The sequence below is a fragment of the Pseudoalteromonas sp. BZA4 genome, assembly GCF_040104395.1.
GTDB lineage: Bacteria > Pseudomonadota > Gammaproteobacteria > Enterobacterales > Alteromonadaceae > Pseudoalteromonas.
This window is the reverse complement of record NZ_JBECOT010000002.1, coordinates 57672-115342: the sequence shown is the minus strand read 5'-3', so window position 1 is coordinate 115342 and position 57671 is coordinate 57672. Positions and strand designations below refer to the sequence as shown.

The 57671-nt window shown below is 40.9% G+C and carries 51 protein-coding genes and 1 pseudogene (1 of these 52 only partly in view); 33 read left to right on the top strand and 19 right to left on the bottom strand.

The genetic code is table 11. From position 1 onward, the window contains the following. Positions 1-522 precede the first annotated feature (522 nt). Both ABMY41_RS01525 and ABMY41_RS01520 read left to right on the top strand, forming a co-directional pair. Positions 523-3267, top strand: coding sequence for a TonB-dependent receptor (locus ABMY41_RS01525; RefSeq protein ID WP_289097987.1), 2745 nt, complete (start codon positions 523-525; stop codon positions 3265-3267). A gap of 108 nt (positions 3268-3375) precedes the next feature. After that, positions 3376-4752, top strand: a complete 1377-nt coding sequence (locus ABMY41_RS01520; protein WP_287242958.1) for a hypothetical protein — start codon at positions 3376-3378, stop codon at positions 4750-4752. Between the two features lie 35 nt (positions 4753-4787). Here the strand turns inward: ABMY41_RS01520 and ABMY41_RS01515 are convergent, their stop codons facing one another. The 8 genes from ABMY41_RS01515 to ABMY41_RS01480 form a co-directional block, all read right to left on the bottom strand. Beyond that, positions 4788-5051 (bottom strand): hypothetical protein, encoded by a 264-nt coding sequence (locus ABMY41_RS01515; protein ID WP_055198739.1) that lies wholly within the window; start codon positions 5049-5051, stop codon positions 4788-4790. Between the two features lie 11 nt (positions 5052-5062). Then, complete coding sequence (locus tag ABMY41_RS01510) at positions 5063-5893, bottom strand: peptidoglycan binding protein CsiV (protein ID WP_287242957.1); 831 nt, start codon at positions 5891-5893, stop codon at positions 5063-5065. Further along, on the bottom strand, positions 5893-9366 hold the full coding sequence (gene mfd / locus ABMY41_RS01505) for a transcription-repair coupling factor (protein ID WP_063529151.1): 3474 nt from the start codon (positions 9364-9366) through the stop codon (positions 5893-5895). Before mfd ends, ABMY41_RS01510 begins: the two co-directional genes overlap by 1 nt. Before the next feature lie 29 nt (positions 9367-9395). Further along, positions 9396-10289, bottom strand: a complete 894-nt coding sequence (locus tag ABMY41_RS01500; protein ID WP_175078218.1) for a carbon-nitrogen hydrolase — start codon at positions 10287-10289, stop codon at positions 9396-9398. Then, the gene (locus tag ABMY41_RS01495; protein WP_349273997.1) at positions 10282-11340 is read right to left on the bottom strand and encodes an agmatine deiminase family protein; all 1059 of its coding nucleotides are present in this window, start codon (positions 11338-11340) and stop codon (positions 10282-10284) included. The genes ABMY41_RS01500 and ABMY41_RS01495 overlap by 8 nt, the downstream gene beginning before the upstream one ends. 84 nt (positions 11341-11424) lie before the next feature. Next, positions 11425-12018 carry a PilZ domain-containing protein gene (locus ABMY41_RS01490; RefSeq protein ID WP_058584935.1) on the bottom strand — a complete coding sequence of 198 codons (594 nt, stop codon included), beginning with the start codon at positions 12016-12018 and terminating at the stop codon, positions 11425-11427. 104 nt (positions 12019-12122) lie between these two features. Continuing rightward, the gene (locus ABMY41_RS01485) at positions 12123-15296 is read right to left on the bottom strand and encodes a multidrug efflux RND transporter permease subunit (protein ID WP_349273996.1); all 3174 of its coding nucleotides are present in this window, start codon (positions 15294-15296) and stop codon (positions 12123-12125) included. Positions 15297-15310: 14 nt separating this feature from the next. After that, a complete protein-coding gene (locus tag ABMY41_RS01480; protein WP_054561341.1) occupies positions 15311-16516 on the bottom strand; it encodes an efflux RND transporter periplasmic adaptor subunit in 1206 nt (401 codons plus the stop codon). A gap of 175 nt (positions 16517-16691) precedes the next feature. Between ABMY41_RS01480 and ABMY41_RS01475 the strand changes: the two are divergent. From ABMY41_RS01475 to ABMY41_RS01460, 4 genes and pseudogenes are all read left to right on the top strand, one after another. After that, positions 16692-17075: pseudogene (locus ABMY41_RS01475) on the top strand (LysR substrate-binding domain-containing protein); the annotation flags it as partial. An 85-nt stretch (positions 17076-17160) separates the two neighbouring features. Beyond that, positions 17161-17721 (top strand): RNA polymerase sigma factor, encoded by a 561-nt coding sequence (locus tag ABMY41_RS01470; protein WP_055021034.1) that lies wholly within the window; start codon positions 17161-17163, stop codon positions 17719-17721. Continuing rightward, positions 17718-18788 (top strand): FecR domain-containing protein, encoded by a 1071-nt coding sequence (locus ABMY41_RS01465; protein ID WP_289097996.1) that lies wholly within the window; start codon positions 17718-17720, stop codon positions 18786-18788. Before ABMY41_RS01470 ends, ABMY41_RS01465 begins: the two co-directional genes overlap by 4 nt. An 8-nt stretch (positions 18789-18796) precedes the next feature. Continuing rightward, entirely contained in the window at positions 18797-21820 is a 3024-nt protein-coding gene (locus tag ABMY41_RS01460) for a TonB-dependent receptor (RefSeq protein ID WP_058584871.1), read from the top strand. Between the two features lie 58 nt (positions 21821-21878). On the opposite strand, the gene ABMY41_RS01455 is transcribed toward ABMY41_RS01460, so the two are convergent. Next, positions 21879-22277, bottom strand: coding sequence for a biopolymer transporter ExbD (locus ABMY41_RS01455; RefSeq protein ID WP_349273994.1), 399 nt, complete (start codon positions 22275-22277; stop codon positions 21879-21881). Between the two features lie 290 nt (positions 22278-22567). On the opposite strand from ABMY41_RS01455, the gene ABMY41_RS01450 reads away from it, so the two are divergent. Together ABMY41_RS01450 and ABMY41_RS01445 are read left to right on the top strand one after the other, a co-directional pair. Then, positions 22568-23545 (top strand): catalase family peroxidase, encoded by a 978-nt coding sequence (locus tag ABMY41_RS01450; RefSeq protein ID WP_349273993.1) that lies wholly within the window; start codon positions 22568-22570, stop codon positions 23543-23545. Between the two features lie 234 nt (positions 23546-23779). Next, entirely contained in the window at positions 23780-24934 is a 1155-nt protein-coding gene (locus ABMY41_RS01445) for an IS110 family transposase (RefSeq protein WP_349273992.1), read from the top strand. A 381-nt stretch (positions 24935-25315) separates the two neighbouring features. Here the strand turns inward: ABMY41_RS01445 and ABMY41_RS01440 are convergent, their stop codons facing one another. Beyond that, complete coding sequence (locus tag ABMY41_RS01440; protein WP_335993262.1) at positions 25316-25813, bottom strand: DUF2306 domain-containing protein; 498 nt, start codon at positions 25811-25813, stop codon at positions 25316-25318. Between the two features lie 248 nt (positions 25814-26061). Between ABMY41_RS01440 and ABMY41_RS01435 the strand changes: the two genes are divergently transcribed. Then, the gene (locus tag ABMY41_RS01435; RefSeq protein WP_349273990.1) at positions 26062-27033 is read left to right on the top strand and encodes an integron integrase; all 972 of its coding nucleotides are present in this window, start codon (positions 26062-26064) and stop codon (positions 27031-27033) included. A 287-nt stretch (positions 27034-27320) separates the two neighbouring features. Here the strand turns inward: ABMY41_RS01435 and ABMY41_RS01430 are convergent, their stop codons facing one another. From ABMY41_RS01430 to ABMY41_RS01405, 6 genes are all read right to left on the bottom strand, one after another. Further along, positions 27321-27764, bottom strand: coding sequence for a PA2169 family four-helix-bundle protein (locus ABMY41_RS01430; RefSeq protein WP_058584881.1), 444 nt, complete (start codon positions 27762-27764; stop codon positions 27321-27323). 186 nt (positions 27765-27950) lie between these two features. Continuing rightward, a complete protein-coding gene (locus ABMY41_RS01425) occupies positions 27951-28889 on the bottom strand; it encodes a LysR family transcriptional regulator (protein WP_054554698.1) in 939 nt (312 codons plus the stop codon). Positions 28890-28905: 16 nt separating this feature from the next. Continuing rightward, positions 28906-30630: a bifunctional isocitrate dehydrogenase kinase/phosphatase gene (aceK, locus tag ABMY41_RS01420; protein WP_349273987.1), complete on the bottom strand. Its 1725-nt coding sequence runs from the start codon at positions 30628-30630 to the stop codon at positions 28906-28908. A gap of 91 nt (positions 30631-30721) precedes the next feature. Further along, a complete protein-coding gene (locus ABMY41_RS01415; RefSeq protein WP_252948306.1) occupies positions 30722-31201 on the bottom strand; it encodes a DUF4124 domain-containing protein in 480 nt (159 codons plus the stop codon). 75 nt (positions 31202-31276) lie between these two features. Then, positions 31277-32770, bottom strand: a complete 1494-nt coding sequence (locus ABMY41_RS01410; protein WP_054561351.1) for a DUF3413 domain-containing protein — start codon at positions 32768-32770, stop codon at positions 31277-31279. Positions 32771-32775: 5 nt separating this feature from the next. Then, on the bottom strand, positions 32776-32988 hold the full coding sequence (locus ABMY41_RS01405; RefSeq protein WP_036967930.1) for a DUF1414 domain-containing protein: 213 nt from the start codon (positions 32986-32988) through the stop codon (positions 32776-32778). A gap of 63 nt (positions 32989-33051) precedes the next feature. Between ABMY41_RS01405 and yejK the strand changes: the two genes are divergently transcribed. The 8 genes from yejK (at position 33052) to ABMY41_RS01365 (ending at position 38586) form a co-directional block, all read left to right on the top strand. Next, complete coding sequence (gene yejK / locus ABMY41_RS01400) at positions 33052-34068, top strand: nucleoid-associated protein YejK (RefSeq protein WP_054554703.1); 1017 nt, start codon at positions 33052-33054, stop codon at positions 34066-34068. A 489-nt stretch (positions 34069-34557) separates the two neighbouring features. Further along, positions 34558-35013: a DUF3291 domain-containing protein gene (locus tag ABMY41_RS01395; RefSeq protein WP_349273986.1), complete on the top strand. Its 456-nt coding sequence runs from the start codon at positions 34558-34560 to the stop codon at positions 35011-35013. 31 nt (positions 35014-35044) lie between these two features. Then, complete coding sequence (locus ABMY41_RS01390) at positions 35045-35572, top strand: TerB family tellurite resistance protein (RefSeq protein ID WP_349273985.1); 528 nt, start codon at positions 35045-35047, stop codon at positions 35570-35572. Between the two features lie 60 nt (positions 35573-35632). Further along, entirely contained in the window at positions 35633-36436 is an 804-nt protein-coding gene (locus tag ABMY41_RS01385) for a hypothetical protein (protein WP_349273984.1), read from the top strand. A gap of 27 nt (positions 36437-36463) precedes the next feature. Then, complete coding sequence (locus tag ABMY41_RS01380; RefSeq protein ID WP_349273983.1) at positions 36464-36916, top strand: hypothetical protein; 453 nt, start codon at positions 36464-36466, stop codon at positions 36914-36916. 105 nt (positions 36917-37021) lie between these two features. Further along, the gene (locus ABMY41_RS01375) at positions 37022-37183 is read left to right on the top strand and encodes a hypothetical protein (protein WP_349273982.1); all 162 of its coding nucleotides are present in this window, start codon (positions 37022-37024) and stop codon (positions 37181-37183) included. A gap of 25 nt (positions 37184-37208) precedes the next feature. Continuing rightward, positions 37209-37502 carry a hypothetical protein gene (locus ABMY41_RS01370; RefSeq protein ID WP_349273981.1) on the top strand — a complete coding sequence of 98 codons (294 nt, stop codon included), beginning with the start codon at positions 37209-37211 and terminating at the stop codon, positions 37500-37502. Between the two features lie 217 nt (positions 37503-37719). Next, positions 37720-38586: a PhzF family phenazine biosynthesis protein gene (locus ABMY41_RS01365; RefSeq protein ID WP_349273980.1), complete on the top strand. Its 867-nt coding sequence runs from the start codon at positions 37720-37722 to the stop codon at positions 38584-38586. Positions 38587-38644: 58 nt separating this feature from the next. Here the strand turns inward: ABMY41_RS01365 and rne are convergent, their stop codons facing one another. Continuing rightward, on the bottom strand, positions 38645-41824 hold the full coding sequence (gene rne / locus ABMY41_RS01360; protein WP_349273979.1) for a ribonuclease E: 3180 nt from the start codon (positions 41822-41824) through the stop codon (positions 38645-38647). Between the two features lie 619 nt (positions 41825-42443). Between rne and rluC the strand changes: the two genes are divergently transcribed. Both rluC and ABMY41_RS01350 read left to right on the top strand, forming a co-directional pair. After that, on the top strand, positions 42444-43412 hold the full coding sequence (gene rluC, locus ABMY41_RS01355) for a 23S rRNA pseudouridine(955/2504/2580) synthase RluC (protein ID WP_054561362.1): 969 nt from the start codon (positions 42444-42446) through the stop codon (positions 43410-43412). Next, a complete protein-coding gene (locus tag ABMY41_RS01350; RefSeq protein ID WP_349273977.1) occupies positions 43399-44091 on the top strand; it encodes an HAD-IA family hydrolase in 693 nt (230 codons plus the stop codon). Before rluC ends, ABMY41_RS01350 begins: the two co-directional genes overlap by 14 nt. On the opposite strand, the gene ABMY41_RS01345 is transcribed toward ABMY41_RS01350, so the two are convergent. Further along, the gene (locus tag ABMY41_RS01345; protein ID WP_287243068.1) at positions 44039-44635 is read right to left on the bottom strand and encodes a nucleoside triphosphate pyrophosphatase; all 597 of its coding nucleotides are present in this window, start codon (positions 44633-44635) and stop codon (positions 44039-44041) included. The two genes, ABMY41_RS01350 and ABMY41_RS01345, sit on opposite strands and share 53 nt — an antisense overlap. A 141-nt stretch (positions 44636-44776) precedes the next feature. Here ABMY41_RS01345 and yceD point away from each other — a divergent pair, with 141 nt between their 5' ends. The 14 genes from yceD to ABMY41_RS01275 all read left to right on the top strand — a co-directional run bounded on the left by yceD (position 44777) and on the right by ABMY41_RS01275 (position 56476). Next, positions 44777-45301, top strand: a complete 525-nt coding sequence (gene yceD, locus ABMY41_RS01340) for a 23S rRNA accumulation protein YceD (protein WP_054554711.1) — start codon at positions 44777-44779, stop codon at positions 45299-45301. A gap of 10 nt (positions 45302-45311) precedes the next feature. Next, positions 45312-45482 (top strand): 50S ribosomal protein L32, encoded by a 171-nt coding sequence (gene rpmF / locus ABMY41_RS01335; RefSeq protein WP_036967969.1) that lies wholly within the window; start codon positions 45312-45314, stop codon positions 45480-45482. A gap of 11 nt (positions 45483-45493) precedes the next feature. Continuing rightward, positions 45494-46522 carry a phosphate acyltransferase PlsX gene (plsX, locus tag ABMY41_RS01330; RefSeq protein WP_054554712.1) on the top strand — a complete coding sequence of 343 codons (1029 nt, stop codon included), beginning with the start codon at positions 45494-45496 and terminating at the stop codon, positions 46520-46522. Positions 46523-46592: 70 nt separating this feature from the next. After that, a complete protein-coding gene (fabD, locus tag ABMY41_RS01325; RefSeq protein WP_349273975.1) occupies positions 46593-47519 on the top strand; it encodes an ACP S-malonyltransferase in 927 nt (308 codons plus the stop codon). Positions 47520-47530: 11 nt separating this feature from the next. Continuing rightward, positions 47531-48277 carry a 3-oxoacyl-ACP reductase FabG gene (fabG, locus tag ABMY41_RS01320; protein WP_054554714.1) on the top strand — a complete coding sequence of 249 codons (747 nt, stop codon included), beginning with the start codon at positions 47531-47533 and terminating at the stop codon, positions 48275-48277. Positions 48278-48515: 238 nt separating this feature from the next. Next, on the top strand, positions 48516-48752 hold the full coding sequence (gene acpP / locus ABMY41_RS01315; protein ID WP_016707440.1) for an acyl carrier protein: 237 nt from the start codon (positions 48516-48518) through the stop codon (positions 48750-48752). 117 nt (positions 48753-48869) lie between these two features. Further along, a complete protein-coding gene (gene fabF, locus ABMY41_RS01310) occupies positions 48870-50108 on the top strand; it encodes a beta-ketoacyl-ACP synthase II (RefSeq protein WP_054554715.1) in 1239 nt (412 codons plus the stop codon). 57 nt (positions 50109-50165) lie between these two features. After that, positions 50166-50978, top strand: a complete 813-nt coding sequence (gene pabC / locus ABMY41_RS01305; RefSeq protein WP_349273973.1) for an aminodeoxychorismate lyase — start codon at positions 50166-50168, stop codon at positions 50976-50978. Then, positions 50975-51952 (top strand): endolytic transglycosylase MltG, encoded by a 978-nt coding sequence (gene mltG, locus ABMY41_RS01300; RefSeq protein ID WP_349273971.1) that lies wholly within the window; start codon positions 50975-50977, stop codon positions 51950-51952. Before pabC ends, mltG begins: the two co-directional genes overlap by 4 nt. A gap of 18 nt (positions 51953-51970) precedes the next feature. Continuing rightward, complete coding sequence (tmk, locus tag ABMY41_RS01295) at positions 51971-52597, top strand: dTMP kinase (protein ID WP_054561369.1); 627 nt, start codon at positions 51971-51973, stop codon at positions 52595-52597. Between the two features lies 1 nt (position 52598). Then, positions 52599-53492 (top strand): DNA polymerase III subunit, encoded by an 894-nt coding sequence (locus tag ABMY41_RS01290; RefSeq protein ID WP_287243073.1) that lies wholly within the window; start codon positions 52599-52601, stop codon positions 53490-53492. Between the two features lie 8 nt (positions 53493-53500). After that, a complete protein-coding gene (locus ABMY41_RS01285) occupies positions 53501-53827 on the top strand; it encodes a PilZ domain-containing protein (protein ID WP_054554720.1) in 327 nt (108 codons plus the stop codon). Between the two features lie 13 nt (positions 53828-53840). Continuing rightward, positions 53841-54620 (top strand): YchF/TatD family DNA exonuclease, encoded by a 780-nt coding sequence (locus ABMY41_RS01280; protein ID WP_349273969.1) that lies wholly within the window; start codon positions 53841-53843, stop codon positions 54618-54620. 35 nt (positions 54621-54655) lie between these two features. Next, positions 54656-56476 (top strand): alkaline phosphatase D family protein, encoded by a 1821-nt coding sequence (locus ABMY41_RS01275; RefSeq protein WP_175082030.1) that lies wholly within the window; start codon positions 54656-54658, stop codon positions 56474-56476. Positions 56477-56732: 256 nt separating this feature from the next. On the opposite strand, the gene rsmF is transcribed toward ABMY41_RS01275, so the two are convergent. Then, positions 56733-57671: the 3' portion of a 16S rRNA (cytosine(1407)-C(5))-methyltransferase RsmF gene (rsmF, locus tag ABMY41_RS01270; protein ID WP_349273968.1), read on the bottom strand. The gene runs 501 nt beyond the window's last position; only the last 939 of its 1440 coding nucleotides appear in the window; the start codon falls outside the window, past its right edge; the stop codon is at positions 56733-56735.

Genomic DNA, 57671 nt, shown 5'->3' with positions numbered 1-57671 from the left:
GTCATCTTTTTCTACTTTAATGTTCTTTATTAGTCGTATCTTTATACGGTATTACAAATTGACGGAACAAAAACAAAAATTCTTCCTCTAATACACTGTTTAACGGGCTGACTTTGTCTATTTAGTTAATTTAAGTGAATAACTATGGTTAGCAGTCTTACCAAGCTTTTACGGTTTTTATAACGTTGTGTGATCAACTTGTAAAAATTTCATTTGTAGCACTAATTGGGCTTTAGTTACACTTGATTACAAAGTGCGTGCAATTGATTTCAATCGTGTTTTTTTTGCTACTTAACAATCTTACCTTGCTGATATGAAAGTGTTTTTTTCTGTTAACATTGATACATCGTGAAACCTTATTACCTAAAATGGATACGCTATTTTGGGGTTGTTTTTTCTTTAACCTGCCATTCAGTTTTCGTTCAGTTAACTGAGCCTAAGTTGCCCTCCGCTGACTCGTGATTCTAATAATAACGAGCGCTACCTAACTAAAGGTAAATTTCCAACAAGTAGGGTTTTCACATGAAAAAATCAATTCTTGGTTTAGCTGTTGTTTCAGCAATCCCAATGTTCTCAAGCATGCAAGTTTTAGCTGCTGATGATGCAGTAGAGTCTATTGAAAAAATTCAAGTTACAGGTTCTCGTATTAAGCGTTCAGATATGGAAAACGCAAGCCCTGTAACATTAATTGGTGCAGATGACATCAAAGCAATGGGTGCAACAAGCATCGATAGCGTATTACAAAAAATGACCGCAACTGGCGGCGCGATGACTAACCCTGGTATTAACAATGGTTCAGGCGGTAATGCTCGTATTGACTTACGTGGTCTAGGTGCTAACCGTACTCTTGTTCTAGTTAATGGTCGTCGTATGATTGCATCTGGTACAGGTGCTGCTTCAACTGTTGACTTAAACACTATCCCAGTTTCTATGATCAAATCTGTTGAAGTACTAAAAGATGGCGCATCTGCTGTATACGGTACTGACGCGGTAGCTGGTGTTGTTAACATTATCTTAAAAGACGATTTTGAAGGTCTTGACATGAATGTTAACTCTGCAATTACTGGTGAAGGTGATGCAACAGAGAATTCATTCGACTTCACTGTTGGTTCGTCTTTTGATAAAGGTAACATTGTTATCGGTATGCAATATACCGATCGTGGCAAAGCTAAACAATCAGACCGTGACTTTTCAGACTGTCCAATCGCTGAAGGCGCAAATGGTTTGAACTGTAACGGTGGTTCTGTTTATGCTGAAGGCGGTCACATTTGGCAAGACGGTACAATTGGTGATGTAAATAAAGCGGGTGAGTCTGTTGATGAAGATGGTAACCCAATTACATCAGGTATCGCTTATCAAGATAACGGCTTAAGCGGTAAAGGTGGCTTACACCCATTTACTGATGCAGATCGTTATAACTTTGCACCAGACAGTTACCTTTACACGCCAATGGAGCGCTTAAACTTAACTGGTCTTGCAACTTATGAATTAAGTGACGATACACGTTTATTCACTGAGTTCACTTATACTAAGCGTTGGTCTGAGCAACAAATGGCTGCTCAACCAATTTGGTTTGGTTTTACTTATGATGAATCAATGGGTGATTCACTATTAGGTCAAACATATAACAGTAAAGTTGATCGTAATGGCGATGGTATTGCTGACCGTGATGCAGATGGTAACTACATCACTGAAACAGCTAATTACGCGTATGGCGATGAAATTTTCTACGGTCGTCGTATGTCAGACACTGGTGCTCGTTATTTTGAGCAATCTGTTGATACCGTTCGTGCGGTTATCGGTGCAGATGGTTTTATCGGTGACTACTCATGGGATGTATCTGCAAACTTCGGTCGTAACGACTCAGTTGATAAATTAAGCAACCTTCACAATATTGGTTCATTAACTGATAGCATCATGTATACAAATGATGAAGGTCAAGTAATGGGTACATTCAACCCGTTAGATCAAAGCGCTTGGACTTCTGAAGATTTCCGTAGAAACGTTTACACAGAAGTTAACAATGGCGGTAGCCAATTATTCATATTAGCTGCTTCTGTATCTGGTGAATTATTTGAATTACCAGCAGGTTACGCTGCATTCGCAGCTGGTGTTGAGCGTCGTCAAGAAAAAGCTTGGTATACGCCAGACTCATTAACAGCCCAAGGTCTAGCAAATGACCCAATGGTTGAACCTACATCAGGTGGTTTCGATGTAAACGAAGCATACGTTGAATTTGCATTACCACTTTTAGCTGATGCGCCACTTGCACAAAATGTGGAATTAAGTGCAGCTATTCGTGCGTTTGATTACAGCACATTCGGCTCAGATGAGACTTGGAAACTAGGTTTAACTTGGAAAGTTAACGATGAATTAATGCTACGTAGTGTTGTATCAACAGCATTCCGTGCGCCAACTGTATCAGAGCTTTACTCAGGTAATTCACCTTCATTCGAGCAAGTTGAATTCCCAGGTGCACAAGATCAAGCAGAAGTTACTGTTGGTGGTAACTCAGCATTAACGCCAGAAGAAGCGGATACATTAACTGCTGGTATCGTATATGAGCCTGAGTGGTTCGAAGGTTTTAGCATGACGCTAGACTACTACGATATCGAAATCGAAAATGCAATTGCTACAGTTGATAATCAGTACATTGTTGACCAGTGTTTGAAGACAGATGTAAATAATGGTTCTGCATTATGTAATTCTGCAAATGTTTCAATCGACTCAACTGGTCGTATTATTTTCAATAACCAACTACAAAATATTGGTTCTGAGAAAACATCAGGTATCGATTTAAACCTTTCTTACTCATTTGAAGCAGCTGGCCTTAATTGGAAAGCTGGCCTAGATACAACATACTTAGACGAATATGTTGTTCAAGTTACTGGCGAACCTGTTGATTATGCTGGCGTTATCACATCTGGTTCTGGTGGATATGCTGACTTTAAGTCAAACCTTACTATTAATGTAGCGGGTGACAACTGGGATGCTCAGTATCAAGCACGCTATATTGCAGGTATGGATAGCTTTGCGTGTATTGGTGATGAAAGCTCTTGTTATGCACCAACAACACCAACAGTTGTTTATCATGATATCAGTGGTTCTTACATGATTAACGACACTGTATCATTCTCTGCAGGTGTTAATAACTTGTTTGATAAGCAACCGCCTTATTACACAGGTAACAACGATTCAAACACTGACCCGTACACATACGATGTACTAGGTCGCCGTTTCTTCGCTGGTATGAACGTTAAGTTCTAATCTAGTTCGAAATGATTACTAAGGCCCAGTTTTTACTGGGCCTTTTTTATTGTCTGAAAGCTTATCAACGCGTAAACTATAAAGGTATTTTTAACAAACGAGGTGATATTGCTTAAACAAGACGAAAACTTATCTTTTATTATTGAGCCTGAGCTTAAACCACGCACAGAGCAACGACTCGACCTGTATTTCTCCATTCCGAATGAAATGAGTGTTAACCCACAAACACTGAGCGAAGAATCATTCTTTAATAATAACTTTAAATCGCACCTTGCGTATAACGCTAACAACATTCACTTACCTTTAGTTAGAAGCCGCTTTGTTAGTAAAAACAAAGGTGAACAACAAGATTATCGGCAAAACTTAAACCTATATTGTTATCAAGTTCGACTCGCGCTTAATGCCGATATTAAAGACACCCTAAAGCACCAAGAAGCTGAAGAGTTTTACCCTGCAGCCATTGAGTTGTGCGAGCAAACCAAAGGCTTGTTGAAAAAACTAAGACGCTACACCCCAGATGACGAAAAGCTACTGCCATTTTATAAAAACGCTGATAACTACTTAAGCTGGCATGTAGAGCAGTCATTTTTAAAACTACTGGATGAAGGACCGCGTAGCAGTGATTTTGCAAAAGAGCGCAGTGAGCTATTAGAGTTTTGCAAAAATGAAAACAGTTACCGTGAAGAGCAAGAATATAACTCGCAATCTACACTTGAAGATGCCAACCGTATCACCAACAAAATGCGCCTATTACAACGTTTGATTGAGCATGGAGTGGTGCTTACACGTAGCACGCGTCACTTAAACAGTTATTTAAAACGTATGGTAAAGGGCACGGTGACCGCTGTGATCATGGCCTTTGTGATGTTAGTTGTGTTAAATGCTCGCTCAAACTTTACTGAAGTAACAGCGACGTTGATTTTGATCTTGGGTGTTATTTATGGTCTTCGTGAAATATTTAAAGAAGACATAACACGGGTGATCTGGCGAGCTATCGTACGAGGGCGACCTAAATGGCGCTTTCAATTTAAAAACAGCATAACCAAAGACAAAATTGCCAGCCAATACATTTGGCTTGAATACACCAGTTTTAAACGCCTGCCTAAAGTGGTCAGGAAGATTTTTTCGAAGCGCCGCCATCAAAATAAACAAGCCGCTCAATGGTTGCATTTTTCGAGCGACACACAAGTTTACGCGAAAGAGTTTTTACCTGGCTACGACACCTTGCAACAAACCATGCAATTTAGCTTGGCACCGTTTGCTCGCTATTTAAAGCGGGGTGAAGGTAAGCTCTATCATTTAGATAGCAATAAAATCTCTAAGAAAGCCGTAGAGAGGCGTTATCAGTTAAATGTAGTATTAGTGTTTACACAAAGCGAAGATGAAACTTTGTATCAGCGCTACAAGATTACGTTAAATCGCAGCAAAATTGTCAATATTGAGCGTATTTACTCACAAACAGACATTCTGAAAGATGAAAGATGAAAGATGAAAGGGTGGCCTTGGCCACCCATTTCGGTTTATTTAGCGTCTAAACCTGTTTTGCTGTAAAGCGATACTTTGTCTGATACTAAGGTAATTTCGATGTTTTTATCTTTGTTACCCCAGATACAGTTAGTGTGTAGTGTCTTTTCTTCACACTTATCAGCTGAACCTAAAATAGCTTCAACCTCAGTTTTATCCATACCAATTTCAATTTTTTCGTAGTTCTCTAAATTTACTTTTGAGCAACCAGCTAAAGTAAGTGCCGCAGCCGCTGCTGCAATTGCCATATATTTTTTCATAATTGTATCCATTAATGGTTGTAGCGTCTTATTTGCACGATCATCCCCATACGTGGGTGATCAAAATAATGTATCTCGTTACTAATCACACGTTTAAATTGTGAAAAACGTGCTTTTTCGTAATCACCAGTTTCTAAGCGCTGACTAATATCAAAATCTGCGTTTATAAACAGGTAGTGACGAACATAAATCTTCATTAAACCGTCTAATTCCCACTCTGGCACATTTTGCAGTTGGTCGGGAATATAGCGCTCAGTAGGGCCGACTAAACTAATAAAATCGTTGTTTTCTTCTACAGGACTTGCGTGTTTTGCTAAGTGCTCGCCGGCAAAGAGGCGGATACTCAGTGCTCTTTTTTCACTCATTTCAGGAAAACGCCAGCCCGTGTGTAAAATTGGGGTTAAGCCTTTTCTATCAAGCTGATTTTTTTGCTCAACAAACTGTAATTGTTCTGGCGCCATTAAATAAATGTCGTCAGTGTCTTCACGGGGCTCAACAACGGGTGTCACAGGAAGTTGATTGTAGCTAGCTAAAAAATCAACACTGTCATCACACACGTTTGAGTGAGGGTTGCTATTGACTAAAGAGTCTGTGAACGAATCTGAGCGAAAGCGGCTATCACCTTCAATACAAGCCTGTTTTGCCTGCTCTGTGTATGCAGGAGATAATAAATCCTTGCTACGCTTAGCCTTGATTTCATCGTGTTTTAAGCTGAAATCTTCCTGTAAGTAGGGGGCTGGGCGCTGTTTATAAATAAGAACTTCAATTTCGAACCAACGTGTTGCAAATGACGAGCTTGTAAATAAGCAACAAAGCAGTAGTAAACTATTTCTAAACAACATTAATGGCTAACCTTTTTTTCGAAATCTGCAATCATTGCAGTGACCATTTTTAAGCGTTCGCGAGCGTTGGCTTCGCTAATTGCAAAGCGCAGTTTATTTGCGCCATCCATTTTATACACCTGCGGTGCACTTTGTATCAAACCTATAATGAAGCTAGGGTTAACCTTTGTATGCTGGCTAAACTCAAAATAACCGCCTTTCGGGTTTGCTTCAATCTTCTTAATGCCAATATTACTTGCTTGCAGTTTTAATTGCTGCAAACTGAATAAGTTTTTTGTGGCGTCAGGCAGTAGACCAAAACGGTCAATCAGCTCTACCTGTAACTCGTCCATATCATTGAGGTTAGCACAGCTTGCAATGCGTTTATAGATACCTAAACGTACGTTTACATCATGAATATAATCATCAGGTAATAACGCTGGCAGCTTTAAGTCTACCTCAGTTTGCTGACCTAATAAGTTCTCAAGGGTTGGCTCTTTACCTTCTTTGAGGGAGTTAACCGCTTGCTCAAGCATTTCCATATACAAACTAAAACCAATGGTTTGCATTTGACCTGATTGGTCGTCACCAAGCAGCTCACCGGCACCACGAATTTCTAAGTCATGGGTTGCGAGCGCAAAACCTGCACCCAAGTCTTCCAGTGATTCAATCGCTTCAAGGCGTTTAACCGCATCTTTACTCAGTGATTTAGGGTTACCAGTCAGTAGGTAGGCATAGGCTTGGTGATGGCTTCGGCCTACACGACCACGCAACTGATGCAGTTGTGCCAGACCCAGCTTATCTGCTCTATCCATAATAATGGTGTTGGCAGTCGGTACATCGATACCGGTTTCGATAATAGTGGTACACACAATCACGTTATATTTTTGGTGATAAAAATCACTCATAATTTGCTCAAGCTCGCGCTCTCGCATTTGACCATGTGCCGTTGTTACGCTGGCTTCAGGTACCCACTCACTGATTTCTTCAGCAACTCGGTCTATGGTTTCAACATTATTATGTAAGAAATACACCTGACCACCGCGTTTAATCTCACGCAGAATTGCTTCGCGAATTAGTTCAGCATCTCTTTGTCTAACAAAGGTTTTAACCGCTAAACGTTTTGCAGGCGGTGTGGCAATAATTGACAGGTCACGCATACCGCTCATTGCCATGTTTAATGTACGTGGGATGGGGGTTGCTGTAAGCGTTAAAATATCGACATCGGCACGTAATGCTTTGATTTTTTCTTTTTGACGCACCCCAAAACGGTGCTCTTCGTCAACAATCAATAAGCCCAAATCTTTAAATTGAATATCTTGTTGAATAAGCTTGTGAGTACCAATCACGATATCTAATTTACCCTCAGCCATTTTATCGAGGGTGTCTTTTTGCTCTTTAGTTGAGTTAAAGCGCGATAAAACACCCACCTCAATTGGTAAATCGGCAAAACGGTCTTTAAAGTTTTCATAATGCTGCTGTGCAAGCAGTGTGGTTGGTACAAGTACCGCAACTTGCTTGTTATCATTCACTGCCACAAAGGCTGCGCGCATTGCCACTTCGGTTTTGCCAAAGCCAACGTCACCACATACTAAACGGTCCATCGCTTGCTTGCTTTGCATATCACCGAGCACAGACTCAATGGCGTTGCGTTGATCGTCAGTTTCTTCAAATGGGAAGCTGTCGCTAAATTGACGATAAGCACTGCCATCAAGCTTAAATTTATTGCCAGGCTTTGCTTGGCGTTTAGCGTAAATATCTAAGAGTTCAGCAGCCACATCACGAACTTTTTCAGCGGCACGTTTCTTGGCTTTTTCCCACGCATCAGAGCCCAATTTATGAAGCGGGGCAGAGGCTTCTTCGCCACCAGAATAGCGGCTGAGCATATGTAACGCAGAAACGGGCACGTATAGTTTTGCCTCGTTAGCGTAAATGATCGTAACAAACTCAGTGATCACACCAGCAGCATCAATGGTTTCAAGGCCTTGGTAGCGGCCTACACCGTGATCAAGGTGCACAATCGGTTGACCTTCACGTAGCTCAGCAAGGTTACGAATAAGCGCATCTTGGCTGGCTTCGTATTTATGTTTACGGCGTCGACGCTGCGAGACCTTAATGCCTAATAATTCTTGCTCTGTGATAATGGTTAAACGTGGCTTACCGTCTAGCACCACACTTTGCTCAAGTGGCGAAACAATTAGGCCAACATCACTCGAACTATTGGTAAAATCGCTAAACGATTCAAATTCTTTAAGCTTTAAACCACTTGGTTTTAATAAGGTGAGTAATGATTCACGGCGGCCATCCGATTCAACCGAGAGCAGCACGCGGCCTTTTTGTTTTTTCTCACTGGCAACATAGTCAATTAAACCTTGGTACGGTTCATGTAACTTATGATCAATACGAACATTTGGCAGCTCTTTACTAGCAAGGTTGGTGTGACCCGCTTTGGTGCCTAATTTTGCTTGCGATAAACGAATGCGCGCGTATTTACCAAATTCACCAAATAGCTCATTAACGCTTTGATACAGTTTTACAGGTTCAAGTAAAGGTCTGAGCGGATCAACACGGCGGTTTTCATAGCGTACATTCACATCATGCCAAAACTGATCAGCAGCATGCTCAATATCGCCAAAATGCATAAAGGTTGTATTACTTGGTAAGTAATCGAAGATAGTTGCCAATTCATCAAAAAACAGTGGCATGTAATATTCGATACCCGCAGGCCAGGTTCCTTTAGTCACCTGCATATAAATTGAGTCTTGTTCAGAGCTTGCGCCAAATTGTTCACGATAGTTGATACGAAAACGCTCAATGTCTGAGTCGTTAGTTGGGAATTCGTGGGCTGGCAGTAACTCAATTTTGTCGACTTTTTCATCTGAGCGCTGGCTTTCAACATCAAATAAGCGAATGCTGTCGAGTTCATCATCAAAAAAGTCTAAACGGAATGGGTGTGGGCTACCCATAGGGTATAAGTCAACGATAGAGCCGCGAATCGCGTATTCACCATGCTCCATCACTTGTTGTACATGTAAATAGCCTGCTTGTTCTAAGTTTTCACGCAATGTGTGCGTATCTAAGGTATCGCCCACTTTAAAGTTAAGGGTTGAACCATAAATAAACGAAGCAGGGGCAGTACGCAGCATCAAGGTCGACACTGGCACGATTAATACGCTTTGTTGTTCTTTTTTTAAGGTATTTAACGTGGCTAAGCGCGCTGAAATAATATCTTGATGCGGCGAAAAATGATCATAAGGGAGTGTTTCCCAGTCAGGGAAGACCATGACTGGGTTTTCAGGCAACAGAAATTCGAGTTCAGTTTCAAGGCGAAGGGCGCTTGGTGTATCTGGGGTGACAATCACAACCAGCTCGTTGTGTTGTTTTACACCTTCTGCGATTGCGATGCTAAGCCCGCTACCGGTAAGTTGTCCCCATTGAATTTTATCTTTTTCAGATTTTACCCAAGGCAATGCTGCCCATTGCGCAAACGCCATTTACTACTCCTTTAAACTGTTTTTACTGCTTAGTCTCGATAAATCTTGGTTAAGTCCTGATAGTGATCGATACGACGATCACGAAGGTAAGGCCAAATTCGACGTATGTTTTCACTACGTGCTTGGTCTAATTCAACAACTAATAATTGCTCATCACTGTTGTTCGCTTCAGCTAAGATTTCACCTTGAGGGCCCGCGATAAATGAGTTACCCCAGAACTGAATACCTTCACTTTGAGCGCTTGGATCACTTTCGTGGCCAACACGGTTACAGCTGATCACCGGCACGCCGTTGGCAACTGCATGAGCACGTTGTGAAATAACCCAGGCGTCTTTTTGACGTGTTTGCTCGTCTTTTTCATCACGCGGGTCCCAGCCAATGGCTGTTGGGTAAATTAAAATTTCAGCACCGGCCATTGCCATTAAGCGTGCCGCCTCTGGGAACCATTGATCCCAACAAACTAACACGCCTAATTTGCCAACAGAGGTTTGAATAGGCTCAAAACCTAAATCACCCGGTGTGAAATAAAACTTCTCGTAAAAACCTGGGTCATCAGGAATATGCATTTTTCGGTATTTACCGGCAATGCTGCCGTCAGTTTCAAGTACCACAGCAGTATTGTGATAAAGACCCGTAGCGCGCTTTTCGAATAATGATGACACGATCACCACATTGAGCTCTTTGGCAAGTGCACCTAAGGTGTCTGTACTTGGACCCGGGATTGTTTCTGCTAAATCAAAAACGTCTACATCTTCGGTTTGGCAAAAATACAAGCTACGGTGTAGCTCTTGAAGAACAATAAGCTTAGCGCCTTGGCTTGCTGCATCACGAATACCAGCAATTGATTTTGCCATATTGTCTTGAGCATTATCGGTGTTTGATTGCTGAACAAGAGCAACCTTTAAATGCGTTGGTTTAGTCATTGTTTGTTCCTGCTAAAAAGCCGCGCGGTAATTGCATTGTAATACAGTGTAAGCTGCCAAATTGGTGAATAATTGGCACACAATTAATACCCACCACAGTGTGATTTGGGTATGCTTTGGCAACCTGACCAAGCGCCAGTTGGTCGTTTTCGTCACCATAAATTGGTACTAAAACGGTTTTATTGATAATTAAATAATTAGCGTAGGTGGCAGGTAGTCTGTCACCATCTTCATCGAACACTGCTTTTGGCCAAGGTAAGGCAATCAGCGTGTAGTTTTCACCCTCTGCTGTTTTAAATGATTGCAGTTGTTTTTCCATTGCATCAAGGGCTGCAAAGTGCTCATCACTTTTATCGTCGCACTTAACATAAACAAGGGTGTTGTTCGGGGCAAAACGTACCAGCGTATCAATATGGCTGTCGGTATCATCACCTGCAAGGTAACCGTGATCAACCCAAAGAAACGACGTAGCACCTAGTTGCTCAACAAGCGTTTGTTCTATATCTGCTTTTGTGAGTTCAGGGTTACGATTTGGGTTTAATAAGCACTCGCTGGTTGTGAGTAGCACACCGTGTTCATTGATTTCGACGCCACCGCCTTCAAGAACCAGATCACTTTGCTGATAACCATTTTTAGGGCTCGCGACTTGATTTACAAGTACTTGATTAATTTGATTATCAAGATCACTTGCAAACTTATTGCCCCAACCATTAAAAATAAAATCCATTACTTTCAATTGAGTTGCGTCATCAATATTTGCACAGGTCAATGGGCCATGGTCACGTGCCCAAGTATCGTTACACGGTGTCACCACAAAGTGAATGCGATTAGCATCAACCTCTGCATTTGCAAGTAAAGCTGCAATATGTGCTTTGAGGGTATTATCATGAGCTACAATCACAACATCTTGTTGTTGGCTTATTGCTTGGCAAAGTGCTACATACACAGGCTCAACAGCGGTTAAATTTGCTGCCCAATCAGTGTCTTGATGAGGCCAAGTGAGCATAACGGCATCTTGCTCAGCCCATTCAGGTAAAAGTCTAAATTTCATGAAGGTATTAAACAAACTAAGGTGGGGCTAGTTTAGCATTTTAGCCATAGATGTCAGCTTTTTGTGCGCGATAAAGCGTGATTTTTAACTGTCTTGTTGATTGTTTTCTTGCTGACGTTTTTTAAGTTGGCGTGTTTGTGCGTGCAGGGCTGCTCTTACGACTAAATCTTGGTCAGCATCGCGAATGGCAGTAAACAATAATGTGTATTGGTATTTATCATCATCGCATTTTTCAATGGCCACTAATTCGGTATAGCAATAAATGGCAGATGCTTCGTGCTGCAAGAACAACTTAGTACGAAATGTTTGCCCTAATTCATACACATCAGCTGAGGTAAGTTTTACACCACCACCGCCATAACTATCGCAATAGTTTGCGTTATCGTCAGGCTGCTCTGAGGCTAAGATGTGACTCATGATTAAATCAATTTTACGAGATTGTGCCTGTAAAAAGGCTGCCAGTTCTTGCGCAACATCACCCAGATTACGCAGTGGTCGTAAGCTTGTTTGTTCAAGTTCGTTTACTTCGTTGGCAAGTTTAAATAGGGCAGGGATATCCGCTTCGAGCTCAGCATTGGTTTTTGGCACAGCACTTGGTTCAACCGCATATAAATTGACACGGTTGCTCTCGTTGATTTGAAAATATTGTTCAAATTCGGCTAATTTTTGATTATTCATGCTGTACTCCACACATCTTTCCTTAATACTAGCGTTCGAAGCAGTAAATTGCTAGTAATCAAATAATCAAAAAAAGGGCAAACTCATTGTTTGCCCTTCATTTTTTACAGGTTACCCTCTTGGGTTTTGACATGTTCTTGTTGATGATGTTCTGCTATCTCATCAGCAAGCTCTTGTCTTGAACGTTTTTCAGTTAACTTACGTGCCGTTAACCAATAAAAGAACAGCGGCACAAAGAATACGGCAAGGAATGTCGCTGCCATCATACCGCCCATCACACCGGTACCAACACTGTGACGAGCACCGGCACCTGCGCCAGAGCTCAGTACTAAAGGCACAACGCCCAAAATGAAAGCAAGCGAAGTCATAATGATAGGTCGAAAACGTAAACGCGCAGCCTCAAGAGCAGCCGTACTTGCGCTCCAGCCTTGTTGATGTTTCATCAAGGCGTATTCAACAATAAGAATTGCGTTTTTACTAGCAAGACCAAGTAGTGTTACCAGACCAATTTGGAAGTATACATCGTTTGTCATGCCAACAACCCAAACCGCTATAAGCGCACCAAAGGTACCAAATGGCAAGGCAAGCATCACAGACAGTGGTAACGACCAACGCTCATACAGCGCTGCTAGAATCAAAAATACCATGATCACAGCAAGACCTAAGGCAATTCCTGTGGTGCCTGAACTGCGTTTTTCTTGGAATGCAGAGCCTGTCCATTCGTAGGTCATATTAGGTGGTAATACTGCTTGTGCAATACGCTCAACCTCAGCAATAGCTTGACCCGAACTGTAACCTGGAGCTGCATTACCCATCAGTTTAACAGCAGGTAAGTTGTTATAACGATTTAGGTTTTCAGGGCCTCGGCTATACTCGATAGTGGTAAAGGCTGAAAGCGGCACCATAGTACCTTGGTTGTTTTTAACATAGATACGACCAATGTCATCAGGCTTCATTCTAAATTCAGCATCTGCAGACATTAGTACTTGCCATGCGCGACCAAATTTATTGAAGTCGTTAACGTAATAAGTCCCTAAGTTACCTGCAAGGGCAGTGAAAGCATCATCAATTTCGACACCCATGGCGCGGGCTTGTTCACGGTCAACATCAACACGTAGCTGTGGTGCATCAGGGCGCCAAAGTGTTTGTAGGCCACTGATGATAGGGCTCTTTTGTGCTTCAGCTGTCATTAACTGCATTGCATGTTGAAGTTTGTCTGGGTCGCTATCACCTTTGTTTTGAATATAAAACTCAAAGCCACCTGTGTTACCTAAACCAAAAATAGCCGGAGGGTTAAAGGCAAGCACGAGCGCCTCTTTAATACCTGCTGTTTTCATGAAGAGCTCTTGCACCAGTGCCTTGGTATCAACTTCACGCTCATCCCAATGCTTTTGTGTCACGAATAATGTTGCAGCACTGTTTTTGTAACCACCGCCAATAAAGTCAAAACCGGTAAAAGCCACCACGTTTTCGTTCGCTGGGTTTGATTGCACGGCCTCAACAACCTGTTGTGTTACCTGCTCTGTGCGCTCAAGTGATGAACCGTCAGGTAAGAAAATTGCAGATATGTAATAACCTTGGTCTTCATCTGGCACAAGTGAACCAGGGGTGTTTTGCCAAAGGCCAATCGTTGCTGCAACCATACCTGTCATTAAGATCAGCCCTAACAGACCACGGCGCACCATAAAGCCAACAGCACCTACGTAACGGCCGGTGATCTTGGTAAACATGTCGTTAAACCATAGGAAGAAGCGGGCAGTTTGCTTGTGTTCTTGTTTTAAAATAAGTACACAAAGCGCTGGTGTCATCGTTAAAGCAACGACACCTGATAAACTAACAGCAATCGAAATAGTAATAGCGAACTGGCGGAATAGCTCACCGGTTAAGCCACCTAAAAACGCAATTGGCACAAACACTGAACAAAGTACTAAAACAATTGCCACCACAGGGCCACTTACTTCGCCCATCGCTTTAACGGCGGCGTCTCTGGCACCTAGGCCTTTTTCGTGCATGATACGCTCAACGTTTTCAAGTACCACGATGGCATCATCAACAACAATACCAATCGACAGCACCATACCGAATAAGGTGAGTGAGTTAATTGAGTAACCCAGCATATACATGCCGGCAAATGTGCCCAGTAGTGATACTGGCACTGCAAGGGTCGGTATTAGGGTCGCGCGCCAGTTTTGTAAGAATAAATACACCACTAAGAATACCAATACCATGGCTTCAAGTAGTGTTTTTACAACTTCACGAATCGATACTTCAACAAAGCGGGTTGTGTCGTATGACGTTAAATGAGCAAGACCGGTAGGGAACTGGCTTTTCATTTCTTCAATAACACTGTTTACTTCTTCAGCTACATCAAGAGCGTTAGCACCAGGTTGCAAGAAGATACCTAACAGTACCGCTTCTTTACCGTTAATTGTTCCTTTGAAGTTATAGTCTTTTGAGCCAAGCTCAACGCGGGCTACGTCTTTTAAGCGTAAGCTACTACCGTCTGTGTTTGAACGAATAATGATATTTTCAAACTGCTCAGGCTCAGACAAACGCCCTTGTGCAGTTACACTGTAAACCAGCTCTTGAGGAGATTGCGTAGTAGGTGTGGCACCAATTTTACCTGCCGCGTATTGCGAATTTTGTACGCGAATTGCCCCTGCAATTTCTTCAACAGTGACACCTAATTGGCTCATTACATCAGGGCGCAACCAAATACGCATTGCGTAATCTTTGGCACCAAAAATTTGTACACTGGTGGTGCCAGGAATACGTTTAACACGGTCAAGTACGTTCATAGTGACATAGTTTGATGTCCATAAACTCGAACGTGTTCCATCTGGTGAGTAAAAGGCATGAACTTGTAAAAAGCTAGAAGAACCTTTTTGAACCACCACACCTTGGCGACGCGTTTCTTCAGGTAAACGGGCTTCAACCTGTTTAACACGGTTGTTTACGTTAACGGCTGCTTGGTCAACATCAGTACCAATTTCAAAAGTAACTTCGATGGTGGTTGAACCTGCACTGGTTGACGTTGAAGACATATACATCATGCCTTCAACACCGGTAATGGCATTTTCAATCGGTGTCGCAACCGTTTGCTCAAGCACATCGGCAGATGCACCCGGGTAGGCTGCGGTTACTTGTACAACCGGTGGTGCTATTTCAGGATATTGCGCTACAGGTAAGCTGCGCATCGCAGCAAGGCCCGCAAGCAAAATAACAATAGATATAACAAACGCAAAAATGGGTCTGTCTATAAAGTAACGAGAAAACATAAGACTCCCTGTGCTTATTCTGCGTGGCTAGGGTTAGCGGCAGGTTGGCCAACATTGACTGGCATACCCGGGAAGAAAATACGTGCCATGCCATCAACAATAACTTGGTCGCCTTCTTTTAAACCACTACGAATTAACCAAAAATTTTGGTATTGCTCGTTTTCTGGTTTTTTGATCCATTCACCTACAGTAACAGGGGCAGGTAAAGCGACATCCATACCTTGCTCGTTTTTACTTACTACATAAACAAACTTACCGGTGCCGTTATCAAGTACTGCACGTTGCGGAACAATGAAAGCGTTTTTGCGTACTGCACCACTTAACTCAACGCGAACGAACTGGCCCGGGCGAAGTTGAAAATCAGGGTTAGGAATAATTGCCTGAAACTCACTGGTACCTGTGTTTGGATTAATACGCACATCAGAGAAGTTAACTTCACCGGTTTGTCCGTATAACGAACCATCTTGCAGTTTAATTTGTGTTTTCCAGTGGCCTTGCTCAGGTAATGTTAGTGAGCCATTTTTAACATCTTGACGCATTTGCAGTTGTTCACGCTCAGATAAGCCAAAACGAATACGAATAGGGTCAAACTGAGTCATTTGAGTCAGTAATAAATCTGGACCAGAAACATAGGTTCCTTCAGAAACAAACTCACGTCCCATTACTCCTGCGACAGGGGCTTTAACTTGCGCATATTCAAGGTTAAGTTGCGCTTCTTTTAAGGCAACTTTTGCTGCGGCTAAATCAGTTTTTGCAATATCATTGGCTGAGCTTGCGTTATCGTAATCACGTTGTGAAACAGACTTTTCGGCACGTAGTTTAGCTAATCGTTTAACGTCACGGTCAGCTTGAACAAGCGCTGCTTTTGCACCATCAAGTGCAGCTTGTGCTCGGTCAACCGCAAGTTGATAAGGTTCTAGGTCAATTGTAAACAGTGATTGGCCTTGTTCTACACGCTGACCTTCTTCAAAGTTGCGTGATTCAAGAATACCGGTGACACGGGCACGAACTTCAACCTCTTTTGAACCAGACAGCGTCGCTGGTAGCTCAATAGTAAAAGGGGCATCGTGAGTTTCCATTGTCATAGTCGCGACAGCAGCGGGGTGCATTTGACCCTGTTGTTGCTGTGGCGCTTCAGAACAACCTTGCAGTAGCAAAGGAGCAGAAACTAATAACAACGCAGATAATGATAATTTGGCAGGTGCGAAAGGCAGACGCATGTTTACTCCACAGTCCAATTGTTAAGTAGGTATGCATAAAAAATAGTCTATTAGCATGAAAGACGTCACTATGCATATTCATTTAGCGTTTAGTTTATACCCAAAAAAGATAAAGGTACACCCTGTAGTTTACTTTTTATTGAGCACAAAAAAACGCAAAGCATGTTTACTTAATTTGTGCGCAGCGCCGAGTTATATTGAAAAATATGGGCAACCAAAATCGGTGGCTGATCTAAAAGATCATTACTGGGTGTGTTTGCCATGGTAGCGACAGCTTAAATTTAACGAAGGCGGACAAGTCATTAATTATAATGCGAGAACGCGTTTTACTGTATCTAACTCAGATAACATGACACAGGCGGCGATTGCAGGCCATGGCATAGCGATTAAATCTTATATTGCAATTAAAGATGATTTAGCCGAAGGGCGGTTAATCGAAATACTCCCTAATAGCCTTGTTGATGCTGACGCGCCAGTATGGTTTTTAAAATCACAAAACAGCCTAGTGACGCGCAAAACAGAGGTTTTTTATGAGTTTATGAAATCTTTGTTTACCTAAGGTACAAAAACTTAACAAATGGCTTGTAATTAAACTGAAATCTCGTACCCTAAAGCAATAAAAATATAATAAAGGTGAGTTAAGGATGACAGATCAAACTGGGGTTATCACCGCTTTTACCGAGATATCGAGCAAGCTTAGGCGCTTTGTATCACGTATCGTCAGCCCTGATGATGTAGAAGATATTGTGCAAGAGACGTTTATAAAAAGTTATGAAGCTGATCTTAAGCAAAATATCGAATATACTCACAGTTATATGCTGAAAACGGCTAAGCATTTGGCGTTAAATCATATCGCTAAATGGGACAATAAATACAAAGAATCGTTAGATGAACAACAGCAGGTTGAGCATCACATGCGTTCAATGGCACTTGAAGATGAAGTGACTTCTAAAGAACGTTTTTTGTTTTTTTGCCGTGTGACTAACGAATTAAGCCCTCAGGTTAAAAAATGTTTTATCTTAAAAAAAGTCTATGGCTTAAGCCAAAAGGAAATTGCAGCTAAAATGAGTCTTAGCGAAAGTACTGTTGAAAAACATATAGCCAAAGGCTTATTACATGTTCACCGAGCAATGAAATCACACGACGTACAACCACAGGCATTTACCCCAACCACAGAGTTCACTGCAAAAGAGGTGAACAAATGAGTAATGTCCATCCATTTTCATCAAAAGACATGATTCAAGAGCAAGCGAGTCAATGGATCAGTGCAATTGATCGTGGCCTATCTAAAGATGAAGTAAGCCAATTACATTTGTGGGCTCACCAAAGTGCGGCTCATCAAGAGGCATTATTTGAACTTGCGACCTTATGGGATGAAATGAGTGTACTTAACGAGTTAAGTAGTTTGTTTCCATATAAAGCACCGCAAAAGCAACCTGCAGTGTTTGGTATGGCAACCGCTGCCAGCTTTTTAGTGGCAATGCTTCTTGGTTCTATCATGCTTATCTATTCAAGCTATTGGCAAAGTGAAGAAAACGATTACGCCAAATTCAGCAAAATTTACCGCACCAAAGTGGGTGAGCAAGCTGAATTTGTGTTACCAGACAGCACTATTGTTCAGCTTAATACCAATACTAAACTCGAAGTTGCCTACTCAGGCGATCGCCGTCAGTTGATTTTGAGCCGCGGTGAAGGGCGCTTCAATGTTGCCAAAGATCCAAGCCGTCCGTTTACGGTTATTGCTGGTGATAAATCATTTACTGCACTTGGTACGGTGTTTAATGTTCAAAGAAATACTGCTTCAGACCTAGAGCTAGTGGTGACTGAGGGCAAGGTGATGATTGCTGATCCGAATACGCAGGTTGATGCTAGCGACTTTAATCGTTTAAAAGATGCCTCAGATAACAGTGCAGATATTAAAGCGCTTCGCGCTAATGTTGTTGTATCTGGTGAGAAAGCACTGATAAAACAAAGTAAAACAGAGCCAATTAAACAGTTATCGGTTGATGACGTACAACGTGATTTGGCATGGCAACAAGAAATGCTGATTTTTAATGGCGAGTCTCTAGGCGAAGCTCTACAAGAGGTGAGTCGTTATACTGCCACACGTTTTGAATTAAATGACCCAGAACTTGCCTCATTAAAAGTAGCTGGTGTGTTTAAAACTGGCGACATTAAAGGTTTGCTTGATTCTTTACAGGCCAACTTAGGTGTAGAACATCAACGTTTAGGTGAACATCGTGTAAGCTTAACTATCGCTGCAAAAGGTTAGTTCTGTCTATGAGAATACGCCAATGTAATGATGTTAATTGTGCGCCACCTTCTCGTCACAAAAAATTAATTAAAAAAAAGTTAAATTTACATAGCGGATTTTTCTTCCTCACTTGTTTGTTTAAATTGCGCAGTAAGCAATTGCCGTTGTTACCTGCCTCTTTTGTTATTTATGGCCTCACAGCAGGCCAAGTAGCAATAGCGGCTGAAAAACAAATGCTGCAGTTTGACATCAAAGCGCAACGAGCTGATTTGGCGTTAATCGAATTTGCAAAGCAAACCGAACAAACAGTCATTTTTTCTTTCGAATTAGCAAAGCAATATCAAGCGCAATCTGTGTTTGGCTTTTACACCAAACTTGATGCACTGAATGCGATGCTAGAAGGCACTGAGCTCGATGCGGTTGTTGATCAACAAGGCTTGCTGAGTATAAAACTCAAACAAGTAGATAGGATAGATAATAACATGATCAAAGTATCAGGGGTCAGCGCTGCAGTCGTGCCATTACTGCTTGCCGCCAATACGCAAGCGTTAGCAGAAGATCAATCAGCAGAACAAAACATCGAAAAAATTGCCGTTGTCGGTAGCCGTGTAGCAGGACGCTCGGTTGAAGATTTACCGGTTCCGGTTGATATTTTAAGTGCCGAAGCACTCGAGAATACAGGTCAAACAGAAGTAGGCCGTATGCTTCAGGCCATTGCACCGTCTTTTAACTTTTCAAGCTCGTCTATCAGTGATGGTACTGATGCACTTCGTCCTGCAACATTACGTGGCTTAGGGCCAGATCAAACCTTAGTTCTTATCAATGGTAAACGCCGTCACCAAGCGAGCCTTATTCACATTAATACGTCAGTAGGTCGTGGTACGGCGGGTACCGACATGAATGCTATTCCTGCTGCTGCAATCAAACGTATTGAAGTATTACGTGATGGTGCTGCTGCGCAATATGGTTCAGATGCCATTGCAGGTGTTATTAATATCGTATTAAAAGACGCTGAAGAGGGCGGTAAAGCAGCTATTAATTACGGTGAGTATTCAGAAGGCGATGGTGAAACTGTAACTGTTGATTTCAACAAAGGTTTTGCTTTAGGTGACGAAGGTTATTTAAATACCACAATCAACTACCGTGACCGTGCGCCGACAAACCGTGCAGGCCTTCATGGCTCATGTCAATTTTACGGCTGTACTGAACTTGATGACGGTACGCTATTAGCTGGCGACCCTCGTGAGTTAACAGCACCTCGTGATACTTTTAGAATAGGTGATGCAGATTCACAGCAATTTGCTCTAACCGTTAATACAGGCTATGAGCTTGCTGGTGGTGAGCTATATGGCTTCATCACTTATTCAAATCGTGAAAACGAATCAGCTGCGTTTTTCCGTCATAACGCAAATGCTAATGGTAACCCTGTATTACAAGATGGTGATGCAACCATTCCTATGGGTTTCTTACCGAAAATTAATACTGTCATTGATGACGTGTCTTATAACTTTGGTTATAAAAAATCGTTCGATAATGACTCAAGCATTGATTTATCGTACACCTACGGTGAAAACAGCATTGATTACACAACTAGTGACACTATCAATGGCTCTTACGCTAACTACCTTCGCTATGACCAAGGTTTAACGGCTGATGAAATTCGTGCCACTATTCCGCGTTCAGCGTATGCATATGGTCTTGAATTATCACTGCAAACTCTAAACCTTGATTACACTAAAGATTACGACAACTTCTCATTAGCACTAGGTGCTGAGCTTCGTACCGATGAGTTCCGTATTCTTGAAGGTAGCGAATACGCATACCGTGATTACGACACTGTTGATGGTATGAGCATCTATTCTGGCTTAAATGGCGGGGTAGGTAGTGTTGACGCTGCAAGCGGTACGCAAGGTTTTGGTGGTTCAGATCCGGCATCATCAGTTGATGAGTCGCGCGATGTGATCTCATTCTATATGGATGCAGAAACCTATGTTATCGATGATGTAATTATTTCAGGTGCGGTACGTTACGATAACTACAAAGGCTTTGGTGATACAGTTAACTTTAAGTTAGCGGGTAACTGGTCTGTAACTGAAGATGTGTCTTTACGTGGTGCATTAAGCACAGGTTTTAGAGCACCTTCTATGCAACAACTTTACTTTAATAACGTAAGTACACAGTTTGTTGTAGGCGATGACGGCAGCTTAGTGGCTGAGCAAGTAGGTACGTTTAGAAACGACAGTACCTTAGCGCAATCAATTGGTATTCCTAAGTTAAAAGAAGAGAAATCACAAAACCGTAGCTTAGGTATTGTGTATAACGTAACCGACAATATCAATTTAACCGTTGATTACTACTCGATTGATATCGACGACCGTATCGTTATTTCTAACCGTTTAGGTAAAGGTTTATCAGATACGCTAGATGCTGCACTTGAAAGCTCAGGCGCAGGTGCGGGTCAGTTCTTCTTAAATGGTGCAGACACAGAAACAGAAGGTGTTGATTTAGTTGCCACATGGAACACAGAAGGTCTTGGCGGTACGCTAGATTTCACCTTTGCTGCTAACTTCACTAAAACAGATGTAGTTGATTTATTCACGCCATCAGGCAGTGGTCTTGAGACTATTCCAGTAGAAGATGTGTTTTCTGCCCAAGAAACATCAATTATCGAAGAATGGCAACCAGAAGACCGCATTAACTTAAGCGCGCTTTACCGTTTAGAAGATTGGACAGTAAACCTATCTCTAAACCGTTACGGCGAATACACAGTTGAAGATGGTGGCCGTCAAACATACGGTGCTGAAATCTTAACTGATGTTAAAGTTAACTACTTCTTTAACGAAAACCTGTCATTTAACATTGGTGCAAATAACTTATTTGATGTTTACCCAGATAAGAACACCATTGGTAATTCACGCTCGGGTACGATTGTTGATGCTAGCGGCAACACAATTGTTTCAAGCCCTGGTGTATTCACTTACTCACGTCGTTCAGCACCATTTGGTTTTAACGGTGCGTACTACTACGTAGGTGCAGAGTACAAGTTCTAAACTCCCTTTAGATTCCTTTATTATTTAACTTGCAAAGGGCCGTTAGGCCCTTTTTTAGTTATAAAGACGTGCTTATAGAAATTGGCACATCTTCATATTGTTTTATTTTATCAAGCAAGGTGACCAAGGTTTTGTGGCTGCTTTGCTCACTTGCTGTTACTTGCACATTGGTCATTTCAAACTGTGCGGCAAATAACGCAAGATTAGCGATTATCTGCTCTGGTGTGATAAGCCTATTTGCAAAATAAATACTGTCGTTTTCAGTGATAGTAAATTGTGCTTGATTTTTAGGGTTTTCAAGACTTGGTTTTGCTAAAGGGCGATTTACTTCAATAGCGCGCTCTTTAACAAATGAGGTTGTGACGATAAAAAATATCAGCAAGATAAACACAATATCGAGCATCGGGGTCATATCTACATCAGCGTTTGCAGTGGATTTTTTATGTTGTTTCACCATAATTAGGTCCTTGTTGTTTTTGACCAAGCCACAAAATTTACAATTAAGTGGACTAGCCATAGTCGTGATTAATACCACGGATTATTTTTAAAATGCTGGGCGCCACAGCAGTTTTTCGGATCCTAAATTTAAAGTTAGCAGCTTTTAAAAATACTGTAGTTAAATAAATATTCTAAGTTTATTAAATGTTTGTAGCGTTTTTGTTGGTAAAAATATTTATTAACTTTGATGAAATCATTTTGAAGTTTATCTGGTCATTTTTGTCGGAATTAAGTTTAAAGGATGAATAAATGCTAAAAATTAAGTCTTTAGTTTGTGCTATGTGCCTTGTTTTACCAACAGTAAGTTTTGCTGAGCAACCAGTAAACGGGCAAGATTTTATCAATTTATTTGAAAAGCTTTCAGGTAAGCAGCCCGGTATCAGAAAAGGTCATGCCAAAGGGGTGTGTGCTGTTGGCACATTTACACCTAATCAAGCTGCAAAGCAGTATTCAATTAGCCCTTTATTTAATGCGCCATCAAAAGCAAATATTCGTTTTTCTATGGGCGGGGGTAACCCTCACGCTGATGAAACATCTCGTGCCCCACGAGGAATGGGGGTGCAGTTTGTGCTAGAAAATGGTGATGTACATAATATTGCAGGGCTAACTACGCCGGTATTTGCAGGTAACAGCCCAGAAGCGTTTTTTGGTTTGCTAAGTACCTTAGTACCTGACGAAAAAACTGGGCAAATCGATTTTGCAAAAGTAAAAGCATACAGAGAGCAAAACCCGAGTACCTTAGGACAATTTAATTGGCTGCAAAGCCACAACCCGCCAGCATCGTATGTGTCTTCACGTTATTTTGGTGTGCATACCTTCTACATGGTTGATGAAAAGGGCGCTAAGCATGCCTTTAGATGGACTATGGTGCCAGAAGAGCCAGAACAGGTGCTAACAGAAGAGCAAATGAAAACCTTCCCTAAATCATTTCTGGCTAAGCGACTTGAAGAAGATTTAGCAAAAGGGAAGGTGCATTATCGTTTTCAAGCAGAATTAGCCGATCCCGGTGATGTGTTAACTGACCCTTCAGTACGATGGCCTGCTGATCGCAAAACAATTAATTTAGGAAAGCTCACCATAGAATCGACAGGTGAGTCAGGTTGCGATCTCACTAATTATGATCCTAATCTATTGTCTAAAGGCTTTATGCCAAGTGATGACAAAGTACTTAAATTACGCTCAACAGCCTATGCAATTTCATTTGCAAAGCGTTTAACGGGTAAATAAGTCTTAAGTGTATCCGTCAGGTTTGATTAAAAGGAATTAATAAACCTGACAGGTGTTTATGAGCGAGTAGCAGACTGCAAGATAAACTCGTTTTTGGACAAAAACACGTCAGAGTATTTAATCAGAGACATAATGACTCCCACACGGTGCTAGCCTCCGCTTTTCGTGGGTTAGCTTAATGACAAAGCCAGAGCCATAATTAGTTTGTCAAATAACTAAACAGCAGAGGCTAGCATGAACAAACATAGCATACTTTTTATCGGACTTGATACACATAAAGAATTCAATGAAGTCGCCTATATTGAAGACCATCGAGGCGCACAACCTGTGCACTTTGGTAGAGCGCCATCATCTAAAATAGCCGTTAAAAAACTAGTTCGTCACTTTGAATCTAAATACCCTGATGCAACGCTTCACTTTGTCTATGAGGCTGGCCCCTGCGGTTACTGGATTTATCGGTTAATCACTAGCCTTGGTCATTGCTGCTATGTGGTTGCCCCTTCTCTCATTCCTAAAAAACCAGGTGAACGTGTTAAAACCGATAAACGTGATGCCATGAAGCTCGCAAAGCTACTTAAAACAGAAGACCTTACACCTATTTATGTGCCAGAGCCGGAAGATGAAGCTGTTCGCGATTTATCTCGCGCCCGTGAAGTTGCCATGAAAGATTTAAAAGACGCCAAATATCAACTTAAAGCGCTATTACTGCATAATAATATAAATTATGCTGGCACTGCTAACTGGTCGCTCAAACACCTTCGTTGGCTTACAGAGCTTGTATTATCTCACCCAGCACAGCAACTTGTTTTACAAGAATTTATACAAACAATATCTGAAAGAATGGCACGTTTAGAGCGTCTTGATAATGAATTAACACACCATGTTCATCAATGGCGTTATTACCCTGTCGTAAAAGCAATACAAGCGATGCGCGGCGTTCGTCTATTAGTTGCAGCAGGTGTTATTGCTGAGCTAGGCGATTTATCGCGCTTCGACCACCCTCGTAAACTAATGAGTTACCTTGGTCTTGTACCTAGTGAACACTCAAGCGGCGGAAAACGTCATATCGGTGCGATAACAAAATGTGGCAATGGTAGGGCTAGACGCCTCCTTATTGAAGGTGCGCACACATACAGGTATGCCGCTAATATCTCCACAGATATGCAAAAACGACAAGAAGGGTTGCCAAAGCAGATTATTGATATCGCATGGAAAGCACAACTTAGGCTCTGCAAGCGCTACAAAAAGTTAATCAGTAAGGGAAAGCATTATAACCTTGTAGTCACAGCAATTGCGCGAGAAATGATCGCGTATATCTGGGCTATAGCAAAAGAAGTGGTACTGACACCTGTTGATCCAAAACTAAGATTAGCAAGAGTACCTGCATGATGAACGAATTAGAGTTAATGCATTGGGTCAAGCATCGGGTGTGGCACAACCACCGAGGGCGTTAGGATGGCAATGCAGCTAACGCAGCATTGAACCACGAACATAGACTGAAGACAGGTGCCACGACGAACTAAGTAAGGTCTGCTCTGTTACTAGAAATAGTAATAACCAACGAATATCAGCATGAAAACCGACGACATTACTTGCTTCATCCTATGTATTAACTCGCTCTAATTCGAGCTGAAGAAATTATGGCTTAAAAAGTTAGGCAAGGATCAGTGCGTTTAACTTGACTGTGGGAGTCATACCAACGCCCCAATCACAGGCGATTGAACGCTGGCTATACTAGTGAGGAACGAACGCAGTCAGCGAGAAAGCGTCTTAGTGCATTGGTTTGTTAGCAACCTTTGTGGCAACACTTTTTTTATATTTGACGATAAAAAAGCCACCAATCACCATTACACAGCAAGAAGCTACTGCCACCATCAAGCTAAACATAATACCAAACTCAACAAACGGTAAGCGAACGATGACTTCGGATGCGAAAGCTGCCCACAAACCAACATACGACCAAGCCATCGCCTGAAAATGCCAGTATAGCCAGTTTTTGCGATGTTTAAAAAAAACAGGCCACGCCATGCCAAATAATATAGTGAAAAGTGAGAATGTTGCTAGAAAGTGAAAAGGGCCAAATACAAAGAGAGTCCGAGTAAACAAGCCTGTTACGTTCATGACCAACATAGTAGCGAAGTAGAAATAGCCTACCTTTTTGTGCAGAGAATTACCTTTGATTGTTAAAATGACATATGCACCACTTATCATTGCCAATAATGCAAACAAAGTATGAACTGCACCTATTGTTGTTTGAAAAAAAATCACGCTCTTACTCTAGGTTGCTAACATGTTTATAGCGAGCTAATCGCGCGTTTTTCTACCACAGCGTAGCTCGTTTTTCTTATTAGATTATTTCTAACAAACTTGTTAACTAATTACCAGTGTTATTAAAATTTAGGAGTTCTCGCTTTTACCTCAGGATAAAAACGAGCGATTGGGTCGTTCTCTTGACTATACGAGAGACTTAGCTAAAGCTGTATATATATATACAGCTTCATTGCAAAGGAATGAAAATGAAAACTCGCTCTCCTTATTTAAACTACATTGCAGACTATATGCTCACTCGTCAGTATTCATTAAGAACAATTAATGCTTATTTAGGTTGGATCGCTAAATTTATTCACTTTCACAACAAACGTCACCCAAGCTCAATGGGAGATGCAGAAGTCAAAGCGTTTTTAGACCATATTGTATTAAAACGTAATATGTCACCTAGAACACAAAGTGCAGCTTTAAATGCGCTCGCTTTTTTATATAAACATATTGTCAAAAATGAGCTTTCTTTAAACTTGAATTTTGCACGAAGTAATCGACAACCCAAGCTGCCTGTAGTGATGACGCCTGATGAAGTAAAGCAATTGATGAGTCATCTTTCCAAGCGATATTACTTAATCACGGTGTTAATGTATGGAAGTGGTTTGCGTGTGATGGAAGCGGTGCAATTGCGAGTAAAGGACATTGATTTTGATTACAAATGCATTCAAATTTGGAACGGAAAAGGCAACAAGCATCGTATAGTTACTCTTGCAACGGAGTTGATCCCATTACTTAGAAATCAAATTTTGCAAGTTGAAGAATATTTAAGATTAGATTTACAAAACGAGCGATACGCAGGTGTGTGGATGCCTAACGCTTTAACTCGTAAATATCCCTCAGCTAATAAATCACTAGCGTGGCAATACTTATTTCCTTCCTACAAATTAAGTGATGACCCAGAAACTGGCGAGATACGTCGCCACCATTTCCACCCTACATGTGTTAGAAAAGCGATTAAAAAAGCATTAAAGCAAACCAATATTATAAAGGTTAGTACGCCTCATACCTTGCGCCATTCATTTGCAACGCACCTATTGCAAAGTGGCGCCGATATTCTCACCGTTCAAGCACAATTGGGCCATTCTGATGTCAAAACCACACAGATTTACACCCATGTTTTACAACAAGGAGCAAACGGTGTTGTAAGCCCATTAAGCAAAATTTTCTAGCTATTATTAAAGTATGCGTTAACTTATCATTCAATGTATAGGGCTTGGACCGTTTCTTGATTGCTCAAAGCAGCAGTTAGAGCATTTAACCTAACTTATTTTGGGGCAGTAACGAGTTATGCCTGATGTTAGCTATTGGACTTTAGCCGAACTTTGGTATGGATGGTGGATTAGCTCTTAGTTGCCTTTCATTTGAAGCTATAACCAAGAAGTTAAATATTGATAAATAATAACAGTATATCTAACAGATAAAAGCCCAGCTTAACTGGGCTTTGCACTCTCACAATTTAATGCTTTTTCATTTTACTCATTTCAGCATGACAACTTTGAATTGTCAGCAGGGTTTTTGATAACGCGGCTTCACAATCATGGGGTTGTGGTTTTTTAAGCGCGTGTTTGATTTCGGCTAGTGTTTTATCTTCAACTTCTTCAAGTTCACTAACATAGGTGGCGTTTTTGTCGGCACCGAGTTTGGTGATTACTGATGTATAAGCTTTACGCGCTTCTACAGCAAAGTCAGAGCCATTTTCGCGTTCGCCATTTTCGTTAATAGCATAAGGTTGTAAGCGCTCAACACTTACTTTACGCGCATCTATCATGCGTTGAAATAAGGCAATTATGCTTGGGTCGGTTACTTTTTCCTGAGCTTTTTCATAAAAATCGATACCGCTATTCATAACTTGGATGATATCTGCAATATGATGAACGTCTTGTCCTTGATGAGTATTCATAATGACCTCTTTTTGAATATTAAAAACAATGCAATTAGATACTTGCAAAGCATATTCCAGTTCATTACTTAAATATAAAGTTATTGTATTTCAGGTGGTTATTGGTTTTTCGCGGGAGGAGGATTACTGATAAGCTAAGCTAACACTTTGCTTATCAGCAATAATTACAATTTGGTTGGTAAAATCTTACTTAAGCTCGTCGGCTACTTCTGCAACCTTTTGGCGTAACCAAATATGGCTTGCATCACGGTGTAATAGCGGGCTCCAAATCATATCTAGCTCAAACGGCGGAATAGGGAATGGCGGCTCAAGAATTTTAAGGCCCGGATCGTCTAAATAGATATTCGCCGCTTTTGAAGGCAACGTTGCCACTAAGTTTTGTTCTTTCGCTAAGTGAATGGCTACGTGGTAGTTACGGGTAAAGGTGGCAATATTACGGTGTTTACCAAAGTGAGCGAGCGCCTCATCTACCCAACCTAGCTTTTGCACATCTTTAGGGTCCATACCAACACCTACACCAAAACCTGTTTTACTTACCCAGATGTGGCGTGCTTTTAAATAGCTGTCGAGGCTGAAGTCTTTGATAATTGGGTTATCTGCTTTTACTAGGCAACAAAAACTGTCTTTCCAAATTTGTTTATAGTGAAACGACTGCGGTAAGTTTTCAAAACGGTTGATAGCCATATCTACCTTACCGTTTTCAACATCGTGGAAGGTTACATCACTAGGGGTCAAAATATCGAGTGTAGTATCGGGGGCTTCTTCGTGTAATTTACTTAATAAGCGTGGGGCAAGAGTGCTTGCTGCGTAGTCACTGGCCATGATACGAAAAACACGTTTACTTTGTGATGCTTCAAATTCGCGGTTTGGTGCAAGTGTTTCTTCAAGGGTCATTAAAATGCCGCGGATCACCGGCTGTAACTCTTTTGCGCGCTCTGTTGGTACCATACCTTCGCTGGTACGCACTAAAATAGGGTCGTTAAATAAATTACGGAGTCTTTTTAAGCCATTACTCATGGCAGGTTGGGTAATGCTTAGCTGATTAGCAGCTTTAGTGACATTACACTCCCTTAGTAAAGTATCTAGGTAAACAAGTAAGTTTAAATCTATTTTACTTATATTCATTGTGTGTCCTTGGTGTTTACCAATAATGGATAAATCGTTGTGCAGCAGGGTATGGATAAATGTGGCTAACTACACCTTGCTTATAATTGTATTGTGCTTGTCGCCAATAGGCTGGATCTTCAAGCTCTGGGTGTGTACTCAATAAATATTGCCTATACACCGGGTTTGCTGTCACAAAGGTACATAATTGCTCTGGAAACACATCTTGTGGTGCCACAGAGTAACTTTGCTCATTGGTTAAGTAATCATCGTACGACTTTGCTTTTGGTAAGGCGCGAAAGTTCATGTCTGTTAGGTACTGAACTTCATCATAGTCGTAAAAAATAATGCGATTATGTTTACTTACCCCAAAGTTTTTCAACAGCATGTCGCCTGGGAAAATATTTACGGCGATCATTTCTTTTAAAGCTTGGCCATATTCTTCTATTGCTTCAAACGCTTGTTGTTCACTGGCATTTTCAAGATACAGATTTAACGGTGTCATCCGTCTTTCAATATATAAATGCTTGATGATTAACCATTCGCCTTCAATAATCATCGAAGAACCAATGGTTTTATGTAACTCTGCAAGTAATTTACTATCAAATCTTGCTAGTGGAAATACGACGTTCGAATACTCTATGGTGTCGGCCATGCGGCCAACACGGTCATGGCTTTTTACTAATTGATAGCGTTTTAATACGGTATCGCGGCCAAAGGGTTTGCTTTCACCAAAGGTGTCTTTAATGACTTTAAACACATATCCAAACGACGGCAGGGTAAATACCATCATCACCATACCCGGTGTACCAGGGGCAATTACAAGCTGATCGTTTGAATGATCTAAATGACTTAAAAACTCTCGGTAAAACTCGGTCTTACCTTGTTTATGAAAGCCTATTGCATTGTAAAGCTCTGCCAGGGTCTTGTTTGGCATAAGTTGATTTAAAAAGCGTACTAACGCTGATGGTGCATGGGTTTCAACCATAAAATAAGCACGGGCAAAACCAAAGATAACCCGCATTTGCGATGATTTGGTGAGTAGGGCATCAAGGTATAGCCCTTTGTCTTCATGGTGTAACACCGCAATAATAAATGGCTGTACGCCACTTTCTGACACCACGCGGCCAACAATATAAGCCGCTTTGTTTCGGTAAAACGGGGCTTGCAGTATATCAAAGCGCATTTGCCATGCTTGGTGATGTGTATCGGGCGCTTGTTTATAAAAGGCTTTTACGAGCAAGCGAATATCGCGTTCTAAATCAACAAAGGGCGCTTTAAAATCAAACTGATTAATAATTTTGCGTATCGTGGGTCTTAAGCCATCAACAACAGGGTGGTAACTGCGGTATTCAACTTCCATTGGTAGCGCGGGGGCATCTGCAAGCGTCGCTTTTACAAAGATAAAGTCATTATTAAAATAACGACGATGAAATAAACGACAAAAAACAGAGTTGTAAAAGGTTTCGGCGAGTTCTGCTTGAGGGTGAAAGCGCAAAAATTGCTGATAGAGCTGTTTGGTTTCGAGCCAGCAGGTTTGATCTAAGGTAATAATTTGCTGTTCGTTGAGCGACTTAAGCTTAGCAATGGTTTCGTTAACCCGATCATCGTAATGGCTAATTCTAAGTTTGCTTATCTCATTTATTTTTTGCCAATCACGATGTGCAAACGCAAGTGGTGCCTTGGCTGTAATTGCTTGAAAGAGTTTATAGTGATTGCGAAACCCAGATAAAATTAACTCTGCAATGTGTTGTGGCTGCATATAAACTCCTTACTTATACCAACATAGAGCAATAACTCTATTGGTGTTAAGAATATGTTATTTATTCTTCAAACCCAATAGTAAAGTGTATTTAATTATAGCGAGCTAGTTTTTTCTCTAGATTTGCGAGTTTTTTATTAACACTTTTTACGTCGCGCCCGTATTGCTTGTTAATTGCTTTTAGCTGTTTTTTTATGTCTTTATTAATTTGTTTAGCTTCTTTATCAGACAAAATTCGGTTTAAGCGCTGCTCTTGCTGGTACTGAGCTCGGTCTCGATCACGGCTTAAAATATCTAAACGGTGTTTATAGCTGCGAATTTCAGCTTCGAGGTTTCTGATAATTTGCTGGCGCTCAAGCTCGTTGAGCTCTTTAACAAAGTTTTGCGGAGCTTGTAAGTCTGGGTCGGTTACTTGAATTTTATGTTTGGTTGCACGGCTACCACAGGGAAATTCACTAAATACGGTGCCTCTGTCTGTGACACATTTATAGTATTCTGTGGTGGCAGCAAATGGTTTGTTGGTAAAACAAAGTAGTGTAAGTGATATTAGATAAATGATTATGGCTTTCATGACGTCCGTGTCTCCTAATCAAATAAGGTGTCTAATATCTAAAGCTAGCTCGAAATATTGATTTATCAATAAGCGCTAGGGCGTATATCGTTTCAGCTTTTTAATGCTTTGCACTAAGAATGGAATATCTAATCCTTGTTCAATGGCAAAGCCTTGCGCTGCTGAAATATTTTTAAAGTTACCGTCTGAATCTATCAGAGTAATTCTGTCTTTTTTAAATGCAATAAATACATTTTGCGAGTAGTTAACACCGGTGTCGTCATGGCGCTTGTATAAGTTACTGCCTAACATGCTTTGTTTAGCTAGGGTTTTACAACCAAGGTAATGCCCCACGCTGGTGGCGATAATATCACTTGGTTGAATAAGGCCTTCGGTTTGTACAACTTTTTTATCTGAGCTGTATAAGCGAGAGGCTGTAACAATACCATTGCTCTGCTGTGCAAGACTAAAAGCAAATACGGCATTAGCAGATTCACGCGCTTGTGTTGTAGCGTCTGCGCGTACAAGGCGAACCGCTGGGTTTTGGTCGTCGTTATTAATAAATTCGAATTGCTCAAAACCATTAATTTGAATTGAGCGATTATCAGCAAGCCACACAGGTAGTTGCTGTTTGTCTAGAATAGGGGCTTTGTAAAATGCTGGCAGGCCGTACACTAAACTAAATAGCGTATCTTCGGTTTCTACTGGCTGTAAGAACAAGTCTGTTTTACGTAATGCTGGCTCAGTGGCAACAAATTGCTCAAGGTCAGCATTATTTTCAAATACTAAAATATCGATAGTCGCACTCGACTCAGCTTTGCACTCGGCAAGTGGAGTAGGAGCTAAGTAATCAATATTATGTGGGTCAAGCCTCACATCGTGTGCTTCTTTGTAGCTTTCTAGATCTAGTAAATCGTTTTTAGCTAATAAGCTTTTTGCTGTAGTAGGGTAAGACAACGGCAATACATTATCTTGTTTAGTGATATCAAATTTTAAATTGGCATCTGCCCAAATATGAATACTGTGGCTAAGTGCAAAACACACTAAAATAGTGCTGGTTGCATAGCGCGGGAACTTATATTGTTTTAAGCGTGCCAAATGGTGCCAGGTGTAGTTACTGACTAATAATTGGAATGCTAGAATTAGCAGCACAATGCCGCCTGCAAGAATCGTTGTTAATGCTGGTGAGCTTGTTAAGCGGTGCCACAACAAAGAAACGATTTCAGGTAGAGCAGACGTATTTAAGTGATAACCCAAGTTAAAATAAACATAGGCATCAAGCGTTAAGAATGACGCGCCGAGGGTTGCAATAATGGCTGCCATCCCTCGGATATGCCGAGGGTATGGAAACACTAAGCTTAATGGAAATATCGTTAAAACAAAGGCAATAAAAGTAATAAAGCTGGTGTGGCTTAACCAGGTCACGAGCATGTATAAATAGCCCATGAAGGTTGTCGGTGCACTGTCTGCAACTAAGTAGCTTAAGCTAATAAATAGCACTAAACCTATGTTTGCAAAGGTGAACCAATGGCCCCAACTTAAAAGCTGACTTACTTTTGAAGAAAACTGACTTTGTTGCGATAAATTCATAAATCTTATTTAACCGACTGTGCTAATGCTTTTGCAAAGTTGTCGGCAACAGCTTGTCTTTTCTCTGATGGTACATGCTCTTTTAAAATATGCGTGATAGAATTTCCTAAACACATAAGGCTTAAATCAACAGGCGCTTTGTGCTCTGTTAGTACATCAATCAGCTGATCAACGATTTGTTCTACTTGCTCATTAGAATATTTTGATATGATAGGCATCAGTTGGTTCGATAAAAAGAGTTATATTCCCGTATTTTAACACCAGAGGCGTGAAAAACAAAGATGACAATAGATGTTAAAAAATTAGTCGTTCATTATGTAGACAAAAAAGATGACGATACAGATATTCATTTACGCAATGATGAAATGGTTGTTAACGATAAAGTAGCCGTTTTTATCGAGCAGCTACACCATGCATATAATGGTAAGCCAGGTAAAGGCTACTGTGCATTCAGCGGCGAGAAAAACAGCATTGTTGCTTCGGCAATGCAAAGTTACCGTAACGACGAACTTGGCTTTTGGCACATGACAGAGCAAGCAACGAATGTGCTAAAAGAAGAGTTAAATAAGTATGCCTTTAACGAAACGGGTTATTTAGTTTTTTGCCATTATCAATATGTTGCAAGTGACTTCTTGTTAATTGCGATGATCAATATTAAAGAGCATTACTCAATTACTTCTGAGCTTGATTTAGCTTCATCTCGTCACTTAGATATTTCGCGTATGCAACTAGCTGCACGTGTCGATTTAACTGCGTGGGATACGCAACCAGAAGATAATCGCTATGTGTCGTTTATTAAAGGTCGTGCAGGTCGTAAAGTGGCTGACTTCTTTTTAGACTTTTTAGGCTGCGAAGAGGGCATTGATCCTAAACAGCAAAGCCAAGTTATGCTTAGTGCTGTAGAAGACTATTTATCTGAGCAACAATACGACAAGTCAGAAAAAGACGAGCTACGTAAGCAAGTTTTTGATTACTGTAATGATTGCGTAACCACCGGTGAAGATGCCAACGTTAAAGAGCTTTCTGCAACCTTATCGAAAAATGACGACAGCCCATTTGAAAGCTTCTGCCAAGAGCAAAGCTATGACTTAGAAGAGTCGTTCCCTGTTGATAAGAAAACAGTCACTAGTATGGTGAAGTTCTCTGGCATGGGCGGCGGTGTTAGCGTGAGCTTTGAACGTAAACACTTAGGTGAGCGCGTAATGTATAACGAAGCAACCGATACACTAGTGATCAAAGGTATTCCACCTAATCTTAAAGACCAGCTTCAGCGCTTTATGGAGCAAGACGAAAGTTAATCTTGCTCAAGCTTAAAGCTCTAAGTTTTAAGCGATAAGCTGATAAATACTCTTTTTATAGCCCAGCATTTGCTGGGCTTTTTAGTTTTTATGTGCTTGAAAACACAATCACTACAGGAGGAAACATTGCGTCAAACAATAAATACATTTCGGTTTAGGGCCTTACACTAGAGATGAATTTACAGCTTTAGAATTTCAACTCGCTTTACCTAAGCTAAAGTAAAAAATTTACTTCTAATATTTTCTTTGCTTTAGTTTATCAGACAGTTCATCTTCTGACTGCGGCGGTGATTGCGGTGGCGGAGATTAGATAAAGTAGCTCCAGTTGCCATCATTGATTTAGTAAAACATCTACTGATGGTTTTAAGCATGGTTAATATAAAAATTCGAATAGTGGAAGGCGTAAAAATGCTTTTCTTTTCCTTCAGTATCGCTTAGTTTTAAGACATTAAAGGTACAAATTCCCCCGATGGCTAAGGAGAGTCATAAATGAAACTTGCCCAACTAAATATTGCTCTTGCTAAATATCCATTGGATGCCCCTGAAATAAAAGATTTTGTTGATAATCTTGACTTAATAAATGGCGTTGCTGAAAACAGTGCAGGTTTTGTATGGCGATTAAAAGACGAATCAGGCGATGCCACCAATATTAAATTGTTTGATGATCCGAATATGATAATCAATATGTCTGTGTGGGAAAGCGTTGAAGATCTTAAAAATTTTATGTTTCGCACACATCACAGAGATTTCATGCGCAGAAAAGGTGAATGGTTTCAGCGCTTATCAGAAGATAGCTATGTTTTATGGTGGATTGAAGATAACCATATTCCAACCCCTCAAGAGGCATTAGAAAGGTTGCAAAATCTTCGTGAAAACGGCGACACACCACATGCTTTTACATTTAAAAGTAATTTTACGGCTGAAGAATTTAAAAAATATAAATAACAATAGACTGCAATAAAAATAAGGAAAAATTATGCATGTTGTATTAGGTGTTTTAGGTATTGTAGTGACCATTTTGGTGTTACTGAATCGACTTCAAGAAGGGGGGATAGATATTGGTTGGTTGAATCCTTTTAGCTGGTACCGACGTCGTAAATTCAGGAAACACCATGATTTAAATCCTGCATTTAAGTTAGATTCACCCATGGATGTAGCTGCGTTATATATGGTTGCAGTAGCCAAAGTAGACGGTGAAATGAGTAAAGAACAAAAAGAAAAAATCTTATCGCTTTTTAACAGCGAATTTCATTTAACTATGAAAGAAGCAACTGATTTATTACGCTCAAGTACGCATTTGTTAGGGCATACTAGCGACGTTTACGATAAACCTCACAAAGTAATTGAGCGATGCTTAGATAAAGTAACAAAAGAGCAAGCAGCTTCAATTTGTTATCTCGTCGATGAGGTAGCGAATGTTGAAGGTGAACCGACGGCTCAGCAAAGAAAACTTGTCACAGAGATAAAAAATGCATGCCCTCGGGAGGCTGCTGGCAAGTGGTAACTCATCCACAAAACCAAACAGCTGAAAATTAAAATGACAATTATAACCCCTTAACTGATTTTGAAACGTTCTAGTGAATATCGTGAAGGTGTAACTACTTATCAAATCTTTAAAGATGTTTATGAGAGAGTTTTTATGAAAAAAAAGTTATCAGTGGCTTTATTGGTTTTATCATCTTTTGCTAACTCAACAACGTGGGGAGAGTTAGAAGTAGATGACCCAATCGTTAAGGGTGCAAAATGTGCGGTTGCTGAGCCTGCAAGCTATGGTGGTTATATTTACAGTTGGCCATCAAAATATGACCAGGTGTTTTGGCCACATACGGAAAGTAATGGCATTTGGTTTTGCGAAACATCGGGTTTTATAGCTTTAATTGGGGACTTTGACGAACTTAAACCTGCAGAAATCGAGAGAATAACGGAATTTCTTTCGTCTCAACACATTTCGAAGCCAACTCTAGAGCAAAAATTAGCTTTGCTCGAGCAAACTTACGCACTTCGCGAAAAAGATGAATTTTTTAAAAATAAGTTGCTAAGGATCCTTGCTCGTTGGCAGCAGTCTTTAGGGTACCTTGATAAGGCAAATAGCTATCGAGCTAGAGCATTTCAAGAGATTCAACATGCCCTAAATGGAGATTTAGATGGATATAAACGACTTGAATACCTTTATTTGGCGACGAACTACTCAAAGCAGTTTGCAGAGCAAAATAAAAATGTAGGTTACTTAGACGATTTGGAAACAGCATTGAAATCGGTGACTGATCCTGAGTTAAAAGGCTATGCAGGGTACTTGTCTGAATTGATAAAGGACAGCGTTTATATTAACGAAGGCGGGAAGCTCGACCCTGACTTACCGAAACAGTAATGAATACCGAATAACAAGGTTGATTATATGAAGTACAGGATTCTAGTGTTGTTAATGCTTGCGTCAAGCTTTCAGGCTAAATCGGTTCAGAAGCTGTCTAATACTGAACTTAGCTTTATATTTTCTTCTATGGAAGTGCTTTATAAGAATAAATCTTTCCCGCAAATTAGGGTCATTCAAAGCTGGGAGTCGCAGACTGAATGTGATGGTGAATATCAAACTTGCCCAAATGCTAGGTTATTCATATCAGTAAATACAGGCGATCTTTACGAAGTTCCAGCCTTATTTGAATTACCAAAATCCAAAGGCTGGCAATACGTTAGTTTTGTAGAACATGATGATTCATTCTTACTTATGATTAAAACAACGCTAGATCATGCAAATGTATCCGCTGAGTCGAGAAGTAAGTGGCGCAGTAAAGTCTATGCAATAAAAATTTCTAAATATGAATACGATGAACTAGAGGTCATAGAAAAGTAACTTCATTTAATAATTTTGCCTTGCAGCAACATGGATATTCAGGGCAGAAGTAATGTAAAAAATGAGTACTAGGAATAAAGCAACAGCTAAATAAGGGACACGACCATGATAAAACGTAACAAAGCTAATACTGGGCTACTTTTTTGTATCGGTGCCGCTATTGGATTTTCTATCTTCATTGCATACCAGCAACTGATTATCGGTCTTTTATTTGCTGTAATAAGCGTTAGTGTTGCAATCTTAATTGTTTCAAATAAATGGCATTAACTAATGCTTTTCCGGGTGATGAAAAATGAATTTATCTTTCACTACGAAAAGATTAAATGTGATTGAAATAGACGCAAGCTCGTCTATGGTTGAGCATCATCAATTAACGATTGCCTTACCAACGATATTAACCCCTGCTTTAGTTGCAAACTTACCTGGTTATTTTCAGGGGATAGATTCTATAGCTGCTGCTGAAAAGTGGCTGGCTAACATGCTTAACGAGTGCCGTTTACTAATGCTGCAATCTCAACAACAAGAAGTTGTTGGGCTTTTATTTATCTATACCGAAAAGCATGATGCACATATCGGTTATTTTTAGCTGAGCAGTACTGGGGGCAGGGCCTTGCATTTGAATTATTGCAGGGATTTATAAACCTCGCAGGTACTCAGTCACACTGGCATAAGCTCATTGCTGGTGTTGATGAGTCTAATACACCATCAATTAAACTTTTAAAAAAGTTGGCTTTTGAAAAGCAAGCATCTAAGGAAAATGGCATGTTGTTTTATGAATTAAACTTAAACCAAGGCATACAATAATGATAATAACTGCATTTTTAGTTAACTCGTTTAGTGCAAATAATACAGGCGGCAACCCAGCAGGTGTTGTGTTGAATGCAGATAAACTCACCAGCGCAGAAAAACTGACGATTGCAAAAGAAATTGGCTTTTCAGAAACCGCATTTGTGGCGCAAGATCATGAAGTTGACTTTGCTGTATCATTTTTTACGACAACGGAAGAAGTTGATTTTTGTGGCCATGCAACCCTAGCGGTGTTTGCTACGCTCTTCGAACAAGGGTTATTAAAACCTGGCTATTACACTCAACGGACAAAAGCGGGCCTGTTAGGCGTAACAATTGCCGAAGACGGTCAAGTTACCATGGAGCAAGCCTTGCCAAAATACCTTGGGGGCTTTGCTTATGACGACCTTGCAGGCTTATTAGGGCTTGGTGAAACGACTCTGGCAGAAACCGGCTTGCCGATCGATGTAATAACTACAGGATTGCCGGATATTATAGTCGCTGTGCCGAATGGCTACTTAGATAAAATCACTATCGATGAAGTGGCGCTTAGCGAGTTCTGCCAACAGCATAACGTGATAGGTGTGCATGCCTTTGAATTATTTGAAGAGCAAAGTGAGCTGACCGCAAGCTGTCGTAACTTTGCGCCTTTGGTTGGTATACCCGAAGAGTCAGCAACCGGTAGTGCCAGTGGTGCGCTTGCATGCTATTTATCAAAACACGTATTTGTAAAGCAAGAAAACCATTTCAAGTTTGAACAAGGCCGAGCGATGGGGTGCAGTTCACATATTTCTGCCAGTGTTTATTCGGATGAGCAGGGTGTTTATAAGGTTCTTGTAGGTGGCTATGCAAATCACCTAGGTACACAAGATATTACTTTATAAGAAGAATACATACAAAAAAGCCGCGTTATAAACGCGGCTTTTTTATTAAGTGACTAAATTAATCAGCCGCTAAGGTTTTTGCCATATCAGCACGGGCTCTGCCAGCAGGTTTAATTGAACCTGCACGAAGGCCGCTATCTGGAATAGCTGTACGCTTGTCATGCGCCATAGCCGCTGGTGTTGGCTCTGGCTCACTATCTGCAACAGGCGTAGGTTTTGCCATTGCAGCGCTTGCTGAACCTTTTACTAAAATAGTTTTTTCATTTTTAGCAGGTTCTACAGCTTTTACTGGTTCCTCAGTTTTAACTGGTTCTTCAGTTTTCACTGGTTCCTCAGCTTTTACTGGCTCTTCAGTTTTCACTGGTTCCTCAGCTTTTACTGGTTCTTCAGTTTTAACTGGCTCTTCAGCTTGTACTGGCTCTTCAGCTTTAACTGGCTCTTCAGCTTTCACTGGTTCTCCAGCTTTAACTGGCTCTTCAGCTTTCACTGGTTCTTCAGCTTTTACTGGTTCTTCAGCTTTTACTGGTTCTTCAGCTTTTACTGGTTCTTCAGCTTGTGCTGGTTCTTCAGCTTTTACTGGTTCTTCAGTTTTAACTGGCTCTTCAGCTTTTCCTGGTTCTTCAGTTTTAACTGGCTCTTCAGCTTGTGCTGGTTCTTCAGTTTTCACTGGTTCTTCAGTTTTCACTGGTTCTTCAGCTTTTACTGGCTCTTCAGCTTTTACTGGTTCTTCAGTTTGAGCCTGTTTCGCTTTTAGCTCAGCTTCATATTCAGCAGCAGCTTGGTCGGCAACTGGAATAAATGCTGGCGCATCAGTTTTCTCATCACTTGATTTTTCATCATGCTCAGGGCGACGGCGACGTTGACCAGCAGCACGTAAGTGGCGAGGTGAACGACGAGAGCGTGTACGAGGTTGAGCTTGTTCTTCATCAGTTGATGATTCAACTACCGATTCAGTTTGCTCTGTTTGTTTAGGCTCAGCGTCAGCTTTTACTGGTTCTGCAGGTACTTGCTTTTCAGCAACGGGCTGTTCTGCTTGTTCAGTTTCAACTGCTACTTTTTCTTTTGCAGGCTTAGCTGGTTTTTCAGCTTTAGGTGCTTGCTCAGTTGTTTCAGTCGTTTGTACTGCTTTTGCTTCATCTGCGCTTTCATCTGTTACGCGAACTTTTTTGCGTAAGTTGCGACGTTGACGACGAACCTTAGGTTTAGTTTCCTTTGGCTGCTCAGACTTCGTCTCTGGTGCAGTGTCTTTATTCGTTTGTTCTACATCATCATTACGTTTTTCATTACGTTTTCTGTTGTTAGAATTACGACGACGTTTGTTGCGATTCTCGTTACCTTCTTTTTGCTCAGGCTTATTTGAAGTATTTGTGTTTTCTTCTTTAGCTTGTGCATCGTCAGGACGTTTATTACGAGAGTTGCGACGGCGCTGGTTGTTGCTACGGCGACGGTTGTCGTTGTTGCGACGATTATTGCTACGTCTTTGTGCAGCTTTTTTCTCTTCTTGCTCTTTTTCAGCTTCTTCTTCGGCATTGCTGAATAACGACTTGAAGAACTTACCAATGGCAGCAAATAATCCACCTTCTGACTTTTTAGCCGCAGGTGTTGTTTGCTCAGCTTTCGGTGCAGCTTGAGGCGCAGGTGTAGTAGGCATAACAACACCTTTAAGAACCGGCTCTTCACGAACTGGTGCTGAAGGCGCTTTAGCCATTTCAAATGCTTCTGGCTCAGGAGCAACAACTTGCTCGTAGCTTACTGTTTCGATTGTTTCGTCTTTACGTAAGCGAACTACTTCGTAATGTGGCGTTTCCATGTGTTGATTAGGAATGATCACAACATCAACGTTATGGCGCTTTTCGATGCGTTGAACACTACGACGTTTTTCGTTTAATAGGTAAGCGGCAACAGCCACAGGCACTTGTGCATTTACTTGTGATGTGTTGTCTTTGATTGCTTCTTCTTCGATTAAACGAAGGATAGACAGTGCAATTGATTCGTTAGAACGAATCGTACCTTGGCCATTACAACGAGGACATGGACCTTGGCTTGCTTCACCTAATGATGGGCGTAAGCGCTGACGCGACATTTCAAGCAGACCAAAGCGTGAGATCTTACCAATCTGTACACGGGCACGGTCAGGGCGAGCAGCGTCTTTTAAACGATTCTCTACTTCGCGTTGGTGGCGTGGTGGTGTCATATCGATGAAGTCGATAACAATAAGACCACCTAAGTCACGTAAACGTAATTGACGGGCAATTTCGTCTGCCGCTTCTAAGTTAGTATTAAGTGCTGTTTCTTCGATATCACCGCCTTTAGTGGCTTTAGATGAGTTGATATCGATAGACGTAAGCGCTTCAGTTGGGTCAATTACAATTGAACCACCTGATGGTAAGCGAACCTCACGTTGGAAAGCAGACTCAATTTGGCTTTCAATTTGGTAGTGGGTGAATAGTGGTACATCGCCCTGATAAAGCTTAACACGGCTCATGAAGTCAGGACGGAAACGCTCAATATGGGCTTTCGCTTCTTCAAATACACGTGCTTTATCAATTAAAATTTCACCAATATCACGACGTAAATAGTCACGGATTGCGCGGAAAATTACGTTACTTTCTTGGTGAATTAAGAACGGAGCAGGGCCGCTATCAGCAGCTTGCTGAATTGCTTGCCAATGCACTAATAGTGCTTTTAAGTCGTACTCTAGTTCTTCAAATGATTTACCAACACCTGCAGTACGAACAATTAAGCCCATGCCTTTAGGTAGTTCTAAACGGCTCAGTGCTTCTTTGAGTTCAGTACGCTCATCACCTTCGATACGGCGAGAAATACCACCGGCACGAGGGTTGTTAGGCATAAGTACTAAATAGCTACCTGCAACGCTGATAAAAGTCGTTAACGCAGCGCCTTTTTGGCCACGCTCTTCTTTATCAACTTGCACAATTACTTCTTGGCCTTCTTTGATCACGTCACGGATATTTGGACGACCTTGGAATGTATAGCCTTGTGGGAAGTAGGTGCGAGCTATTTCTTTAAGAGGAAGGAAACCGTGTCTCTCAGCGCCATAATCAACAAAGGCAGCTTCTAGTGACGGTTCGATACGGGTAATTTTACCCTTGTAAATATTTGCTTTTTTTTGTTCGTGACCTGGGCTCTCTATGTCTAAATCATACAGGCGCTGGCCATCAACCAGTGCAACGCGCATTTCTTCTTGCTGCGTCGCATTGATTAGCATACGTTTCATATTGTTACTCTACTAATTCTGTCGCTGACATGACGATATAAACTCGTCTGTTCAGTGGTTTCTGACGGTTGTTTTTGTGCAGTCTCACGACTGGGTAAAGTCAAAACCTGAAGTTGTTTGCTTACATTGAGCATCACTAGGTGTGGCTGACAATAACATGTTGTCACGTTATTAAATTCTTATAGGTGTCAAAACTGCCGCCAATTCTGCGGTTTTAATTTACGAGTTTTGTCCCGAAGTCGACCATGTTCAAATTTTTATTCAATGTCTTGCTACAACAGCTGCTTCTGAATGACGTTGCTACGTCGTCACTATCAGTCAATTTATCTTGTTCAATTGCTTTTTATGTTCATTAATCAACATTCGTGCTCAAATTATTCAGGCAATATATTACGCGCATCGCCGATAATTGAACGCTCGTGTTGGCTGGGTAATTATAAAAGCTTTGGAAAACTTAGCGCGGATCTGTATGATCGGCAACCCAGAATATGCTTCACGAATGTATTAATGTGATAAAAGCACCGTTGTTACTTGCAAACTTTATGTTCGCGACGGTGATTATCCCACTATTACAGTCGCGTTAGCAACTAAATTATTTACTTAAATCAGTGATTAGGCAATGTCAGAAAAAACCGGCTTACAAGTTTCGTTTGTTACCATAGGTGAAGACCATCTAGGTCAACGTATTGATAACTTTCTTATTACTCACCTAAAAGGTGTGCCTAAAAGTGCAGTTTATAAAATCCTTCGTAAAGGCGAAGTGCGAGTAAATAAAAAACGCATAAAACCTGTCTACAAACTACAACTTAATGATGTGGTTCGTATTCCACCTATTAAAGTGGCCGAAAAAGAAGAGTTTGTGCCAAAAAAACTCGATAAAGTAAAACAACTTGAAGACGCCATTTTGTTTGAAGACAAGTATTTAATGGTGATCAACAAGCCTTCGGGTATGGCTGTGCATGGTGGCAGTGGCCTAAGTTATGGCTTAATCGAAGCGCTTCGCGTACTTCGTCCTGAAGAGCGTAGTTTAGAGCTTGTACACCGACTAGACCGTGACACATCAGGTTGTTTGCTTATTTCTAAACGTCGTTCAGTGTTAACTGATTTACATAAACAGTTACGTGAAAAAACCATGGAGAAAAACTATTGGGCATTAGTTGATGGTCAATGGGATTCTAAAACGAAAAATGTCACCGAAGGACTTCGTAAAAACACCTTGAAGTCTGGTGAGCGTGTGGTGCGTGTTGATAATACCGAAGGTAAACCATCGCACACGCGTTTTCGTGTGCTTGAGCGATATGCTGAGTGCTCATTAGTGCAAGCGTCGCCGGTAACAGGGCGTACTCACCAAATTCGTGTACATACGCAATGTAAAGGTCATCCAATTGCGTGTGATGATAAATACGGCGTTGCAGAGTTTGATCAATACGTAAATAAGCTGACTGGTTTAAATCGTTTGTTTTTACACGCCCATGATTTACGTTTTATGCACCCTAAAAACGAAACAACTATGCATGTTGAAGCACCACTCGATAATGCACTTCAAAACTGTATCAAAAAGCTACGTGCCGATAATGAACAAGTTTAAGCTGGTTATTTTTGATTGGGATGGCACTGTGATGGACTCTGTGCCAAAAATTGTTACCTGCCTGCGAAATACTGCGCGAGATTTAGGTATTCCTGTTCCAACAGAGCAACAAGCGAAAGACGTTATTGGTTTGTCGCTGGCAAAAGCCACTGAAGTGCTTTTTCCGGCGCATTTACATTTAAGCGACGAACTCGTTGCAGGTTATAAAGCACAGTACCGTGAGTTAGATGTTACACCTACACCTTTATTTAAAGATGTAGAATCCGTTTTAAAGCAGTTAAGCGATGCAGATATGCAATTGGCTGTGGCTACCGGTAAAGGACGTGAAGGCATTAATAGGCTTCTTAATGAGTCAGGCCTTGGTCAGTATTTTGTGAATGTCAAATGTTCAGATGATGCTGAGTCTAAACCATCTCCAGATATGCTTGAGCAAATTTTGAACGAGCAGGGTATAGCAAAAGCTGATGCTGTGATGATTGGCGACAGTCAACTGGATATGGCAATGGCTAATGCTGCAGGTATTGCTTGTATTGGAGTGAGTTTTGGTGCCCATAGCCCGGCGCAGTTGCAACAACATACGCCGTTGTGTGTTGTTGATTCATACCAACAACTTTTGCAGGTTTTAACTACGCCCCTTGCAGCGTTAACACGTCAACACCAAACTCAGCCAGCACTTTAGTTAATGTGATCAGTGGCAGGCCTATCAATGTATTAGGGTCATCGCCACTGAGCTTTTCAAATAAACAGATGCCTAATCCTTCACTTTTAAAGCTACCTGCACAGTTGTATGGCTGCTCTGCATCGCAATAAGCATTGATCTGTTCAAGTGTGAGTGCTTTAAATGTCACATCAAATGGCACCACGGTGGTAATTGCTTTATCGCTTTGTATATCAAATACACTTAAACCCGTTAAAAAGGTCACTGTATGGCCACTAAACGATGAAAGCTGCTTAATGGCATTCTCTTTAGTATGAGGTTTACCTAAAATAGTATCGTTGAATACCGCAACTTGATCAGAGCCAATTACCAAACCTTCACTATAATGTTGTTTGGCAACACGGGCTTTTTGTTCGCTTAAACGAGCAACTAATTGCTCTGGCGTTTCAGCTGCGATAGGGGACTCATCAATATCTGGAGAAAAACTTTGAAAAGGTAAGTTAAACTTAGTTAATAATTGCTGTCTAAATGGTGAGCTTGACGCTAATATAAGTGTTGGTTTCATAATAAATTCTGGATGAAAATTGTATTTTGCCAAGGATAAGCCACAATGAATCCGAAAACAAAGCAGAAGATCGTTAAAAACCTACCAAAATTGGTTTTTTACTTTGACTAACTTACTAACTATCTATATGATGCAGCCCCTATGCAAAAGGTGAAAATTCCCATCACTCTTCATCCCAGCAAAGCAGCTCAACATCGTTTAACGTATGACGGTATTGTCCCGCTTGAAAAACTTTCTCGTTTAGAGCAAGTTGTGCAGGAGGAAGCAGGTGAAATAGCGGTAAAGATTCATTGCAAAATTGACGAGCAAGGTTTAGTGGTAATAAGTGGTAACTTATCAACACATGTAACTGTAACTTGTCAACGCTGTAATGGAGAATTAGGGTTGGATTTGGAACAAGACTTTGTGTATTCGCCAATTGGTTTGGATGCAGAGTCAGATCATCTACCTGAAGGTTACGATGAAGTAGAGCTGGACGAAAACGGTGAAATCAACGTATTTGAGTTAATCGAAGACGAACTGATTTTAGCTATTCCAATAGTGCCTACACACAACGAAGCTTCATGCAGTTATTCATCAGAGCCTACTAGCTTTGGTAAATTAGCAGCAAAAGATGACAAACCAAATCCATTTGATATTTTGAAACAACTTAAGAAAGATTCTTAGGAGAAGACTAATGGCTGTACAAAAAAGCAAAAAGTCTCGTGCAAGACGCGGCATGCGCCGTTCACACGATGCGATCAGTGGTCCAACTTTAACTGTAGATCAAGTTTCTGGTGAGACTCACCGTCGTCACCACGTAACTGCTGACGGTTACTACAAAGGCGTTAAAGTAATTTCTAACTAAGAGATTGCTATATGCTGACCAATCTAACCATAGCGTTAGATATGATGGGGGGCGATTACGGCCCCCGTTCATCTATCCCCGCTGCCGTGCAAGCGGTAAATGCTAATACCAACTTAAGACTCATCTTATGTGGTAATCAGCAAGTTATTCTAAAAGAACTCGAAGCACTCGATTCTGTCTCACACCCTCGTTTAATAATTCGCCATTGTAGCGAAGTCGTCACAAACGCGTGTGAACCTGCTTCAGCGGTTCGTTCTAAAAAAGATTCATCAATGCGAGTTGCCCTCGATTTAGTTAAATCGGGTGAAGCGCAAGCGTGTGTAAGCTCTGGTAATACAGGCGCGTTATTTTTTATGGCGCATTATGTATTAAAGATGCTTCCAGGCGTAAAACGTCCGGCATTAATCTCTGCTGTTCCAACCGAACGTAAAAACCCTGTTTATTTACTTGATTTAGGTGCGAATGTGCATTGTGACGCACAAACCCTTTATCAATTTGGCATTATGGGTTCTGTGGTAGCAGGGCAGGCACTTGGGTGTGATAACCCAAGAGTTAGTTTATTGAATATTGGCTCTGAAGACATCAAAGGGCATGAAGGAATAAAACAAGCTGCACAGTTAATGCAGCAGTGTGAATATCTCAACTACACAGGTTACAGTGAAGGTAGTGATATTTTCAGCGGAAAAGCCGATGTTATTGTGTGCGAAGGATTTGTAGGTAATGTGGCATTAAAAACCTGTGAAGGTATTGCCAAACTGATCATGCATAAACTCACCAAAGCCTTACACAAACATTTCTTATACAAAAGTTTAGCGTTTTTATTGCGTCCAGTGATAAAAAAACTCTACAAGCGGGTGAACCCCGACCAGTATAACGGCGCAAGTCTGGTAGGATTGCGCGGTATTGTTGTTAAAAGCCATGGTAATGCCTCACCAAAGGCGTTTCATGCTGCTATTGATGAAGCCGCGCGGGAAGTCGAACGCCAACTCCCTGAAAAAATCGCTGCGATTTTTGAGCAAACACATCCAACAACAAAGTAGTGCAGCATATCTAAAACTTGTTATGCTGCCTGCTACAGAATATTTTTTTGTTTAATTATAAGAGCAAAGTATGGCACATAAAATTGCACTCATATTTCCAGGTCAAGGCTCACAAACTGTGGGCATGTTATCTGAACTATTAGCTGATTCTCAAATTGCTAAAGCAACATTCGCTGAAGCATCTGAAGCTCTTGGCTATGATCTAGCTGCACTTGTACTAAATGGTCCAGAAGAAGAATTAAATCAAACCCATCGTACACAACCAGCACTTCTTACTGCTAGTGTTGCTATTTACCGTCAATGGTTAGACGCAAACCCTGATGCCGATGTTATTATGGCTGGTCACAGTTTAGGCGAGTATTCAGCATTAGTTTGTGCTGGCGTTGTAAGCTTAAGCGAAGCAGTTAAACTAGTAGAAAATCGTGGTTTATATATGCAAGAAGCAGTACCTGCTGGTGTTGGTTCTATGGCTGCAATCATCGGCTTAGGTGACGACGAAATCAAAGCAGCGTGTGAAGCATCAGCAAATGGTGAAGTTGTTTCACCAGTAAACTACAACTCACCAGGTCAGGTTGTTATTGCCGGTCACAAAGCGGCAGTTGAGCGTGCATCAGAAGCATGTAAAGAAGCAGGTGCTAAACGTGCTTTACCACTTGCAGTAAGCGTACCTTCTCACTGTGAACTAATGAAACCAGCTGCTGAAAAATTAGCTGCTGATTTAGCCGCTTTAACATTTAATACACCTAAGTGTGATGTAATCAATAACGTTGATGTAAAAGCTGAGCAATCAAGTGAAGCAATTAAAGATGCATTAGTACGTCAACTTTACAGCCCAGTTCGCTGGACTGAAACTGTACAAGCATTAGTTGCTCAAGGTATCACACAAAGCTATGAGTTTGGCCCAGGTAAAGTATTAACGGGTCTTGCTAAACGAATTGATAAAGCAATGGTATGTGCTGCGGTTAATACGCAAGCTGCTATTGATGAAGCGAAATAAGTAGGAATAGAATGACAAATTTATTTTCTCTTGAGGGCAAGGTTGTCCTAATCACTGGTGCAAGCCGTGGTATTGGTAAAGCGATTGCAAATACGCTAGTTGCACAAGGTGCAAAAGTAGCGGGTACTGCAACAAGCGAATCAGGTGCTGCTAAAATCAGTGAATACCTAGGTGACAACGGTAAAGGTTATGCCCTTAACGTTACAGATCCTGAATCGATTGAGGCGACACTTGCTGCGATCAAGGCTGATTTAGGCGATATCGACGTATTAGTTAACAATGCGGGTATTACTCGCGATAACTTATTAATGCGAATGAAAGACGGTGAGTGGGATGACATCATCGATACTAACCTAAGCTCAATTTTCCGTTTATCTAAGGCTGTTTTACGCCCTATGATGAAAAAGAAAAATGGCCGTATCATTAATATCGGTTCTGTTGTGGGCACTATGGGTAATGCGGGTCAAGCTAACTATGCTGCAGCGAAAGCGGGTGTAATTGGTTTTACTAAGTCATTAGCACGCGAAGTGGCATCACGTGGCATTACAGTGAACGTTGTTGCACCTGGTTTTATCCAAACAGATATGACAGACGAGCTGACTGAAGACCAAAAAGCAGCTACGCTTGCAAATGTACCTGCAGGGCGTTTAGGCCAACCTGAAGAAATCGCTGCTGCGGTATGTTATTTAGCATCTGACGCTGCTGCGTATGTATCAGGCGAAACATTGCACGTAAATGGCGCGATGTACATGGTTTAATGAAAGTTAGCAAAAATTTGCTAACGAAAGATTATCGAAAATTGTTGAATTTTTTGTGATCTTGCTTTAAACATACTTGAATTCGCTATTAAAATAAGCGATAAATGAACAAATACTATTCGAGAGGTTTGACCAGATAAGTAATTATCAGCAAATCCTTGAATCACAGAATTATGCGGCGTAAACTACGCCGCAATCTGAAAATAACGCATTGGCGTTTTTAATAAAGGAAAGAAGAATGAGCGACATCCAAGAACGCGTAAAGAAAATTATCATTGAGCAACTAGGTGTTAAAGAAGAAGAAGTAAAACATGAAGCTTCTTTCGTTGACGACTTAGGTGCTGATTCACTTGACACTGTAGAACTAGTAATGGCTCTTGAAGAAGAGTTCGACACTGAGATCCCAGACGAAGAAGCTGAAAAGATCACTACAGTTCAAGCTGCAATCGATTACGTTACAGCTCACGCTGAGTAATTTTACGCATTTTGATTTTAAGGGCAGCATTAAGCTGCCCTTAGTCTATCTATAGAATGATACTAATAAATTTGGTATACACCCCACCTAAAATAATTTCCTTATTGGAGGCAACCCGTGGCTAAACGTCGAGTCGTCGTAACTGGCTTAGGAATGTTGACACCGCTAGGTAATGATGTTGAATCTACTTGGCAAGGTTTGTTAAACGGTAAAAGTGGTATTCAAACTATCACGCATTTCGATACCTCAAGTTTCGGCACCAAATTCGCAGGTTTGCTGAATGACTTTGATGCATCAGCTTACATGTCACCGAAAGATGCAAAGAAAATGGATTTGTTTATCCAATATGGCATTGCAGCGGGTGTACAAGCACTACAAGATTCTGGTCTAGAGATCACTGAAGAAAACGCCACTCGTGTTGGTGTAGCAGTGGGTTCTGGCATCGGTGGTTTAACTTTAATTGAAGAAAACCACATTAAACTATTAAACAGCGGCCCGCGTAAGCTTTCTCCGTTTTACGTGCCTTCGACCATTATCAATATGATCTCTGGTCATTTATCGATTATGCACGGTTTACGTGGCCCTAATATTTCAATCGTTACAGCCTGTACTACAGGTCTACATAACATTGGTCATGCTGCGCGTATGATTGCATACGGCGATGCAGATGCAATGGTAGCCGGTGGTGCTGAAAAAGCATCGACACCAATTGGTATGGGTGGTTTTAATGCAGCACGTGCATTATCAACTCGTAACGACGATCCACAAGCAGCATCTCGTCCTTGGGATAAAGACCGTGACGGTTTTGTTCTTGCCGATGGTGCTGGTGTTATCGTACTTGAAGAATATGAGCATGCTAAAGCACGTGGCGCGAAAATCTACGCTGAACTCGTTGGTTTTGGTATGAGTGGTGATGCATATCACATGACGTCTCCACCTGAAGACGGTGCAGGCGCAGCTCTAGCGATGGAAAATGCTCTAAACGATGCACAAGTTAATGCAGACCAAGTTGGTTACATTAATGCTCACGGTACATCGACGAATGCAGGCGATAAAGCCGAAACATCAGCTGTTAAAACTATTTTTGGCGATGCAGCGAAAGATGTGATGGTAAGTTCATCTAAATCAATGATGGGTCACTTGTTAGGTGCAGCAGGCTCGGTAGAGTCGATCATTACTATCTTGTCACTTGTTGACCAGAAAGTAAGCCCTACAATCAACCTTGATAACCCAGATGAAGGCTGTGATTTAGACTACGTACCGCACACTGCACGTGACGCTAAATTGGATTACGCACTATGTAATTCATTTGGTTTTGGTGGTACTAATGGCTCGTTGCTGTTTAAAAAGGTATAATTCTTTTTAACAACGGACTAAAAAGAAGAGCCCAGTTGTTTAACTGGGCTTTTTTGTATGAGTAAATTAAAACAAACAATAAAAATAATCACACCAGACACTACAATAAGCACGCAAGATCGTGGCTTAAATTATGGTGACGGCTTTTTTACCACGGCCTCTGTGGTGAATTCTGTCGTTGAGCACTGGGATTTACACAAAGCGCGTTTAGAAGAATGCGCGCAAAGACTATTTTTCCCCGAATTAGATTTATCTGCAATTGAGCGTGAAGTTAACCACGCAATCAGTGATACACAAACCGGTATTTTAAAAATAGTTATCACCCGTGGTGCAGGTGGGCGTGGTTATGGCTTACCAGATACACCATGTATTCAAGTGTTGATCAGTATAATACCTGCCGTTTCACACTATAAAAGTTGGCAGCAGCAGGGTGTAAACCTAGCGGTCAGCGACGTGAAACTTGCGAATCAACCTTTACTTGCAGGCTTAAAAACATTGAACCGTTTAGAGCAAGTGCTTATCAAAAAGCAAATGAGCAGCCTTGAATGTGATGACGTTGTTGTACTTGATTATGATAACAATGCGATTGAGTGCTCTGCTGCAAATATTTTTGCTATTAAAGACGGTCAAGTTATATCACCTAAGTTAGACCGCTGCGGTATCACTGGGGTTTATCTCAGCGCTTTATGTGATAAGTTAGCCATTGAATTTAAAGCAATCCAACTAGATGAGCTTTTAGCTATGGATGCCGTATTTATGTGTAATAGTTTAATGGGCGTGGTTCCCGTTGCACGAATTGCTGATACACAGTTTGATATTGAATGCAGTAAAGCGCTATTAACGGCGCAGTTTGCCAAGGAGAGTGTGTGATAAAAGTCATTATTAGCGTGCTGTTATTAGCATTGCTATGTTGTGGTATTGGCTATCAACAGCTTCAATCAGCATTAAAAATGCCGTTAAAAGTTGAAAATAGTACTTTATTTAAAGTAGAACGTGGCACCGGCTTTAATCAGCTTTGCCAAGCATGGCAAGCAAAGCAGTGGGTTGATAGCTGCTTTAAATTTCAGGTACTTGCTAAAATAGATCCTACGATTACTGATCTAAAAGCGGGTCTTTATGAACTGGATACAAGCGCTGTTATTGATAATATTCGTCGTATCAATCAAGGTGCACAAGTGAGCTTTAGCTTCACAATTATTGAAGGTCAGCCACTTCGAGACGTTGTTGCTAATATTCAGAAACAAGCGCATTTAACACAAGATTTAGACACAGAAAATTTAGCGACGCAGATAAGTAACACGCAAGAAAATTTAGAAGGCTGGTTGTTCCCTGACACCTATCACTACCATAGTGAAGATAGTGCCAGCGGATTATTAAAACGCGCATACAACAAAATGCAGCAGGAATTAGACACCGCATGGCAAACTAGAGCAGCAGATTTAGTATTAAGCTCACCGTATGAAGCGTTAATACTGGCTTCTATTATCGAAAAAGAAACGGGCCTTGCTTCTGAGCGACCACTAATTTCTGCGGTATTTACCAATCGTTTAAAAACCAATATGCGCTTACAAACCGATCCAACAGTTATTTATGGTATTGGTGCTGATTTTGACGGTGATATAAAGCGAAAAGATTTAACAACCTATACACCGTATAACACGTATAAGATAAAAGGCTTGCCGCCAACACCCATAGCCATGCCTTCCAAAGCAGCGATTTTGGCCGCGGTTAATCCACCTGAGTCTGAATATGTGTATTTTGTTGCGAAAGGGGATGGCAGCCATCAATTTTCGAAAACATTGCAAGAACATAATCGAGCGGTAAAGCAGTACCAATTAAACTAACATCCAGAATTGAGTCATATGACAGCGAAATTTATAGTGATTGAAGGCCTTGAAGGGGCCGGAAAATCAACGGCCATTGCCGTATGCCAAGCTTATTTAGAAAACAAGCAAGTCGATTTTATTAATGTACGTGAGCCTGGCGGTACAGCTATGGCTGAAGAGCTGCGTAATATCGTCAAACAGGCTCACCAAGAAACAGTGACCGGTGAAACAGAGCTGTTAATCATGTATGCAGCACGCTCGCAATTAGTTGCTAATGTTATTAATCCGGCACTTGAAAAGGGCACTTGGGTTTTAGGTGATCGTCATGATCTTTCATCACAAGCATATCAAGGTGGTGGTCGTGGTATTGAACAAACTAAACTCTCTTTTTTAGCTGATATGGTGCTAAATGGTTTAAAACCTGATTTAACCATTTATTTAGATATTGACCCAGCTGTGGGGCTTGCTCGTGCAAAAGGCCGTGGTGAACTTGATCGTATCGAACAAGAAGCATTAGGCTTTTTTGAGCGCACTCGCGCACGCTACCTTGAAATAGCTAAAACTGATAGCAGTATCAAAACAGTGGATGCAAACCAAACAATGCCAGAAGTACATGCGGCAATCACAACCGTGCTTGATAACTTTTTTGCAGGTTTAAATTAATATGCCTTTGCCATGGCTTGAAGGGCTTTATCAGCAACTAGCGCAAAGTTTTGCACAGCAACGCTTTCATCATGCCCAGCTATTTAATGGTGATAAAGGTGTTGGCAAACAATGTTTAGTCGATTCGCTTGCTGATGGCTTACTTTGCGCGTCACCTGTAAATTTAAAAGCCTGTGGCAATTGTAAAAGCTGTCAACTTAATCAAGCAGGTACTCACCCTGATAAACGCGTTGTAAAGGTGGAAGGCCAAACAATAGGCGTTGATGAAATTCGTGAGATCAGTGATTTTATCAACCATTCAGCGGCACAAAATGGTAACAAAGTAGTTGTGCTCGAACAGTGTCATAAAATGACCACTGCAGCGGCTAATGCTTTATTAAAAACCCTTGAAGAGCCAAGTTTGCGCCGTTATTTATTGTTAACGTGCGAACAAACAGCATTATTACCTGCAACAATTTTAAGTCGCTGTGCCGTACACGAAATAAAAGTTAACCCTGAATATACGAAAAAATGGTTAGCATCATTAAATATTGCTAATTATTCATGGTTAGAGTTATTCGCTAGGCAGCCACTTCTTGTTCAGCAGTGGCAAAATGACAACCAACTTGAAGCTGTCGATTCTCTTTATAAATTTGCAACTGAGATAAAAGACAGCCATAATTTCAGTGCGTTAGTCGACATCCTTAATAAAGATCATAGCTTGGTTAATGTATTTGCTTTGTTCTTAACAGAGCATCTTAAAACGCAATTAGTGTTAGGAATGGACTTTTTCAATTATCAGAAAGCACAATCTGCAATTTCAGAGTTTCTTTATAACAGTTCACATGTGCTTGGTTTAAACTTGGAACTAGCAATTTCACAATTAGCGTTTACTTTACGTGAAAGCCAAAATTAGGAAGTATCGTGCAAGAATTATTAGTAGATATTGAAGACTTAGAAGAATTATATCGCTGTTACATGCCTTATCTAAAAAATGGTGGTTTGTTTGTTCGCACTAATATGCGCTTTGAAATGGGTCATTCATTGGCTTTAAAGGTCACATTACCAGATGCACTAGAGGATGATGTAGTAACAGGTAAAGTTGCTTGGATCACACCGCAAGGTGCACAAAGCTCAAACCCACCAGGCATTGGTGTTAATTTTATCGATGATAAAACCAATTTGAATGCGAAAATCGAAAAACTACTCGGTACTATGTTAAACTCCGGCAATCCGACCTATACCATGTAATAAAAGTAGTACCATGATTGTAGATTCTCATTGTCATTTAGATCGTTTAGATTTTGATAAACTCAATTTAGACTTAGACCAAGTACTCGATAATGCTCGTGCAAAGAAAGTAGAACACTTTTTATGTGTAAGCGTAACTTTAGAGCAATTCCCAAGCATGTTGGATAAAATTAAACACTATCCAGATGTTTCTGCATCATGCGGTGTGCATCCACTTGATCAAAAAGACGCACTCGATAAGCAACAGCTAATTTCACTTGCAAGCCACGACAAAGTGGTTGCAATTGGTGAAACGGGTCTTGATTACTATTACTCAAAAGACACCCACATTGTTCAGCAAGAGAGTTTTGTTGGTCATATCGACGTTGCCAATGAGCTAAATAAGCCGCTTATTATTCATACACGAGATGCCAGAGAAGACACTATAAACTTAATGCGCGCTCACAATGCCGAGAATTGTGGCGGTGTATTGCATTGTTTTACAGAAAACTGGGAAATGGCCAAAAAAGCTATTGATATGGGCTTTTATATTTCTATTTCGGGCATTGTTACGTTTAAAAATGCAGTAGATTTAAAAGACGTTGTAAAGCAAATTCCGCTAGATCGCTTATTGATCGAAACAGATTCACCGTATTTAGCGCCTGTTCCATATCGTGGCAAAACAAATCAACCAGCCTATGTTGAAGATGTCGCTTACTACATCGCTGAGTTAAAAGGGCTTACTTTTAACGAGTTAGCTGAAGCAACAACTAACAACTTTTATTCGTTGTTTAATCAAGCTAAAAGGGCGTAATAGTGGACGGCGTATCGAACTTACCTCAGTTAGTAATGGGGCCAATGGTACGCCGAGCAGATGCAGGGCGAGTGTGTTTTCAATTTGTTACAACTAGGCCTTGCCAATACCGAATTGAGTTTAGCGGTGTTGAGACTTTCTCTAACTTAGAGTCAATCCAATTAGGGCAACAGCTTTACTTAAATTTCATTAATGTCATGCCAGTCAGTGGCCAGTTTGCAGTTGATTCACTGATCTATTATTCATTACATGATGAAGATAAAAGCCTTGATTTATCGTCTTATTGCTATGAACGTGCCGAATCTCCGGCATTTGTGATCCCAAATCGACTCGATAGAATTCTGCATGGCTCGTGTCGTAATCCTCATCACCCAGCAAAAGACAGCCTTGTTGCTGCAGATAATTGGCAAAATGATCAGCGCCAATCGCTTAATGCAGGTGCAGACCTATTATTGTTATCTGGCGACCAAATATATGCGGATGATGTCGCAGGGCCTATGCTGCTCGCGATTGAAAAAGTGATTAGCCTATTTGGTGTGTTTCAAGAGCCAGCGCTTGATTTAGATTTGCCAGAAGAGTTTGAGCAGCAACTATATCAGCGCCATTTACACTTACCTAAAGTACCTTGGCAAAAACGCAGTAAATTTGGTGTTGGTTATTGGCTTAAAAAAGATGAGCCACACTTCTCAAGCTTAAAAGCTGAAAACCACTTAATTCATTTTCAAGAATTTATAGCGCTTTATTTATTAAACTTCAGCGCGGTTACTTGGCAGCTAATTGATTTTGAATCAATTGAATGCCCAGCATTAGCCCCTAAATACGCTAATCTATTTAAACTTGAAAAAGACTCACTGCTTGGCTTTGCAAAGGGTCTTCAAAGCGTTGAAAGGTTATTCGCCAATGTATCGACACTAATGATGTTTGACGATCATGATGTCACCGATGATTGGAACCTAACCGCAGGCTGGGAGCAAGCTATTTATCAGCACCCAGCTAGCCGTCGTATTGTAAATAATGGCCTGATTAGTTATTGGTTAATGCAGGGGATTGGTAATGATGCAGGTGATAACTCGCTGTCTTTATTAGCCAGTTTTAAACAAAGTCTGCAGCAACAGAACTGGCAGTTTCAAGACTTTGATAAGCTAATACTCAATTTTAACCATTGGCATTACGAGCTAAATACCATCCCCAAAGTTGTGGTGCTCGATACCCGAACCCATCGCTGGCGTAATGAACAAAACTTCAATGAACCATCTGGTTTACTTGATTGGGAAAGGCTCACTGAATTAGAAGAAAGCTTATTGTCTCACGATAAAGTGATTATTGTATCTCCAGCACCGGTGTTTGGTGTTAAATCGATTGAAGCAATCCAAGCGATTTTTAATTTTTGCGGGCAACCTTTGTTGGTTGATGTTGAAAACTGGATGGCCCATGAAGGTTCTGCTAAAAAGCTGTTAGATACTTTTCGCCGTGAAGATACACCAAAAGAAACCTTGATCCTCTCTGGTGATGTTCATTATTCATTTTGTTTTTCAGTGCAAAAACGCTTTGGTAAGCATAAAAACCGTATTTGGCAGTTAACTGCCAGTGGTATTAAAAATGAGTTCCCACGCAAACTTATTAATGTACTCGATAAGCTCGACTCAATTTTATATGCCCCGAAAAGCCCACTTAACTTTTTCACTAAACGTTGGCAAATGGAAGTAGATAAACACCAAACCATAGGCGAAGGACAAAAGTATTTAGTCAGTAATGCGGCTATCAGCTTAATTGAGCTCAATGACGGTTTACTCGCTAAATATGAACTTATTCACGCTGATAATCAAATAACTGAATTCGATTTAAACGATAATTAATCGAATCCTTTGAATAAAAAAACGCCCAGAACGAATCCACATTGTTCTGGGCTTAGGGGGTGGCTCGTGTGAGCCTGCGCTAACTATAAAAAAACACCTTCTAAATTCAGTAGGGAGAAGTAGAAAGTACTTTTAAGTGTAGTTAATCAGCAGGAAATTGCACGGTAAATGTACAAATTTTATACTAGTTTAAAATCAGTCTGTTACAGCTTTTTACCTAAATTAGCGCCTTATTTATACAGTCTTTATGCGCAACTTATACCCAAGTTATCAACTGGGCATTTTGGACCAAATCACGCGGTAATGAGTTCTTAATTTTATTCTTTTGCCACTTACCAAGTCCTACCGGACAACCACATAACATTAAAACTACTTCACCATTATCTTGCGTTGGTTTTTCGAGCCTAATATCTTTACCGTTAAAGTAATCGTTTGCTTGGCAAGCAGACATCTCAAAGGTATTTTTATCGCAATCTTGGCCAAAGACAGTGGCAAACTCGTGAGTTAAGCGAACACCACCTTTGTGGATCACACCAAGTTGAATACCTAAACGTGAGTATTTAATTTTATCTTGTAGTTCATCAAAGCCATCAGGAAACAACCAGAGCTCTTTATCACGCTGCATTAACGTGCCTTTAAGTGATTTTAGACCGAACTGTTTTTTAATTGTTTGCATAAACGCTTGGCTTTGTTTTTTATCAAATTCAGCAAACGGAAATGCGCCTTTTTTAACTTTTTGATTTGGGTTATCGCTTGATGCTACTTTCTTAAATTTAGCGATGAAGAAACCTTCACTGTCGTAAGTTTGCGGCCAAACATGCAAATAACCTTCGCTGGTTGTCGCTTTGTCTGCACCATCAAACAGAGTATTGAGCGATTGTACTTCGATGCAATCAGGGAACTCTGCTAATAGATACTCACACACTTGTTGGTTCTCAAGCGGTGTTAAAGTACAGGTCGAATAGACTAATGTACCGCCTGGTTTTAAGGCATAAAAGGCACTTTTGATAAGGGCTTTTTGCACAGCAGCAATATCAATATTAGATTCGATTGACCAATTTTTTAAGGCGTCTGCATCTTTACGAACCGTGCCTTCACCTGAACACGGGGCATCTAGCAAAATGCTGTCGAAGCACTCATACATGTAATCCCCGAATATCACACCGTCAAAATGTGATAATGCACAATTACCCAC

Excerpts from the sequence above, each read along its gene's own strand:
- ABMY41_RS01525 (WP_289097987.1), top strand. The coding sequence starts at position 523 with ATGAAAAAATCAATTCTTGGTTTAGCTGTTGTTTCAGCAATCCCAATG.
- ABMY41_RS01515 (WP_055198739.1), bottom strand. The coding sequence starts at position 5,051 with ATGAAAAAATATATGGCAATTGCAGCAGCGGCTGCGGCACTTACTTTA.
- ABMY41_RS01510 (WP_287242957.1), bottom strand. The coding sequence starts at position 5,893 with ATGTTGTTTAGAAATAGTTTACTACTGCTTTGTTGCTTATTTACAAGC.
- mfd (WP_063529151.1), bottom strand. The coding sequence starts at position 9,366 with ATGGCGTTTGCGCAATGGGCAGCATTGCCTTGGGTAAAATCTGAAAAA.
- ABMY41_RS01500 (WP_175078218.1), bottom strand. The coding sequence starts at position 10,289 with ATGACTAAACCAACGCATTTAAAGGTTGCTCTTGTTCAGCAATCAAAC.
- ABMY41_RS01495 (WP_349273997.1), bottom strand. The coding sequence starts at position 11,340 with ATGAAATTTAGACTTTTACCTGAATGGGCTGAGCAAGATGCCGTTATG.
- ABMY41_RS01490 (WP_058584935.1), bottom strand. The coding sequence starts at position 12,018 with ATGAATAATCAAAAATTAGCCGAATTTGAACAATATTTTCAAATCAAC.
- ABMY41_RS01485 (WP_349273996.1), bottom strand. The coding sequence starts at position 15,296 with ATGTTTTCTCGTTACTTTATAGACAGACCCATTTTTGCGTTTGTTATA.
- ABMY41_RS01480 (WP_054561341.1), bottom strand. The coding sequence starts at position 16,516 with ATGCGTCTGCCTTTCGCACCTGCCAAATTATCATTATCTGCGTTGTTA.
- ABMY41_RS01470 (WP_055021034.1), top strand. The coding sequence starts at position 17,161 with ATGACAGATCAAACTGGGGTTATCACCGCTTTTACCGAGATATCGAGC.
- ABMY41_RS01465 (WP_289097996.1), top strand. The coding sequence starts at position 17,718 with ATGAGTAATGTCCATCCATTTTCATCAAAAGACATGATTCAAGAGCAA.
- ABMY41_RS01460 (WP_058584871.1), top strand. The coding sequence starts at position 18,797 with ATGAGAATACGCCAATGTAATGATGTTAATTGTGCGCCACCTTCTCGT.
- ABMY41_RS01455 (WP_349273994.1), bottom strand. The coding sequence starts at position 22,277 with ATGGTGAAACAACATAAAAAATCCACTGCAAACGCTGATGTAGATATG.
- ABMY41_RS01450 (WP_349273993.1), top strand. The coding sequence starts at position 22,568 with ATGCTAAAAATTAAGTCTTTAGTTTGTGCTATGTGCCTTGTTTTACCA.
- ABMY41_RS01445 (WP_349273992.1), top strand. The coding sequence starts at position 23,780 with ATGAACAAACATAGCATACTTTTTATCGGACTTGATACACATAAAGAA.
- ABMY41_RS01435 (WP_349273990.1), top strand. The coding sequence starts at position 26,062 with ATGAAAACTCGCTCTCCTTATTTAAACTACATTGCAGACTATATGCTC.
- ABMY41_RS01430 (WP_058584881.1), bottom strand. The coding sequence starts at position 27,764 with ATGAATACTCATCAAGGACAAGACGTTCATCATATTGCAGATATCATC.
- ABMY41_RS01425 (WP_054554698.1), bottom strand. The coding sequence starts at position 28,889 with ATGAATATAAGTAAAATAGATTTAAACTTACTTGTTTACCTAGATACT.
- aceK (WP_349273987.1), bottom strand. The coding sequence starts at position 30,630 with ATGCAGCCACAACACATTGCAGAGTTAATTTTATCTGGGTTTCGCAAT.
- ABMY41_RS01415 (WP_252948306.1), bottom strand. The coding sequence starts at position 31,201 with ATGAAAGCCATAATCATTTATCTAATATCACTTACACTACTTTGTTTT.
- ABMY41_RS01410 (WP_054561351.1), bottom strand. The coding sequence starts at position 32,770 with ATGAATTTATCGCAACAAAGTCAGTTTTCTTCAAAAGTAAGTCAGCTT.
- ABMY41_RS01405 (WP_036967930.1), bottom strand. The coding sequence starts at position 32,988 with ATGCCTATCATATCAAAATATTCTAATGAGCAAGTAGAACAAATCGTT.
- yejK (WP_054554703.1), top strand. The coding sequence starts at position 33,052 with ATGACAATAGATGTTAAAAAATTAGTCGTTCATTATGTAGACAAAAAA.
- ABMY41_RS01395 (WP_349273986.1), top strand. The coding sequence starts at position 34,558 with ATGAAACTTGCCCAACTAAATATTGCTCTTGCTAAATATCCATTGGAT.
- ABMY41_RS01390 (WP_349273985.1), top strand. The coding sequence starts at position 35,045 with ATGCATGTTGTATTAGGTGTTTTAGGTATTGTAGTGACCATTTTGGTG.
- ABMY41_RS01380 (WP_349273983.1), top strand. The coding sequence starts at position 36,464 with ATGAAGTACAGGATTCTAGTGTTGTTAATGCTTGCGTCAAGCTTTCAG.
- ABMY41_RS01375 (WP_349273982.1), top strand. The coding sequence starts at position 37,022 with ATGATAAAACGTAACAAAGCTAATACTGGGCTACTTTTTTGTATCGGT.
- ABMY41_RS01370 (WP_349273981.1), top strand. The coding sequence starts at position 37,209 with ATGAATTTATCTTTCACTACGAAAAGATTAAATGTGATTGAAATAGAC.
- ABMY41_RS01365 (WP_349273980.1), top strand. The coding sequence starts at position 37,720 with ATGATAATAACTGCATTTTTAGTTAACTCGTTTAGTGCAAATAATACA.
- rne (WP_349273979.1), bottom strand. The coding sequence starts at position 41,824 with ATGAAACGTATGCTAATCAATGCGACGCAGCAAGAAGAAATGCGCGTT.
- rluC (WP_054561362.1), top strand. The coding sequence starts at position 42,444 with ATGTCAGAAAAAACCGGCTTACAAGTTTCGTTTGTTACCATAGGTGAA.
- ABMY41_RS01350 (WP_349273977.1), top strand. The coding sequence starts at position 43,399 with ATGAACAAGTTTAAGCTGGTTATTTTTGATTGGGATGGCACTGTGATG.
- ABMY41_RS01345 (WP_287243068.1), bottom strand. The coding sequence starts at position 44,635 with ATGAAACCAACACTTATATTAGCGTCAAGCTCACCATTTAGACAGCAA.
- yceD (WP_054554711.1), top strand. The coding sequence starts at position 44,777 with ATGCAAAAGGTGAAAATTCCCATCACTCTTCATCCCAGCAAAGCAGCT.
- rpmF (WP_036967969.1), top strand. The coding sequence starts at position 45,312 with ATGGCTGTACAAAAAAGCAAAAAGTCTCGTGCAAGACGCGGCATGCGC.
- plsX (WP_054554712.1), top strand. The coding sequence starts at position 45,494 with ATGCTGACCAATCTAACCATAGCGTTAGATATGATGGGGGGCGATTAC.
- fabD (WP_349273975.1), top strand. The coding sequence starts at position 46,593 with ATGGCACATAAAATTGCACTCATATTTCCAGGTCAAGGCTCACAAACT.
- fabG (WP_054554714.1), top strand. The coding sequence starts at position 47,531 with ATGACAAATTTATTTTCTCTTGAGGGCAAGGTTGTCCTAATCACTGGT.
- acpP (WP_016707440.1), top strand. The coding sequence starts at position 48,516 with ATGAGCGACATCCAAGAACGCGTAAAGAAAATTATCATTGAGCAACTA.
- pabC (WP_349273973.1), top strand. The coding sequence starts at position 50,166 with ATGAGTAAATTAAAACAAACAATAAAAATAATCACACCAGACACTACA.
- tmk (WP_054561369.1), top strand. The coding sequence starts at position 51,971 with ATGACAGCGAAATTTATAGTGATTGAAGGCCTTGAAGGGGCCGGAAAA.
- ABMY41_RS01290 (WP_287243073.1), top strand. The coding sequence starts at position 52,599 with ATGCCTTTGCCATGGCTTGAAGGGCTTTATCAGCAACTAGCGCAAAGT.
- ABMY41_RS01280 (WP_349273969.1), top strand. The coding sequence starts at position 53,841 with ATGATTGTAGATTCTCATTGTCATTTAGATCGTTTAGATTTTGATAAA.
- ABMY41_RS01275 (WP_175082030.1), top strand. The coding sequence starts at position 54,656 with ATGGGGCCAATGGTACGCCGAGCAGATGCAGGGCGAGTGTGTTTTCAA.